The following is a 56506-nucleotide window of genomic DNA, read 5'->3' on the forward strand; positions in this document are numbered from 1 at the left end:
AGAAGCGGCTGGAAACGCTGCTCGACGCCCTTGCCCGGCCGCAGCCTGTCGGCGGGCTTGACCGGCGCGTCGCCGGCTTTCTCGCAGATGGCGACGAGGCCGGGCTGGTCGCCCATATCGACGAGACGATGCAGGCGACCGGTTATTCCACCAATGCCAGCCGCAGCCCGGAGGAAATCGCGCGGCGGCTGAAGGAGAAACTGGCGCTGTCGGTCACCAGCCTGGATGCCGAGGCGCTGGACGCGCTCACCACATTCCTGGCGCTCGATATCGGCCTCGATCAGGCGTCGGAAGCGCTTACCGGCTTCGCGGAAAAATTCAGCCTCGATATCGTTTCGGCGATTGCCGCCTTCGAAAACCGGATCGCGGCGATCGCGGCAAGCGGCGTTGCCGTTTCCAACATCACTTATCGCGCCGCCTTCGGGCGGCCGCTCGATTACTATACCGGCCTCGTTTTCGAGATCACGGAAGCCGGCCCGCGCGCGGCACTTCTGGCCGGCGGCGGGCGCTATGACCGGCTGCTGACGCTACTTGGCGCAGGCGACCATATTCCGGCGGTCGGGTTCTCGCTCTGGCTCGACCGGATCGAGCGCGCAGGCATGAGGGATATCCGATGACTGTCACGATTGCTCTGCCCTCCAAGGGGCGCATCAAGGAAGGTGCGGAACAGGCGTTGAGCGCAGCCGGTCTAAAGGTCGCGACCAATGGCAACAACCGTTCCTATCGCGGCCAGATCCAAGGGCGCGACGATATCGAGATCGCCTTTCTCTCCGCCTCCGAGATCGCGCGTGAGGTCGGCAGCGGCGCGGTCGATTTCGGCGTGACCGGAGAGGACGTCGTGCGCGAGAATGTAGCCAATGCCGATGCCCGCGTCGAGATCGTCTCCCGCCTTGGCTTCGGCCAGGCCGATGTCGTGGTCGCGGTGCCGGAAATATGGCTCGATGTCGATACCATGGCCGATCTCAACGACGTCGCCGCCGAGTTCCGCAGTCGCCATGGCCGCAGGCTTGCGATCGCCACCAAGTTCTGGCGGCTAACCCAGCAGTTCTTCACCGCCACCCACGGCATCCAGCTCTACCGCATCGTCGAAAGCCTCGGCGCAACCGAGGGCGCGCCAATGGCCGGACAGGCCGACATCATCGTCGACATCACCTCCACCGGCTCGACGCTGAAAGCCAATCACCTGAAGATCCTGTCCGACGGGCTGATCCTGAAATCGGAAGCCTGCTTCATGCGCGCGAAGAAGAGCGAGCATGAAGGGAATGCGGTGGTTGAGGAGCTCGTTGCCGCGATGCGCGGGTGACGACAGACGCCTCGTTACCCCTTGCCCTTCCCGCTGATCGCCTCGCGCACCACGCCGTAGCTTGCGCCCCAGGCGTCGGTCATGTCGCAGCGGATGTCCCAGAGCTCGGGGAAGAAGCGATAGCGCGCGCCGGCCTGCAGCAGGTCCACCGGCCGGCCCTTGAGCGATTTCGAGCCGAGGCCGATCGAGCGGTGGATCAGATAGACATGGTTGGCGCGGAATTTCTGGAACAACTCGTCGAATTCCACCAGCGCCTCGGCCACGACATAGCTGTCGCCATGATCGTATTTGCCGTCATAGATATCGGCTACGGTGAGGCCGCGACCGGTCAGGTAATGGGCCTTGAACATCTGCCAGAGATCGGGCGGCAACCGCAACAGCAGCTTGAAGCCCGGCGATTCCTGGCCCGAACCATTGCCGAGCTGCAGCCGGATCTGCTGGTACTCCTTCGGCGACATGGTCTCCAGCACATCAAGCTGGGCCGTCATCAGCTTCATCAGCCGGTGTACGCGGCCCATCAGGGTCACCACCCGGTTTGTATCCTCCTTCTCGATATAGTCCATCACATCGACAAGCGTGTAGGCGATCAGCTTCATCCAGAGCTCCTCGACCTGATGGACGATCTGGAACTGGAGTTCGTCGGCATTCGCCATTTCGCCAAGCGGCTTCTGGCAGGCGAGCAGCTGCTCGACATTGAGATAGACGCCATAGTCGAGCATGACGGGGTTTTCGATACGATCGTGATAGTGCTGCTTGTCCATATTCGTGTTCCCGCGGGTTGCTTTTGGTCAATTCTACCGCCCCCGCCGGCAAACATTGTTTCTGAGCTTGTCAGCTCAGCCGAAAATTCGGTACGTTGTTCTTCGTGAGAACGAAATGGAAGAACGAATGACCATCAGTGAAATTGATCGCAAGATCATCGGGCTTCTGGAGCGGGATGCGCGGATGTCGTTTGCCGAGCTCGCGGAAACCGTCGGCTTGTCGAAGACGCCATGCTGGAACCGGGTGAAGGCGCTGGAGGAGGCGGGGCTGATCCGTGGCTATCGCGCGGCGATCGATCCGGCAGGCATGGGTTTCGGCATCGAGGCGCTGGTGCAGGTCTCGATCCGGCCGGAGCTATTCGAGCCGTTCGAACGCGCGGTGCGCGCCCATCCGCTTGTGCGACGCGCCCATGCCACCACCGGCGAGGCCGATTATCTGCTGCACATCATGGCCGCCAACATGGCCGCGCTTGACCGGGTGCTGCGCATGGAGATCAGCCAGCTTCCCGGCGTCACCCGCACGGTGACGGCGATGATCACCCGCGACATAAAATCGGAAAATTCGATGGCCGAGGCCCATCGGCACGCCGGGCTTTGAGGTTATGAACGCGCCTGTTTCAGTCCGTCGGCAAGGCCGGCGGACAGCATCATCGCGTCCGAGCCGATGATATAAAAGCTGATCCCTGTCTTTTCCCACGCCGCCACATCGGAGCCGTCCGGCCGGAACAGGCCGACCGCCTTGCCGGCGGCGCGCGCGGCATCGGCAATCCGCCGTATCGCCGCATTGAGCTTGTCTGCGTTTTCGGGCCCCATGGCATCGATCGTGACCGACAGGTCGCCGGGGCCGATGAAGATCACGTCGACGCCCTCGACCGCCGCGATGTCCTCGATGTCAGCAAGTCCTTCGGCGGTTTCGATCTGGATTGCGAGCAGGACGGTCTCGTTTGCGGATTTCAGGGTCTCGGCAATGCGGTAGCCATAGCCGGCCGCCCGCCCCGGACCGACGCCGCGCCGGCCCACAGGCGGAAACCGGGTGGCGGAAACGGCGGCGCGGGCCTCGTCGGCACTGGAGACGCGCGGCACCAGCACGCCGGCCGCGCCCGCATCAAGCGCGCTCGCGATTGCCTCCGGCGCATGGCCCGGCACGCGCACCATTGCGGGAACCCGGTGAAGATCGGCGGCGCGGATCATGTCTTCTACCCGCTCGCGGCCGATCTGGGCGTGCTCGCAGTCGATGCAGATGAAATCCGGTCCGGCTGCCGCGGTGATCTCGACGGCGACCGGATGCGGGATCGCGGCAAAAGTTCCGATCACGCGTTCAAACGCGATGCATGTCTGGCGAAAGCCGCTCATAAGTCCTCCGGAATCTGGTGTGCTCGGGCCTTATGCCTCGTCAACGGCCACCCGGTCCAGCCAGTCCGGGTCGATTTCCGGCAGCGGAATCGCATCGAGCAGGGTGCGGGTATAGGCTGATTGCGGATTGTCGAACACCTCCGCACACCGGCCATGCTCGACGATCTTGCCGAACTGCATGACGTAGACCCGGTCGCAGACCGCGCGAATGACCGAGAGATCGTGGCTGATGAAGGCCATAGAAAGCCCCATCTCGCGGCTGAGGTCCTTCAGGAGGTTCAGAACTTGCGCTTGGGTTGAGACATCGAGGCCGGAGACGATCTCGTCGGCGAGCACGAAGTCCGGCCTGAGCAGCGCCGCTCGGGCGATGCCGATGCGCTGGCGCTGGCCGCCGGAAAGCTCGTGCGGGCTGCGCGCCAGCACCTCTTCCGGCAGCGATACGCGTTCCAGCATGGCCGCCGCCTGATCGCGCGCCGCCTTCCGGTTTTCGGCAAGGCCATGCAGGATCAGCGGTTCGCCGAGGATCCTGCCGATCGAGTGGCGCGGATTGAGCGAGGCCATCGGGTCCTGGAAGATCATCTGCATGCGCCGACGAAGCGGCCGCATCGCGCCATCGTCCAGCCTTGTGATGTCCTTGCCGTCGAAACGGATTTCGCCTTCGGCGACATCCACCAGCCTGAGCAGCGCACGGCCGAGCGTGGTCTTGCCCGACCCGCTCTCGCCGACAATGCCGACGGTTTCGCCGGCCGCGACTTCGATGTCGACGCCATGGAGCACGGTATTGCCGTGCTTCTTGCCGAAGAGAGACGCGCTAGCGCCATAGGTGACCTTGATGCCGGTGGCGGAAAGCAGGGGCTCACTCATCGCGATGCCTCCCCGATCTCGGCGCGCAATTCAGCAAACACGGCATCGGGCACCGGCTCCAGCCCGGCATCCGGCCGGTCGTAGCGCGGCCCGGCGGCGATCAGCGCGCGGGTGTAATTATGGGCGGGATTTGCGAGCACCTCAGCCGTTCGGCCCTGTTCGATCACCCGCCCGGCATAGAGCAGGGTCACGCTGTCGCAGATCTGGGCGACGACGCCGAGATCGTGGGTGACGAACAGAACGGCCGTGCCGTGGGCCTTCTGCATCTGCCGGATCAGGCGGAGGATCTGCTTCTGGACCGTGACATCGAGCGCGGTGGTCGGCTCGTCGGCCACCACCAGTTTCGGCCGCATGGCAAAGGCTGCGGCAATCAGCACGCGCTGGCGCATGCCGCCGGAAAGCTCGTGCGGGTAGGAGCGCATCACCCGCTCGGGGTCGCGGATATAGACCTCTTCCAGCATGGAAAGGGCAACCTTGCGCGCCTCCTTGCCGCTCATGCCGCGTTTCAGCCGCAGCCCGTCGGTGAGCTGCGCCTCGATCCGCCGGCCGGGGTTCAGCGCGGTCTGCGGGTCCTGCGGGATCAGGGTGATCTCGTTGCCCATGATCTCGCGCAGCGCCCGGCCAGGCAGCGTCAGAAGATCACGGCCTTCGAAGCGGATATGGCCGCCGGTGACCTTCACCGTTGCCGGCAACATGGCAAGCAACGCCTTGGCGATGGTGGATTTACCGGCCCCGCTCTCGCCCACCAGCCCGCGCACCTCGCCGGGCTCAAGGGTGAGTGATACATCGGAGAGCACCGGGCGGTTGCCGTCGCGCAGCGAAACGGCGCTGAGTGCGTCAATCGTCAGAAGAGTCATCGGCGCATCACCGGATCGAGCGCCCGGCGCAGGCCATTGCCGAGCTGATTGAAGGAAAGCACGGTGACGAGCAGCATGCCAAGCGGGGCAATCAGCACCCAGGGCGTATGGTGGATGGTCTGGCGGCCGGCCGCGATCATCCCGCCCCATGTCGGGGTGTCGGAGGAGACCGAAAGCCCGACGAAGGACAGGATCGCCTCGACCACCACGGCAATGCCCATTTCGAGGCTCAGCAGCGCGACGAACACCGGCATGATATTGGGCACGATCTCCTTGATAAGGATCTGCATGCGCGCAAACCCGACGGTGCGCGCGGCGGTCACGTAATCCATGCTGGCCTGGGCGATGGTTTCGGCGCGCACCACGCGACAGAAACGGGTCCAGTCGATGATGACGATCGCCGCGATCACCGAATGCAGGCCGGCGCCCAGCACCGCTACCAGCAGCACCGAAAGCAGCACCGGCGGAAACGCCATCCAGATATCGACGAGGCGCGAGATCACCCGGTCGGTCCAGCCGCCGTACCAGCCGGCAAGCAGGCCGAGCAGAGAGCCGAGAATGGCCGCGAGACCGGCTGCGATGACGGCAACCATAAGCGCGATCCGTGTGCCGTAGATCAGCCGCGACAGCACATCGCGGCCGAGATCGTCGGTGCCGAGATAATAGCCGGGTTCCGCGCCCGGCCATGTCACAGGCGGGATGCGGGACAGCATCAGGTCCTGCGCCAGCGGATCATGCGGGGCGATCAGCGGCGCGAAGATCGCGATCAGGAACAGGAGGGCAATGATGCCGCCGCCCCACAATACCCTCTGTTCGGCGAGCAGGGCCGACAGCATCGGGTGCCGTTTCTTGGGCGGGGCGCCGGCAAGCGTTGTGTCAGCCATGTTTGAGCCTCGGGTTGAAGAAGTTGCCGGCAAGGTCGATGGCGATGTTGATCAGCACGAAGATCAGGCCGAACATCAAGACGATGCCCTGGATCAGCGGCAGGTCGCGGTTGATGACCGCGTCGATCGCCATATTGCCGATGCCGGGATAGGAAAATATTCTCTCCACGATCACGGTGCCGCCGATCATGAAGGTGAACTGCACGCCGGTCAGCGTCAGCGTCGGGCCGATCGCGTTCCTCAGCGTCTCCTGCACCACAAGGCGGGTTTCGGACATGCCCTTCAGCCGTGCCAGCAGCACATAATCCTGCAGCATCGCCTCGTTCAGCGCTTCCTTGAGCGTGCGGATGATGACGGCGGCGAGCGGCAGGCCAAGCGCCAGCACCGGCATGACCATGTGGGAGAGCACATTGAAGAACAGCGAAAAGCGGAGGGTGACGAGGCTTTCTATAAGGTAGAAATTGGTGGTGAAATCGCCCGAGAGCGAGGGATCGACGCGTCCCGATGTCGGAAACACCGGAAAGGCAACGCCGAGCACCAGCACCAAAAGCAGCGCCCAGACGAAATCCGGCACGGCGAGAAACAGCCCGTTCAACACGTCGATGAGCGATTCCAGCGGGGTGCGGCGGGCAAGGGTTGCAAGGATCGCGATCAGCCCGCCGCCGATCACTCCGAAGACCAGCGCGGCGAAGGCCAGCTCCAGCGTGGCCGGCAGGCGCTCCATCAGGAGCGACAGAACCGGGCGCTTGAGCGAGATCGAGGTGCCGAAATCACCCGTCAGCATTTCCCGTATCCAGACCCCGAACTGCACCGGAATGCTGGAATCGAGCCCGTATTTGACCCGGAGCGCTAGGATATCGTCAGCCGAGGCGCCCGGCGAGATCATCATCGCGATCGGATCGCCCGGAACGATCCTGAGCAGACAGAAGACGATCACCGCAACGCCGAACAGCGTCACGGCCGCCATCACGGCCCGGTTGAGAATTCCGGTGACAGACATGAAAACTCCGCCGCATTTCTTCAAGTTTGAAGGAGGAGAGCGGTGCTCTGCTCCAGTGTCTTATCGAAAACCCCTCCATCCTCTCGGCGTCACCTTCGGGCTTGACCCGAGGGTCCAGGCAACGTTTTCCGTGCGGCCTGGATGCTCGGGTCAAGCCCGAGCATGACTCATGAGAGCGGCGGGCTTCTCTGTAGCTTCAGGGGGAAGGGCTCGCCCGTCCTCCCGTTCCACGCCCTTACTTCGGCGCGACCAGCGTCGGCTGCAGCGCGCCCGAAAGGTTCGGCTCCACCGTCAGCGTGTCCTTGAACACGATCGGCTGGACATATTGCAGCAGCGGGATGACATAGCCCTGTTCGGCAATGTATTTGCTGACGGCCTTCCAGCCTTCGATCCGCTTTTCCTCGTCCATCTCGCCCCAGAGCGGGCCGATCATGCCGTCGAGGTCGTCGGTGTTCCAGACCGAGTGCGGCGAGGGGCCGAACATGGCAAAGCCGGTGGAGGTGGTCGGGTCGCCGATCGCATTGCCCCAGTTGTAGAAGGCGGCGGGCGCCAACTGGTCGGCGGCGCGCAGCTCGTAATGCTTGGCGATCTCGTAGACCTCGATATCGGCCTCGATGCCGACCTTGCGCCACATGCCGACGATCGCCTGGATCATCTCGTAATCCTTGGGCTTCAGCCCGCGCGTGGTCTGGATCGTGAACTTCACAGGATTGTCGACGGAATAGCCGGATTCGGCCAGCAGCTTGACCGCAAGCTCGGGGTCGTATGGCACCTTGATGTCGGGATCGAAGGCCGAATATTCCGGCGCTTCCAGCGTGTCGAGCGGAACGCCGTAGCCCGACAGCAACCTGTCGATGATCGCCTGCTTGTTGATCGCGTAATTGGCGGCAAGGCGCACATTCTTGTCGTTCATCACGTCGATATTGTTGAGGAAGATCATGCCGATATCGGACACCGGCTCGGCCACGCCCGAAAGGCCGGGCTTGGCGATCAGGCGGTCATATTCCTCATAGGGGATTTCCAGCGTGACGTCGGAGGAGCCGGATTCGATCTCGGCGACGCGGCTCGTCGTGTCCGGCACGAACTTGAAGATGACAGTGTCGAAGGCGGGCTTTTCGCCGTAATAGCCCGGATAGGCCTTGAGCTTGAGGAAGGCATTACCCTCATACTCCTCGACCATATAGGGGCCGGAGCCGATCGGGGCTTCCTCGAAGCCCGCCGCGCCGACCTTTTCGTAATAGGCCTTCGGCATCACATAGCCGGTCAGGAACGCCATCCACATGAACAGCGTCGGCTCGAAGCGCAGCACGTCGGCGGTGATCTTGTTGCCGTCCACCGAGAAGTTGCCGATCGTGGACCAGACAAACTGGATCGGGTTGCCGGTCTCGGGGTTGGCGGCGCGTTCCAGCGACCAGACCACGTCTTCCGGGGTCAGCGGCGAACCGTCATGCCAGGTTACGCCCTCGCGCACATCCATCCACACCTTGGTCTTGTCCTCGTTCCAGCCCCAGTCGGTCAGAATGCCGGGTTCGAAGGAAAGATCGGTCTTCTGGCCGACATACTGGCTGAAGATCGAGCGGTAGATCGCCTGGATCGTCGGATTGACGGCGGATGCGCCGACGGTCGGGTCGAAGGATGGCAGGTTGACGTTGAATGCAATGGTAAGCGTATCGGTCTCGGCCGCGTTGACCGGCAAGCGGCCCGCGAGAATGCCCGAGACGAGTGCGGCTGCGCCAAGGCCAAGTGTCTGGCGACGGGTAAAGGTCGTCATGATGATGCTCCAGTTGTTCCCCACCCCCGTCGGATGCGTTTCCGCGGGGTCATGCTTGTTGTCTGACACAACTCTAAGAGCAAAGCGGGCCGCACGGCAAGGCAAATATTTGAGGCTTAAAGTTTTGGGCGCAGATTTTTGCATCTGTGATGCTTAAATATGCAATTGCATGCCTTTTGGCGCGGGGATTTGTCGGTCATGGCTGAATTTCGCGGAAAATCGCTAATTCAGTTGACATTTCAAGAAACCCAAAAATATGCTAATGCATGTTAATTCAAATTTCCGGGCAACGGAAAAGGGGAATTCGAGATGGCAGAACGGTCGTTCGCACGCGAGGTCGAGGACCTGAAACTGGGCGAGGGCGATACCTTTCGGGGTGAGGGAATTCTCGCCATCACCAAGGCGCTGCTGCAGTCCGGCGTGTCCTATGTCGGGGGCTATCAGGGCTCGCCGATTTCGCATCTGATGGATGTGCTGGCAGACGCCAAGGATGTGATGGCCGATCTCGGCGTTCACTTCGAATCCTCGGCCTCGGAGGCTGCCGCCGCCGCCATGCTCTCGGCCTCGGTGATGTATCCGGTGCGCGGCGCGGTGACGTGGAAATCGACGGCGGGCACCAATGTCGCCTCCGATGCGCTCTCCAATCTCTCCTCCGGCGGCGTCACCGGCGGCGCGCTGGTGATCATCGGCGAGGATTTCGGCGAGGGCTCCTCGATCATGCAGGAGCGCAGCCACGCCTTTTCGATGAAGTCGCAGATGTGGCTGCTGACGCCGCGCCCGAACCTGCCCTCGATCGTCGATGCTGTCGAAAAGGGCTTCGAGCTGTCGGAAGCGTCCAACACGCCGGTCATGCTGCAGGTTGGCATCCGCTCCTGCCATGTTCATGGCCAGTTCGCCGCCAAGGACAACAAACGACCGGCCTTCACGCTACGCGAGGCGCTGGAGAAACCGAAGCGCGATGTCAGCCGCATTGTGCTGCCGCCGGCAAGCTTCCAGCATGAGAAGGAAAAGCTTGAGAAGCGCTGGCCGGCCGCGATCGAATTCGTGAAGCAAAACCGGCTCAACGAATATTTCGGCCCGGAAGAGGGCGATGTCGGCATCATCATGCAGGGCGGGCTTTACAACAATGCCATGCGCGCCCTGCAGCAGCTCGGCCTTGCCGATGTCTACGGCAATGCAAGGGTGCCGATCTACTGTATGAATGTCGCCTATCCGATGATCGACGAGGAGGTCGTCGACTTCTGCGCCGGCAAGAAAGCGGTGGTCATGCTGGAAGAGGGCGCGCCGGAATATATCGAGCAGGCGCTGCATACGCTGATGCGCCGCCGCGATCTTCAGACCAAGATTTCCGGCAAGGACATCCTGCCGCTCGGCGGTGAATATACCACGCCCGTTCTGGTCAACGGCCTCAGCGCCTTCTTCGAGGCCTATGCCCCGCAGATCCTCGGCAACCGCCCGCCGGTGCCGGATGCGGGCCCGGTGCTTGCTGATCCGAAGGTGAAGGCGCTGGCCGAAGTCGTGCCGCCGCGCCCCGCGGGCTTTTGCACCGGCTGTCCCGAACGGCCGATCTTCGCGGCGATGAAGCTCGTCGAGAAGGAACTCGGCGAGCATCACGTCTCTGCCGATATCGGCTGTCACCTGTTTTCGATCCTGCCGCCCTTCAATATCGGCGGCACCACCATGGGCTACGGTCTCGGCCCGGCGTCTGCCTCCGCCTTCAATGTCGAATCCGACAAGCGCTCGATCTCGGTGATGGGCGATGGCGGGTTCTGGCACAACGGGCTTGCGACCTCGGTGGGCAATGCCGTCTTCAACAAGCAGGACGGCGTCATCCTGGTGGTCGACAATTATTATTCGGCGGCCACCGGCGGGCAGGACATCCTATCCTCTCGGGCAAACAATGCCCGCCGCAAGACCAACAATTCGATCGTCGATGCGGTCAAGGGCGTCGGCGCCAAATGGGTGCGACAGATCGACCGCACCTATGATGTCGCCAAGATGCGCGACACGCTGCGCGAGGCGCTGACGACGAAGGAGGAAGGGCCGAAGATCATCGTCGCCTCATCCGAATGCATGCTGAACAAACAGCGGCGGGTGAAGCCGCAATTCGCCAAGGCGGTGAAGGATGGCAAGCGCATGGTCAAGGAACGTTTCGGCGTGGACGAGGATGTCTGCACCGGCGATCACGCCTGCATCCGCCTGTCGGGCTGTCCGTCGCTCTCTGTCAAACACACCGACGATCCGCTGAAGGACGATCCGGTGGCGGCGATCGACAATTCCTGCGTCGGCTGCGGCAATTGCGGCGAGGTTTCGGAGGCCGCCGTCCTCTGTCCTTCCTTCTATCGCGCCGATGTGATCCACAATCCGACCGGCTGGGACCGCTTCGTCCACCGCGTCCGCACCGCCGTGATCGGCTGGCTGCAGAACCGCCGCCAGTCCCGCCGCATCGTTTTTGCCGAGTAGACCCATGATGATGACCGACACTGCGGCACTTTCCGCCGACAAGCCGCTTTCGATCGCGATCCTCGCCATGGGCGGGCAGGGCGGCGGCGTCCTCGCCGACTGGATCGTGCATCTTGCCGAAAGCCAGGGTTGGGTGGCCCAGACCACCTCCGTGCCAGGCGTTGCCCAGCGGACGGGCGCGACGATCTATTACCTGGAACTGCTCAAGCCGCGCGAGGGCGCGATGCCGATCCTGTCGCTGATGCCAACGCCGGGCGATGTCGACGTCGTGATCGCGGCGGAACTGATGGAGGCCGGCCGCTCGGTGATGCGCGGTCTTGTGACGCCGGAAAAGACGCTGCTGATCGCCTCCACCCATCGCTCCTTCGCCGTCGGCGAGAAGGAAAAACCGGGCGATGGCATCGGTAATCCCGAAACCGTTGTCGATGCCACCGATTTCGCCGCCCGCAAGACCATCGCCTTCGACATGGATACGCTGGCGGTGAAAAACGGCAGCGTGATCTCCTCATCCATGTTCGGCGCCTTCGCAGCCTCGAAGGCGCTGCCCTTCGCCAAGGAAGCCTATGAGGAAACCATCAAGGCCGGCGGACGCGGCGTTGCCGCCAGCCTCAAAGCCTTCGATGCGGCCTACAATCGCGCGCTTCAGGGTGAAAACGACAAGGTCTCGGCAACGCCCGCCAAACGGCTCGATGCCCTTCCCGAAACGGCAGGCCATCCCGCGCTCGACAGGCTCGTGAACCGCATCCGCGCCGAGTTTCCGGAGGTCGCCCATGCCATGCTCTTTGCCGGCGTGAAGAAGCTCACCGATTTCCAGGACCCGGCCTATGCCGACGAATACCTGACCCGCATGGCCACGCTCCTTGCCGCCGACCGCGCCAATGGCGGTGAGGCGAAAGGCTTTGCCTTCACCGTTTCGGCGGCCAAATATGTCGCCGTCGCCATGGCCTATGACGATGTCGTGCGGGTTGCCGATCTGAAGGTGCGAGGCACCCGCTTCAAGCGCGTTCAGGACGAGGTCGGCGTCAAGGACGACCAGATTCTCTACATGACGGAATACATGCATCCGCGCATGGAGGAGGTCTGCGGCACGCTGCCGAAGGGGCTCGGCCTCTGGATCGAGGCGCGGCCGAAGCTGTTTGCCTTTCTCGATCGCCGCATCAACAAGGGCAGGCGGGTGAAGACCGGCACGTTGTTCTGGTTCTCCTCGCTCTATGCCCTCTCCGCCATGCGCCGCATCCGCCGCGGCAGCCTGCGTCATTTCCGCGAAGAAGAACACCGCGAGGCCTGGCTCAGGCAGGCGCTTGCCGTGCTGCCGGTCAATTACGATCTCGCCACGGAAGTGATTGCCACGCGCCGCCTCGTCAAGGGTTACTCCGACACCCACGCCCGCGGCCTGTCGAAATTCGACCGCGTGCTCTCCGCCGTGCCGATGCTGCAACAGCGCGAGGACGGCGCCGACTGGCTCCGCCGCCTCCGCCAGGCCGCCCTGATCGACGAAAGCGGCATCGCGCTCGACGGGGCATTGAAGACGGTGGCGACGCTTTAAATCGCTACTTGAATTGAAGCTTGCTCCAACTATTCTCTCCCGCTTGCGGGAGAGATACCCCCGAAAGGGGGAGTGAGGGTGATGCAGCATTTCAAATAGCGAGGGCGTTCGCGGGGATGGACTCCCCCCTCACTGTCGCTTTCGCGACATCTCTCCCCTCCGGGGCGAGAAGATTGGGGGCTATGCGGCGAGGCGGTGTCCTGAGCTTGGCTGCTGCCAGCCCCTCAGATCTCGTTCACTCGCACATTGCGCAGCATCTTCTGCAGCGTGGTCACGAAGGCGCGTTGTTCGTCCTCGTCGATACCGTCGAACATCTGCTTGAGGAAGCTGTGCATGGTCGGCCAGGCGGCGTCGAAGGCGAGGCGGCCTTCCTCGGTGATCGAGACATCGCGCACCCGCATGTCCTCGTTGCGCGACTGGCGGCGGATATAGCCCTGCTCCTCCAGCGAATCGAGCGTACGGCTCATCGTCGACTGCTCGGTTACGGCGAGCACCGAGAGCTCGTTGATCGTGGCCGAGGGAATGACCGAGAGCACAGCAAGGGTGCGTACCTTGGCGGTGGACATGCCGAGATGCTTCAGTTCTTCGGCGAGGTTGGCGTTGTAGCGCGCCATCACCCGGTTCATCAGATAGGGCGAGAAAGCATTGAGCCCGATTTCGCCGAGGCTGCGGACGGCCTCGCCCGTCTCACCGTCACCGTTCGAGCCTGAGAAACGCTCACCCATGAACCCACTCCATTACGTCAACGAGGATGCCAGCAGAAAGCCCGAGCCGCCGCCAAGGCCCGGACCCGGATGGGTCGAGGCGCCGATATGATAGAGGCCGGGCACGTGCGTCTTGTGGTTAACGGCGGTTTTGAACGGACGCCAGATGAAAAACTGGTCGAGGCCGCAAAAACCGCCATAGGGATCGCCGCCGACGAGATTCATGTTCATGGTCTCGAGATCGGCGGGCGAGGAGACGCTGCGGGCAATCACATTGTCCGCAAAACCCGCGATATGGTCGGCAAGCATGGCCTCGACGCGGTCGGCGAAGGCCTCGCGCAGCGCTTCCGTCCAGTGCCCGTCTTCCGGGCAATCGATGAGGCCCGCCGCATCGCCCTTGATATGGCGGGGCGTATCGGGAAGCTGAAGCCAGAGGATCGCTCCACCGTCCGGCGCGCGGCTCGGGTCCAGCGCCGTCGGCTGGCCGACGCAGACGGTGGGCTCTGCCGGCAGCAGCCCGCGCTCGGCCTCGTTGGCCGAACGCGATACGGCGTCGAGACCATCTGTAAGGTGGATCAGGGCGACCTTGCCGAGTTCGTCGCCCGCCTTCCATTTCGGCGGCGCTTTCAGCGCGTAGTGGATCTGCATGTCGCCCTTGCCGTAGCGATAGGATTTCAGTCCTTTCTCGACATCGGCCGGCATGGGTTTGCCGGTCTCGCCGAGCAGGCGCTTGTAGAGCTGGTCGGGCGTGACCGAGGCGATGACGCCGCGCCGGGCCTCGATATCCGTTCCGTCGGCAAGTCGTACGCCTTTCGCCTTGCCGTCCGTGCCAAGCGTGATGCCGGCGACATCGCATCCGGTGCGGATATCGCCGCCATTGTCGCGGATCAGGCGTTCGAAGGCGCGGGTCAGGTTCACCGCGCCGCCCTTGACGATGGGGCAGCCGGCGAGCTCGATGGCAAAGCCGATCACCTTCAGCATCTCGGCCGAATAGCTCGCTTCCGGCGACAGGCCGCAATGCAGCACCCAGGGTGCCCACAGCGCCTTCGCCTCGTCCGAGGTGTAGGTGGTTTCAAGATAGCCGCGCGCGGGCATCAGCGCCTCGCCGAACCATGCGGCAAGGCCGCGCGGTCCGCGCTTCCAGGCTTCCTTCAGCATCTTCTTCGCGGTGGCGCCCGACCAGAGATTGCCGCCGAGCAGCGAGAACACGAAATCGGCATCGCCCGCCATCGCCGCCATCTCGGCGTCGAAGGTCTGGCCGTCGCCGGCGGCCTTTGCGTTGAACGCGGCGATATTGCGGGCGCGGTCCATGGCGTAGATCATATGGCTGCCGTCGGGCCGCAACACGCCGGTCGGCGTGTCGGTGTGGCAGAACTCCGCGCCGCGGGCGGCGAGATCGTCGCCGAGCGCCGCAAAGGCCGGCGAGGTGAGGAACAGCACCATGGTGGTGGCCATCACATCGTGGAGATAGCCCGGCGCGGTTACCTCCGCGGTCAGCAGGCAGCCGCCAATGGTCTCGTTGCGCTCCAGCACCAGCACGCGCTTGCCGGCCTTGCCGAGGAGCGAAGCGGCGACCAGCGCGTTGATGCCGCTGCCGATGATGATGTGATCGTAATCCGCCAATGTGATCCCCCGTTCCAAAAAGCCGTCAAGCGCCCCGACGCGGCACAACATTGTCGCGTCGGGGCGTTATATCAGAGCGTCAGCGCGCCTCAGGCGATCAGCGCCAGCGCGCGCACCGGCGAGCCGGTGCCCTTCACGAACTTCAGCGGCGCCGCGATCAGGATCGCGCCCTTGGCGGGAAGCTGGTCGAGGTTGGAGAGGCTAGCAAGGCCGTATTTGTTGTGCTTATGCATAAGGTTATGGGCCGGGAAGGGCGGTTCCATGCCGCCGGCGGAACCGGCATCGGTGCCGACTGTTTCCTGACCCCAGCCGATAATGCCCTTGGAGATCAGATATTCGATCGCCTCCGCCGTCGGACCGGGGGAATGCGGGCCGTTCTCATCGGCGTTGAGGAAGGTTTCGGTGGAGCCATTGCGCTTGTACCAGTCGGTGCGCATCACCACCCAGCTCCCGGCCTCGATCTCACCGTGCTCGGCTTCCCATTCCTTGATGCTGTCGACGGTCAGGAGATAGTCGTGATCGGCCTCGGCTTCCTTCGAACGGTCGATGACGTTGACGGGGGCCACGAAATTCTGCGGCTTGATCGTGTCGGTGGTGTTGTCGGGATTGTCCTTGCCGGTGATCCAGTGCGAGGGCGCGTCGAAATGGGTGCCGGTATGCTCGCCGAGCTCGATCCAGTTCCACGCCCAGAACGGGCCGTTCTCGTCATACTGGGAAATCTTGTGCACCTTCACATTCGGCGTGTTCTGGCCGAATTCCGGCGGGAGGTACAGGACGGGCGTTTCCGGGCCGAGCGGCGCGGTGATGTCGACAACCTTGACCGACCCCGACAGCAGGGCGGAGGCGAGGCTTCCAAGCACGGATGAGTCATTCATGATAATCTTCCCCTTTGTCGCCCGGAACCGGTGCCGGCGCTTCGCGCGGTCTTGATCGACCGGTCTTGTCGCGGACGTTGCCGGAGAGCCTATGAAAGAAAATATGATAATGCAAGGATCATGGTGACGCAGATGCAATTCTTGCGGGCGTGCCAAGAGGCCTGTCGCAAACGAAGGCAAATGCCGAAATCATTGGCAGCTCGGCTTTTGCGATACGCACTATTGCGCTCCGGCCCGAAAAAATGCTCTTCTACCGCGCGTGAATTATGTATGCATATAGGTATATTGCTTCTGGGGAACGCGGATGGCGACGACGACGGTATATGATGCGGTGATCATTGGCGCGGGCCACAACGGACTTGCGGCGGCCGTCCATCTGACGGCGAAAGGCTGGAAGGTCTGTGTGGTCGAGGCGGCCGCGGAGGCTGGCGGCGCGGTGAAGACCGCGGAGTACACCGAGCCCGGTTTCCGGCATGATTTCGGCGCGATGAACCTGTCGATGTTCGCCGGCTCCGCCTTCTTCGCTACCCATCGCGAGACGCTTTCGGTGGCGGGGCTGGAACTGGTGCCGGCGCCCCATTGCTTCGCCAGCGTCTTCCGCGATGCGACGGCGCTCGGCGTCGGCACGGATGTCGCCGCGACAAAGGCCGGCATTGCGGCGCTGTCGCAAAAGGATGCCGAGGCATGGGAGCGCATGCTTGCCGATTTTTCCCGCGACGCCCCCCATATCTTCGCGCTGATGGGCGCGCCGATCCCCTCCTTCCAGACGGCAAAGGCGGTGTGGAAGGCCTGGCGGGCGCTCGGCACGGCAGGGCTCTACCGGCTGGCGCGGCTGCTGCTGGCAACCCCGCGTGATTTCCTTGACCGGCATTTCGAGAGTGAAAAGCTCAAGGTGATGATGGCCACCTGGGGCCTGCATCTCGATTTCGCCCCCGATGTCGCCGGCGGGGCGCTGTTTCCCTATCTGGAATCGATGGCGAACCAGGCGTTTGGCATGGTGATCGGCAAGGGCGGCGCCGACACGATCATCCGCGCGATGTCGCGGGTGGTGGAGGATGCCGGAAGCGATATCCTGCTCGGCGAGCGGGTTGTGAGCGTGGAACTCGACGAGGCCGGCAAGGCGACGGGCGTGTCGCTCGCCGACGGCCGGACGATTTCCGCCCGCAAAGCCGTGATCGCCAATGTCCACCCCAAGCTGCTGTTCGGCGACCTCGTGCCGAAGAACAGTCCGCTCGGTGATCTTGGCGACACGTTCGAAGGTTTCCGCGCCGGCCCCGGCACGATGATGATCCATCTGGCGATGGACGATCTGCCGGCATGGTCGGCGGGACCCGAACTCGGCGACTATGCCTATATCCACATCGCGCCCGACATGCGGATGATGTCGCGGCTTTATGCCGAGGCGATGGACGGGCTGTTGCCCGCCGAACCGGCGCTCGTGGTCGGCCAGCCCTCGGCGGTCGATCCCTCGCGCGCGCCGAAGGGCAAGCATGTGCTGTGGGTGCAGGTGCGGGTGCTGCCGGCGGAAATCAAGGGCGATGCTGCGGGCGAAATCACCGAGACCGAGTGGGACCAGGCCAAGCATGCCTATGCCGAACGGGTGCTCGATATCATCGAGACCCACGCGCCGGGAACGCGGGCAAAGATCCGCGCAAGCGCCGTCTTCTCGCCTCTTGATCTGGAACGGGAAAACCCCAACCTGGTCGGCGGCGACAGCCTGTCCGGCTCGCACCATCTCGACCAGAATTTCCTGTTCCGTCCGCTCGCCGGATACTCGCGCTACAAGACGCCGGTGCCCGCGCTCTACATGTGCGGCGCGTCGACGTGGCCTGGGGCCGGGACGGGCGCCGGCTCCGGCTTCATGCTGGCAAAGATGCTGGCCGGATAGGCGCGTCGCGAAAACATATGAGCCGCCGGAATGGCGGCTCGGCTGGGGCCTGGGGTGAAAGGCCGGAGGCTTACTCGGCTTCGCGGGCGCGGATGGCGAAGATGTCGAGCGGGGTGCCGGCGCCGTTGAGGTCGCTTAAAATCATCAGCCGGCTCGGCAGCACGCCCTGGCTCGGATCGAGCCGGATGACCATGCTGTCGCGATGGGCGGTGGCGGTGAAACGGTGGCGCTGGCAGCCCTCGATCGTGCCGTCGGCGCAATAAATGCCGACCGGCTGACCGCCGCCATCGGGCGCAACGGCACTGATCTCGATCAGCACCGGTCCGCTTTCCAGCATGCCGCGCACGGCAACCGGCAGCGCGATCGTCACCGCGCCGGCATCGCCGGTCGCGTTGGAGGCGATCTCCACGGCAGGCGCATCGTCGAAAGTGACGGTCTCAAGACTTGCCTGCGAACCGGGCGTCAGCACATTCGCCGTGCCCGGCTGGTAGATTGTGGTCCAACCCGAAGCGCCCTCGAAATCCTCGGCCTCGATGCGCGGGGCGGGATTGGGAACGGCGGTATCGAGGCGTTCGGGATTGAGCGCGAAATTGGAATCGACCACCCACCATCCGCCAAGCAGCAGGAAGGCGATCACGATCACGCCGATCATCATCGTGGTGAGGGTGCGCCGCCGCCTAACGGGCTTCTGGTTCCTTTCGGCCTTCGCCGCTGCCTTGCGCTGTTTGCGCGTCATGCGGCGCGGGCGCGGATCGGCCTTCACGCTGCCTGCAAGCGGCGCGCGGTCTTCGTCCGTTACCGCGATATCGCCCATCGGCGACAGCGCCTCGCGGTCGAGATGACCGCTTTCCACCTGCGGCGCCATGGTGAAGCCGGCCTCGGTGAAATCGACATTGTCCGCCTCCTCCGAGGCGATCACCGGGCTTTCGGGATAGGCGAAATGCGCGTCCGGCTCGTCGTCGAAAGCCGGTTCGGCGGTAAAGCTCTCGCCGGGCGTGATCGCGCCAATCTCGTCTTCGAGCGAGGGGGCGGGCTTTTCCGGCGCGCGGCCGACGGCGAAGGGATCGTCGAACACGGGCCGGGCAGGGGCCTTTTCGGCCTCGCGCGCCTTGCGGGCGGCGGCAGCCTCTTCCTGTTCGATGGCGGTGATGATGTCGTCGAGCCTGCGGCGCTGGCGGGCAACCGCGCCGGGCTCGGTTATGTTCTGGTTGGCAAGGCCCTTTTCCAGCGCCTGCCGTGCGGATTGATAGACCCGGGCGCGCTGGTTGGCGTCCCGCCGGTCCGTGTTTTCCAGCGCTGTCCTGATGGCTGTTTCAAGTCCGCTCACTTTATCTTCCCGTCCGTTGAAGCTGGCTTATCGCTTTTGACAGTGTTTCAGCCGCGCGATCAAGGCAAAATACCGTCAGTCGCATCGTTCAACGCATAACCGGTTCAAACCGTTGCAAATCGCGGCGAAAAATGCCTCTTTTGCGGATGAGAGTGAACGCGCCGTGGAAGATCACGGCCAAACCGGGGAAGGCCGTGTCGCAAACGTTCCGCCTTGACGATCTGATGCAGATGGCGCGCGAAGAGGGCCGGATTGTGGCCGAGGATGCCGCAAGACGCCTTGGCGTGACCGTGCAGACCATCCGCCGCGACCTGCTGACGCTTTCCGAACGGGGCAAGCTCACCCGCGTTCATGGCGGCGCGGTGCTGCCGTCGGGCACCGCCAATATCGGCTATGATGACCGCCGCGCGCTCTTTGCCGCCGAAAAGGCGGCAATTGCCGAAGCCTGCGCCGCGGCGATCCCGGAAAATGCGGCGATCTTCATGAATATCGGCACCACGATGGAGGCGGTGGCTGAAAGGTTGCACGGCCACAAGAACCTCGTCGTCGTCACCAACAACATCAATGTCGCCAACATCCTGGTCGCCAATCCGGGCTGCGAGATCGTGGTGGCCGGGGGGCAATTGCGCCGCGCCGATGGCGGGCTGGTCGGCCCGCTCGCCAACCGCATCGTCGAGCAGTTCAAGTTCGATCTCGCGGTGATCGGCTGTTCGGCGCTTGATGGCGACGGCGATCTCCTGGATTTCGACATGATGGAGGTCGGCGTCAGCCAGACGGCGATCCGCCGGGCCCGCAAAACCGTGCTGGTCGCCGACCACTCCAAATTCGCCCGCACCGCGCCGGCGCGCATAGCAGGCCTTGCCGATATCGCCACATTCTTCACCGATCAGCCGCTTGCCGCCCCGCTTGCCGAACGCTGCCGGGAGTGGGGGACCGAGGTCGTAGTGTCGGGTGCACGGCAGGTGGCCGCGTCAGGCTAGTCCCCGGCCGACCAGCGAGCGGCCCATATCGCCGATCATGGTTTCGGCGGAACGGGGCGGGTGGCCGAGAAGCGCCGCGCCGCGGCTTGAATCGAGCGCGGGCGCGTAGCCGAGTTCGTTGACATTGGCTCTGATGTCGCCATCGAACAGCGCCAGCAGGCGCACGAGAAAGTCGGGCGCCTTTCGTGTGGGTATCCTGCCGGCGCGTTCGGGCACTTCACGGGCGAGCGTCGCGGCAAGCGCAGCGATTTCCATCTCGAAAAAGGCGGCGGGATTGCGTTTGCCGAGCGCCTCCGGCGCCGTCAGCGCCGCGACATGAATGCGGGCGAGGTCGCGGACGTCGACCATATGCAGGTGAAGGCGCGGAAGCATCGGCACCTCGCCCTTCATCAGCCTGACGAAAAGCGCGCCGGATGTGCCCGGGTCGTTGTCCAGCAGCGGCCCCAGGATGAAGCCGGGATTGATGACGGCAAGGGCAAGGCCGTCATGTTCGGCGATTTCCCATGCCTTGCGCTCGGCCAGCACCTTGGAAAGCTGATAGGCGTTGAGCCGACCCTCATCCGGGTCCGGCCAGTCGTCGGGGCCGAGCGCGCTTTTCCTGCTCGCCGGTCCCCGGCCATTGACGATCGCGACGGAGGAACTCGTCAGCACCGCCCGCTCGACGCCCGCCCGTCTGGCAGCGCCCAGGGCGCGTTCGGTTCCGCCCACGGCGGGGCCGACCAGTTCATCGGGGTCTTTCGGCATGGTGGTCACGAAGGGCGAGGCGCTGTGGATCACGAAACGGGCGCCGCGCGCGGCGTCAAACCAGCCCTCGTCCTCGGTCAGGTCGAGCGTCACGAATTCAAGTCGCGATGTGTCGGCGCCGGCCTCTTCCAGAGCCTTGCGGGTCGCCTCCGCCCGCTCCGCGTTTGCGCCCGGATTGCGCAGGCTTCCGCGCACGCTATAACCGGCATTGAGAAGTTCGACGGCGATATGGCCGCCCAGAAAGCCGGTAATGCCGGTCAGTAGGACAATATCGTTCATTTCGGACTCCGTAATTGAACGTTTTGAACTACATATGTTCATATCGTTCAATTTGGGCGATATGCAAGAGGAAAAACAGTGCCGGCTCCAAAATCAGAAGCGCGAACGAAGAAAATACTGGCGGCGGCCCAGGCCGAGTTTCTGGCAAACGGCCTGCGCGCCACCACCATGCAGGGCATCGCCAAGCGCGCGGGCGTCGCCAAGCCCACGCTCTATGCCTATTTCCCGGACAAGGAAGCGGTGTTTCAGGCAACGCTCGCCGCGGTGCTGGACGACATGAAAGCGGAGGCCGAAAAAACGCTGGAGGGGCCCGGCAGCGCTGTCGAGCGCGCGGCGGCGGCGCTGGAGAACAAATTTTCCCGCATGGCGGCGCTGCTGAGCAACTCCCCGCATGCCGTCGAGCTTCTCGACAATACCGAGGCCTTTGCCGAACAGGCGTTGGCGGAAATCAATGCCTGGCTTTCCGCAAGGCTCGCCGAATTGCTCGCCGGCGAAGGGTGGCCGCGCGATCAGGCCACCCGCCGCGCGGATCTGGTGCTTTCCTGCGTCGACGGTCTGTTTGGGGCCTATGCCGGCGGCCGCATCGATCCCGCCGATGTCGGCTTCGTCGTGCGGCGGCTGCTTGCAGCACCGTGACGCTCCGTGAGGCGCCGGCTCGGCATCACCTGTAATTCAGGCCCTGTGGAACATTCCGCCGGGATTCGGCTTTCTTCTGCAGTTGGCAGAATTTCTGAAATCGATGCAGGATCGCGCCCGCCGTCGCGGCGCTGGATTGGAGCTTGACTGTATGACGACCTTGAAGGGCATGACCTGGACCCATCCGCGCGGCTTCGAGCCGCTGGCGGCGAGCGCGGACGAATGGCGGCAGAAGACCGGCGTCGCGGTCAAGTGGGAGAAGCCCAGTCTCGAGGAGCTGGAAGATTTGACGCCGGTGGACATTGCCCGCGAATATGATCTTATCGTCATCGATCATCCTCATCTCGGCCAGATCACCGCCGACAATTGTCTCGCGCCTCTCGATGTCGAGGGCCGGGAGGATGAGCGCGAGGCGATGAAAGAGGGGTCAGTTGGCGGCGCCTTCGAGGCCTTTCATTACAAGGCGCATCAATGGGCGTTTCCGATCGATGTCGACGCTCAGGTCATGGCCTACCGCCCCGACCGTGCCCCCAGCCTGCCGGATAACTGGGATGACCTCATCGAACTTGCCGAAGACGGCCATGTGCTGTTGCCGCTCAGGCCGCCGCACAACCTGCTGACATTCTTCACGCTCGCCGCCAATGCCGGCACGACCTGCCGCAATGACAGCGCCGGGAACCTGATCGACGAAGACGACGGCATTGCCGCCTATGAACGTCTCGTCGAGCTTGCGCGGCTCGTGCCCGAGGACAATCAGGCGATGGATCCGGTCGCGGTGCTAGAGGCGCTCTCGGCGCCCGATACCAAGGCCAGCATCTCGCCCTATGTAGCCGGTTATGCGCTTTATGCGCGCGACGGGTTTCGCCACCACCGGCTCGGCTTCGCCAATATTCCGGGGCTGGGCGAGCGCGGGCCGGCGGGATCGGTGCTCGGCGGAACGGGTATCGCCGTCTCCGCCTTCAGCGAAAACCGCGACGCGGCGATCGACTATGCCTACTGGATTGCCAGCGGCCCGGTGCAGGCCTCGCTCTATGCAGGAGCCGGCGGTCAGCCCGGCCATGCCGACGCATGGAAAAGCCTTGAGGTGAACAGCGCCGTCAACGGGTTCTATCGCAATATCGCCGATACCGTGGCCCACGCCTATATGCGGCCGCGCCACAATGGCTATATCCGTTTCCAGCGCGAGGCCTCCGACGTGCTCAACGAGGCGTTGCGCACCGATGCGCCGGCCATCGCCGTCATCGGCCGGCTCAACAAGCTTTTCGAGGACAGTTTCTGATGTGAATTCCCGCGCCTGAAATCCACCGCGGGAATTTTTGATTTACGTACATCAAATGGCGCGCTATAAGGGAGGCATAACAAGGTCCGGGCCGCGGACCGCGGAGGAAATTGCCAGGCGGGGGGAGACATGCGCCCGACAGTGCATGACATAGCCATCAAGGCAGGCGTCAGTCTGGCGACCGTGGACCGCGTGATGAATGGTCGGCCCGGCGTGCGCGAAAAGACGAAGGCAAAGGTCGAGGAGGCGATCCGTTCGCTCGGTTATGTCCGCGATGTCGCCGCCGCCAATCTCGCCAAGGGCCGGGTCTATCCCTTCACCTTCGTTCTGCCGCTCAACGACAACGCCTTCATGGCGGAGTTGCGCGCGGCTGTCGAACAGGCCGGCGAACGCGGGCGGATCGAGCGCACCGAGATCAGCATCATAGATGTGCCGGCCTTTGACGGCGATGCGCTGGCGAAAGCGCTGATCGCGGCGGGCGAGGAAGAGCCGGCCGGCATCGCGCTGGTCGCCGTTGACGCCGATCCGGTGCGCGCGGCCGTCGGTGCGCTGAAGAAGAAGGGTATTCCGGTCGTCACCCTGGTTTCCGATCTGGAGGATAGCGGCCGTGACCATTATGCCGGCGTCGACAACCAGGCAGCCGGCCGCACCGCCGCGACCCTGCTTGGCCGGTTCATTGGTCCGCGCGCCGGTCGCGTCGCCATTCTGGTCGGCTCGCTTTCAGTGCGCGACCACCAGAACCGGCTTTCCGGGTTTTCCGAAGGCATGGCGCTCGATTTTCCGAACCTCGAACTGAGCCCACCGATGGAAGGCCGCGACGATGCGGCGTTTGCCGAACGGCTGGTGGACGAGGCGCTCGCCCGCGACCCGGATATCATCGGCATTTACAGCCTTGGCGCGGGCAATCGCGGCCTGATCGCCGCACTGGAAAAGGCGCGCGCAAATGGCCGCGAAATCGTCACGATCGCGCACGAGCTTTCCGATCATTCGCGCACAGCGCTCGAAAACGGCCTGTTCGACGCGGTGCTGAACCAGGATGCCGGCCATGAGGTCAGAAGCGCGATCCGGGTGCTGAAGGCCGAGGCCGACGGCCTGGCGGTGATCGCCGCGCAGGAGCGCATCCGCATCGACATTTTCATCAAGGACAATCTGCCCTGACGGGCGGGAAAGGGAAGAACGCCATGTATCTCGGGCTCGATCTCGGAACCTCCAGCCTGAAGGCCATGCTGATCGATGACAGCCAAAAGGTGATCGCCAGCGCCGATGCGCCGCTCTCGGTCGCGCGGCCCCATCACGGCTGGTCGGAGCAGAACGCTGCCGACTGGATCGATGCCTGCCGGATCGCCGTCGGCCGTCTCGCCGAACGCCATCCGGGCGAACTTGCCGCGGTAAAGGGTATCGGCCTCTCCGGCCATATGCATGGCGCGACGATCCTCAACAAAGAGGGCGCGGTGCTGCGGCCTTGCATTCTCTGGAACGACACGCGTTCCTATGTCGAGGCCGCCCAGCTTGACGACGATCCGCGTTTCCGCGCCATTACCGGCAATATCGTGTTTCCCGGCTTCACCGCTCCGAAACTGGTGTGGGTGAAGAAGAACGAGCCCGAGATTTTTGGCAAGGTCGGCAAGGTGCTGCTGCCGAAGGATTATCTGCGCTACTGGCTGACCGGCGAATACATCTCCGAAATGTCGGATTCGGCCGGTACCTCCTGGCTCGATACCGCAAAACGCGACTGGTCGGACGAGCTTCTCGCCGCCACCGATCTGTCCCGGTCGCAGATGCCGGCGCTGGTCGAGGGTTCGGAGGTCGGCGGCACGCTGAAATCCGCGCTCGCCGCCGAATGGGGCATGACCGGGCCGGTCGTGGTGGCCGGCGGGGCCGGCGACAATGCGGCATCCGCCTGCGGCATGGGCACGGTTGCCGATGGCGCGGCCTTCGTCTCGCTCGGCACGTCCGGCGTGCTGTTCGCGGCGAACGACCGCTATCGGCCGAAGCCCGAAAGCGCGGTCCACGCCTTCTGCCACGCGCTGCCCGGCACCTGGCACCAGATGGGCGTGATCCTGTCGGCGACGGATACGCTGAACTGGTACGCCAAAATCACCGACAAGAGCCCGGCGGAGCTTTCGACCGAGGTCGGCGATACGCTTCAAGCGCCGGGCGACCTCACATTCCTGCCTTACCTCTCCGGCGAGCGCACGCCGCACAATGATGCGGCGATCCGCGGGGCCTTCATCGGTCTCGCCCATGAAAGCGACCGCCCGGCCATGACCCGCGCGGTGATGGAAGGCGTCGCCTTTGCGCTGCGCGACAATCTCGAGGCGCTGCGCTCCGCCGGCACGGAGCTTACCCGGATCACCGCGATCGGCGGCGGCTCGCGCTCGCGCTACTGGCTGAAGGCAGTGGCGACGGCGCTGAACCTGCCGATCGACATCCCCGCTGATGGCGATTTCGGCGCTGCCTTCGGTGCCGCCCGGCTCGGCATGCTGGCGGCAACCGGCGGCGATCCTGTTGCCGTCTGCACCCCGCCGGAAACGGCGGAGACTGTGGAGCCCGAAACCGCGCACAAGGCCGCCTTCGAGGAGGCTTATCAGCGCTACCGCGCGCTCTATCCGGCGATCCGCGCCGTCACGAAAGCCTGACACGCCACACTGAAACGAACCCGGCGTGCCCGCGCGGCAATCGGCCGGATTTGAGAATAACCGAATGGGAGAATTGATATGAGCACCGGTTTTTTCGGCGATATCGCCAAAATCAAATATGAAGGCCCGGACAGCGACAATCCGCTGGCCTTCCGGCACTACAACCCCGACGAGGTCGTCCTCGGCAAGCCGCTGAAGGAGCATCTGCGCTTCGCGGTCGCCTATTGGCACTCGCTGGCATGGGAGGGCGGCGACCCCTTTGGCGGGCGCACTTTCGACCGCCCGTGGTACGATGGCGGCATGGACAAGGCGAAGCTCAAGGCCGATGTCGCCTTCGAACTATTCTCGCTGCTCGGCGCGCCCTATTACTGCTTCCACGATGCCGACGTGCGCCCGGAAGGCGGCAATTTCGCCGAGAGCACCAGGAACCTCAACGAGATCGTCGATTACTTCGCCAAGAAGCAGGAAGAGACCGGCGTCAAGCTTCTGTGGGGCACGGCCAACCTGTTCTCCCACCGCCGCTTCATGTCTGGCGCTTCGACCAATCCCGATCCGGAGGTGTTCGCCTACTCCGCCGCCACCATCAAGACCTGCATGGATGCCACCATGAAGCTCGGCGGCGAGAACTATGTGCTGTGGGGCGGCCGCGAGGGCTACGAGACCCTGCTCAACACCGACATGAGCCGCGAGTTCGACCAGATGGCGCGCATGCTGTCGATGGTGATCGAGTACAAGCACAAGATCGGCTTCAAGGGCCAGATCCTGGTCGAGCCAAAGCCGCAGGAGCCGACCAAGCACCAGTATGATTACGACGTCGCCACGGTGTACGGCTTCTTGCAGAAATACGGGCTGGAGAAGGAAGTGAAGCTCAATATCGAGCAGGGTCACGCCATTCTCGCCGGCCACACTTTCGAGCATGAACTGGCGCTGGCGCGAACGCTCGGCGTGCTCGGTTCGATCGACATGAACCGCAATGACTATCAGTCCGGCTGGGATACCGACCAGTTCCCCAACAATGTGCCGGAAATGGCGCTCGCCTACTATCAGGTTCTGCTGGCGGGCGGCTTCACCTCCGGCGGCACCAATTTCGACGCCAAGCTGCGCCGCCAGTCGATCGATCCGGCGGACCTGCTTTACGGCCATATCGGCGGCATGGATTGCTGCGCCCGCGGGCTGAAGGCCGCCGCCCGGATGATCGAGGACGGCGCGCTGTCGAAGCCGCTCGACGAGCGCTATGCCGGCTGGAACGGCGATAGCGCCAAGAAGATGCTCTCCGGCGAAATGACGCTGGAAGACATCGCCGCCATGGTGGAGAAGGATGATATCAACCCCGAACCGAAATCGGGCCGCCAGGAATATCTGGAAAATATCGTCAACAAATATGTGTGACGGCTGACCGCCGGCGATTTGCCAAATACCGAAAAATGCGCAGGCCGGGTTTCGAAAGCTCGGCCTGCGGCGTTTTCGGGCCATGGACCTTTGCCGCCCGAGCGGCTATGGATTTGCCATGAAAAAAGACGATCACCTTTTCCTGATTGACGGCTCGGGCTTCATCTTCCGCGCCTTCCACGCGCTGCCGCCGCTAACGCGTAAATCCGACGGCCTGCCGGTGGGCGCGGTTTCCGGTTTCTGCAACATGCTGTGGAAGCTTCTGACCCAGGCGCGCGACACCTCCGTGGGGGTCACGCCGACCCATCTGGCCGTGATCTTCGACTATTCCTCGAAGACTTTCCGCAAGGAAATCTATCCGGATTACAAGGCTCATCGTCCGCCGCCGCCGGAGGATCTGGTGCCGCAGTTTGCGCTGATCCGCGAGGCGACGCGGGCCTTCAACCTGCCCTGCATCGAGATGGAGGGTTTTGAGGCCGACGATATCATCGCCACCTATGCGCGGATGGCGGTGGCGGCTGGCGGCGACGCCACCATCATTTCCTCCGACAAGGATCTGATGCAGCTCGTCGGGCCCAAGGTGCACATGTATGACGGCATGAAGGACCGCCAGATCGGCGTGCCGGAAGTGATCGACAAATGGGGCGTGCCGCCGGAAAAGATGATCGACCTTCAGGCGCTGACGGGCGATTCGGTGGATAATGTTCCGGGCGTGCCGGGCATCGGCCCGAAGACGGCGGCGACGCTGCTGGAGGAATTCGGCGATCTGGATAATCTGCTCGCCAATGCCGAGCAGATCAAGCAGAACAAGCGCCGCGAAAACATCATCGCCAACCGCGATCTGGTTCTGGTCTCGCGACAGCTAGTGACGCTGAAGCAGGATTGCCCGGTGGATGTGCCGCTCGATGCGCTGTCGCTGGAGCCGCAGGACGGGCCGAAGCTCGTCTCCTTCCTGAAGGCGATGGAATTCAACTCGCTGACAAGACGCGTGGCCGAGGCCACCGGCGCCGAGGCGCAGGCGATCGAGGCCGCGCCCGTCGACGTCGAATGGGGTGCCGAGGCGCACGGGCCGGATCTCGATCCGGGTGATGGCACGGCTTCGGCCGCCGCGCCCGCTTCCGGCGCGACCGACGGCAAGCGCCCGGCCGATCTTGCCGCGGCGAGGGCCGCGCGCTTTGCTTCGCTGCCGATCAAGCACGAAAATTACGAGACGATCCGCGATCTCGTCACCTTGGAAGGCTGGCTGGAGACGGCGCGCGAGCGCGGGCTCGTGGCCTTTGACACCGAGACCACCTCGCTCGACGCGATGCAGGCCGAACTCGTCGGCTTCTCGCTGGCGCTTTATGATGAGGATGCCGCCGATGATGGTGCGGTGATCCGCGCGGCCTATGTGCCGCTCGCCCACAAGGCGGGGCAGGACGATCTGCTCGGCGGCGGGCTTGCCGAGGGGCAGGTCCCGTTTGACGCGGCGCTTGCGGCGCTGAAGGGCCTGCTTGAGGACGAGGCGGTTTTGAAGATCGCCCAGAACCTCAAATATGATTATCTCGTGATGCTGCGCCACGGCATCACGGTGAAGAATTTCGACGACACCATGCTGCTCTCCTATGTGCTCGATTCGGGCATGGGCGCGCACGGCATGGATGCGTTGTCTGAAAAATGGCTCGGCCACCAGCCAATCCCCTACAAGGAGGTCGCCGGTTCCGGCCGCAACATGGTCACCTTCGACCATGTCGATATCGACCGCGCCACGGCCTATGCTGCGGAAGATGCCGATGTGACGCTGAGGCTCTGGCTGGTGCTGAAGCCCCGGCTTGCCGCCGAACGGGTGATGACGGTGTACGAACGACTGGAGCGGCCGCTGCTGCCGGTGCTCGCCCGCATGGAAGAACGCGGCATCTCGGTCGACCGGCAGATTCTGTCGCGCCTTTCCGGCGAACTGGCGCAGAAGGCGGCAGCGCTCGAGGACGAGATCTACGAGCTGGCCGGCGAGAAATTCAACATCGGCTCGCCCAAGCAGCTTGGCGACATCCTGTTCGGCAAGATGGGGCTTCCCGGCGGCAAGAAGACCAAGAGCGGACAGTGGTCGACTGCCGTGCAGGTGCTGGACGATCTGGCGGCTCAGGGCCTGCCGCTGCCGAGTCGCATTGTCGACTGGCGGCAGATGACCAAGCTGAAATCGACCTATACCGATGCGCTGCCGGGCTATATCCACCCGCAGACCAAGCGCGTCCACACCTCGTATTCGCTGGCCTCGACCACGACCGGGCGGCTCTCCTCGTCGGAGCCGAACCTGCAGAACATTCCGGTGCGCACCGCGGAGGGCCGCAAGATCCGCACCGCCTTCATCGCCAATCCGGGCCACAAGCTGCTGTCGGCGGACTACAGCCAGATCGAGCTCCGCGTGCTTGCCCATGTCGCCGATATTCCGCAGCTCAAACAGGCCTTCGCCGATGGCATCGACATCCATGCGATGACGGCGTCGGAAATGTTCGGCGTGCCGGTGGAAGGCATGCCGGGCGATGTGCGCCGGCGCGCCAAGGCGATCAATTTCGGCATCATCTACGGCATTTCCGCCTTCGGGCTTTCCAACCAGCTCGGCATCGAGCGGTCCGAGGCGAGCGATTACATCAAGCGCTATTTCGAGCGTTTCCCCGGCATCCGCGATTATATGGACTCCACCAAGGAGCGGGCGCGCGATCTCGGCTATGTCGAGACGATTTTCGGCCGCAAGATCCACTATCCGGAGATCAAATCCTCCAACCATCAGGTCAGAAGCTTCAACGAGCGCGCCGCCATCAACGCGCCGATTCAGGGCTCTGCCGCCGATATCATCCGCCGCGCGATGACCCGGATCGAGCCGGCGCTCGGCGAGGCCGGGTTTGGCGAGCGGGCGAAGATGCTGCTTCAGGTCCATGACGAACTGATTTTCGAGGTCGAGGATGACGCGGTGGACAAGGCTCGCGCCGTGATCGTCGACATCATGGAAAACGCCGCCATGCCCGCCGTTTCGATGGCGGTTCCGCTCAAGGTCGATGCCCGCGCCGCCCACAACTGGGACGAGGCGCACTGAGTTTTTGAAGAAGGAACGGACATGAATCCTGCACTCGCGGCCTATGGCGCGCTCGGTATCGCGATCGTCTGCGAGGTGATCGGCTCGACGCTTCTGCAGAAATCCTACGGCTTTACCCGGCTTTTGCCGACGATCGGCGTCGCGGTGTTCTACATCATCGCCTTCTTCTGCCTGTCCCAGGCGCTGAAGACGATCCCGCTCGGCGTCGCATATGCGATCTGGGCGGGGCTCGGCATCGTGCTGACGGCGGCCGTCAGCGTTGTCGTCCTGCGCCAGAACCTCGATCTCGCCGCCTGGGTCGGCATCGCCATGATCGTCGGCGGGGTGCTGGTGATGAACCTGTTCTCCAACGCCGCCGGCCATTGACAGCGCAATCGTCGAAATTTTGCTTCAGATTACTGATTTGTAACGAAACGGGGCCCCCGCGTCCCTTGAATCGACACATTTCGAAGTACATCTAATAACCAACGGCGCTTGATCACGCCGCTGTTCGAAGAAGGCCCGTCCCCCGCCTCTTCGGACAAAAGGACAAAGGCTCCATCCCCCTCTCCGGCCTTTGTCCAAAAAAGCAGCCGCCATGGTCAGTCCCCCCCCTCCAGGCCATGGCGGCTTTTTCTTTGCCCGCTTCCCGCCCTGATCGAGGTTTTCAATCGCTGCCTGCTGGCCTATGGTCCTGCCAGTGATTTGCCCGCCTACCGGAGGTTCCCCATGACCCAGCTCGACGCTATTTTGAAGCGCGCCGACGACAACCTGCCCTCAAGCCTCGACAAGCTGTTCGCGCTTTTGCGAATTCCGTCGATTTCCACCGATCCGGCCTACAAGGAAAAATGCACCGAGGCCGCCGACTGGCTGGTCGCGGAATTGAAGACGCTCGGCTTTCTGGCAGAAGCCCACAAGACCAAGGGCCATCCGATGGTGGTGGCGACCAGCGAGAATGCGCCGGAAGGCGCGCCGCATGTGCTGTTTTACGGCCATTACGACGTTCAACCCGTCGATCCGCTGTCGCTGTGGGAAGACGATCCCTTTGACCCCAAGATCAAGGACAGTGCGGCCGGCACCAAGGTGATTACCGGGCGCGGCACCAGCGACGACAAGGGTCAACTGATGACCTTCCTGCAGGCCTGCCGTGCCTATCGCGAGGAAAATGCCGAGCTGCCGGTCAAGATAACGATCATGTTCGAGGGCGAGGAGGAATCCGGTTCTCCCTCGCTGCCGGCCTTCATCGAGGAGCACGGCGACCTGATCAAGGCCGATTTCGCGCTGGTCTGCGACACCGGCATGTGGGACCGCGAGACGCCGGCGATCGCAGCGACGCTGCGCGGTCTGGTGGGCGACGAGGTGGTGATCACGGCTGCCGACCGCGATCTCCATTCCGGCTTCTTCGGTGGCGCTGCGGCCAACCCGATCCATATCCTCGCCGACATCCTCGCCGGCCTTCACGACGAGGACGGCCGGGTGACGCTGCCGGGCTTCTATGACGGCGTCGAGGAAACGCCTGAGGACGTGAAAAAGGGCTGGGAGCAACTCGGCGAAACCGACGAGCGCTTTCTGGGCGAAATCGGCCTCTCCAAGGCGGCCGGCGAAAAGGGCCGCTCGGTGCTGGAACTGACCTGGACGCGGCCGACGGCCGAGGTCAACGGCATTACCGGCGGCTATACCGGCGAGGGCTTCAAGACGGTGATCGCCGCTCAGGCTTCCGCCAAGGTCTCGTTCCGCCTCGTCGGCCAGCAGGACCCGGTGAAAATCCGTGAAAGCTTCCGCGCCTATGTGCGCTCGAAACTGCCGGAAGATTGCAGCGCGGAATTCCACCCCCATGGCGGTTCGCCGGCAATCCAGCTCGATTACAACGCGCCCTTCCTGAAGAAGGCGCAGGCAGCCCTTTCGGAAGAATGGCCGAAACCGGCCGTGGTGATCGGCATGGGCGGCTCGATCCCGATCGTCGGCGATTTCCAGCGCAAACTCGGCATGGATTCGCTCCTGGTCGGCTTCGGCCTCAATGACGATCGCATTCATTCGCCGAACGAGAAATACGAACTGACCTCCTTCCACAAGGGCATCCGCTCCTGGATCCGGATCCTCGACGCGCTTTCGCGCTGAGGGGGCTCTCAGTTCATAATCTCTCCCCTTGCGGGAGAGATGCCTCGACAGGCTCGGAGTTTGCGGTTTCTGCCCTCTCTATCGTTTTCGCGACATCTCGCCCTCAAGGGGAGATCGATGGGGCTCTGTGGCCAGCGTCTCGATCAGTCCTGCTCTTCCACCTGCCGCCCGGCGATTGCCTCGGCGAATTCGGCGGCTTCGAAGGGTTCGAGGTCGTCGATGCCTTCGCCGACGCCGATGAAATACACCGGCAGCTTGTGCTTGGCGGCGATCGCCACCAGAATGCCGCCGCGCGCGGTGCCGTCGAGCTTTGTCATGACGAGGCCGGAAACCCCGGCGATATTGCGGAAGATCTCGACCTGGTTCATGGCGTTCTGGCCGGTGGTGGCGTCGAGCGTCTGTAGCACCGTATGCGGGGCGTCCGGATCGAGCTTGCCGAGCACGCGCACGATCTTGGCGAGCTCGTCCATCAGCTCGGCCTTGTTTTGAAGCCGACCAGCGGTGTCGATGATCACGACGTCGGAGCCGTTTTCCTGGCCGCGCTTGAAGGCGTCATAGGCAAGGCCCGCCGCGTCCGCGCCCAACTTGGTGCCGACGAATTCGGCGCCGGTGCGCTCCGACCAGATTTTCAACTGCTCGATCGCGGCCGCGCGAAACGTGTCGCCGGCGCCGAGCGTCACCTTCAGGCCGGCGCGGGTCAGCTTGGCGGCGAGCTTGCCGATCGTGGTGGTCTTGCCGGTGCCGTTGACGCCGACCACGAGGATGACGTGCGGCTTGTGCGACAGGTCAAGCTGGAGCGGCTTGGCGACGGGGGTCAGCACCTTGGTGATTTCGCCGGCCATGATGCGCACCACGTCGTTGCCGCTGACATCCTTACCGTAGCGTTCCGAAGACAGCGTATCGGTGATGCGCATGGCGGTCTCGACGCCGAGATCGGCCTGGATCAAGAGGTCCTCCAGCTCCTCCAGCGCGTCCTCGTCCAGCTTGCGCTTGGTGAAAAGGGCCGCGATCTGGCCGGAAAGCTGCTGCGAGGTGCGAAACAGCCCGGCGCGCAAGCGCTGGAACCAGCTCTGCCGTTTCACCGGCTGCGGGGCAGGGGTTTCGACCGTTCTGCCGGTGACGATCTCGAAGCCCTGATTGCGGACAGCGGGTTGTTCCGGGGCCTTTTCCGACGCGGCGGGGGCTTCGGGCTTCGGCGCGTTGGCTTCCTCTGCGGCGGCTGCTTCTGCCGGGGTGATCTCCTCCGGCTCCTCGGCCGGAACGTCTTGCGGCTCCGGCTCGGCTTTATGGGTCTCGGCGGCGGGCAAAGCCTCGGCGTCGTCCTCGGCCTGTTCCTCCGGCTTGCTGCCCGGGCCGACCACGCCGCCGACAATGCTGTCATCGTCCCAGGGGTCGGCGCTTTTCGCCTCGGCGAGTAGTTCCGGTGCGGCCGCCGTTTCTTCCACAGGAGCGGCTGTTGCGTCTTCGCCGGCTGCAATCGCCTCCGGTTCAGCCGGCGCGATTGCGTCTTCCGGCTTGCTCTCCTCGGCGGCCTGCTTTTTGCCGAAGGTGAAGACGTTTTTCATGAAGCCAAGGGCCATGGGAATCTTTTCCTGTTTGTTTCGAGCCGGCGCGCCCGCGTGCTCCTATATCCTTGCTGCGGCGGAGGCTTGTCAACGCGTGGAGGCCAAAAGCCCTCTCAGGCGGGGCTGAAATCCGCGATCAGCCGCTTGCCGTCACGGCCGGTGATGCGGGCGGCCACGAACCGGCCGGGTTCAAGGCCGGGGGTGGCGACCGGGGCGAAATTCTCGGTATGGCCGTTCTCGCCGCGTTCGGTGAGCACGGTTGCGGCGCTGCCGATCATGCCGGCGAGATGCCGCGCCTTCAGCTTCTCGCCGGTTTCGCGCAGAAGCCGCGCCCGCTCCTTCACCAGCGCCCGGTCGAGCTGCGGCATGCGGGCTGCCGGCGTGCCGGGGCGGGGGCTGTAGGGGAACACGTGAAGCTGGGCGATATCGGCCTCCTCGGCAAAGCGCACGAGATTATCGAAATGCGCCTCGGTCTCTGTCGGGAACCCCGCGATGAAATCCGCGCCGAAGGCGATGCCGGGACGCAGTTCCCGCGCCTTTCTTATGAAGGCGAGCGCGTCCGCCGAAAGATGCCGCCGCTTCATCCGCTTCAGGATCAGGTCGTCGCCATGCTGGAGCGAGAGATGGAGATGCGGCATGAAGCGCGGCTCGTCGGCGAGAAGATCGAGAAGGTGCGTGTCGACCTCGATACTGTCGATCGACGACAGCCTGAGGCGGGCGATCTCCGGCACCTGTTTCAGCAGCGTCTTTGCCAACAGGCCGAGCGTCGGTTCGCCGGGAAGATCGGCGCCATAGGAGGTGGCGTCGACGCCGGTCAGCACGACCTCGCGATAGCCCTGCTCGGCAAGCCTGCGGGCCTGGTCGATCACCGCGCCCATCGGCACGGAGCGCGAATTGCCGCGGCCATAGGGGATGATGCAGAAGGTGCAGCGGTGATCGCAGCCGTTCTGCACCTGCAGGAAGGCGCGCACATGGCCATCAATGCTTTCCACCATTTGCGGCGCGGTATTGCGCACGCTCATAATGTCATTGACGATCAGCTTTTCCTCCGCCGAAACGCCGAAATCCGGGAGGTCGCGATAGTGCCGCGCCTCGAGCTTTTCCGCATTGCCGAGCACCGCGTCGACCTCCGGCATCTTCGCGAAGGTCTCCTTCTCGGTCTGGGCCGCGCAGCCGGTGACGACGATGCGTGCGGTCGGATTTTCGCGCCGCGCCCTGCGGATCGCCTGCCGCGCCTGGCGCACGGCCTCGCCAGTCACCGCGCAGGTATTCACCAGGATCGCATCCTCAAGCCCGGCCTCGGTCGCGGCCTTGAGCATGACTTCGCTCTCATAGGTGTTCAGCCTGCAGCCGAATGTCAGGGTTTTCAGGGGCATTGCTGGCACTGTTGTTTCGGTTTTCGGCTATATGGCGTAACCGGCCGCGAAATGAAAGTGCGTCCGCTGGAAAGCGCCTTGAATCAGCGCCGCTCCCACTCGCCCGTTGCCGGATCAACCCGGCCGGTCCATTCGCGCTCGGCAGGTCCGGTCATGATGACGTGGTTGTCGTCTTCGCGCCAGTCGATCTCCAGCGCGCCAGCGGGCACGTACACCGAGACCTTGCGGCCGGTGCGGCCGGTGCGGGCGGCGGTGACGGCGGCGGCGCAGGCGGCGGAGCCGCAGGCGAGTGTCAGGCCGGCGCCGCGTTCGAAGGTCTTCAGCGCCAGCGAGGACGGCGAGGTCACTTGCGCCAGCGAGATATTGGCGCGCTCGGGAAACATCGGATGATGCTCGTAGCGCGGGCCGAAGGCGAGGAGGTCATAGCTGCCGACATCGCGCGGGACGAAGAACACCGCATGCGGATTGCCCATGGAGGCCGCGGAAAAGCGCTGCAGCGCCGGATCTGGCTCGAAGGGCTCGGAGAGCGCGATATGCTTTGTGTCGCCGGGCGAGCCGGCGAGAGGAATCTTTTCCCACGCGAATTCCGGCGGTCCCATGTCCACCGAAATCCGGCCGTCCTCGAACCGGTCGGCGACAAGCGGGCCGGCGATGGTGCGGAAATCGAAATGGCTGCGCCCGTCGGCGGAAAACAGATAGTCGACGACGCAGCGCGTGCCGTTGCCGCAGGTCTGGGCCATCGAGCCGTCGGAGTTCAGAATGTCGATCCAGCCGTCGGGCGCATCCGCGCGCGGGTCGTAGATCGCCATGATCTGGTCGAAGGCGGTGTCGGGATGGGCATTGAGGCGGATCGCCGCCTGCGGCGTCACCTTGTCGGTTCGCCCGCGCATGTCGATCACCAGGATCTTGTTGCCAAGCCCGTTCATGCGCATCAGCGGCGCCCAGTGTTCGCGGTGGTTCATGCCCGGCACTCCTGTGAGTTCAGCGGTCTTATATGGGCATATTGGCGCGTCGTCACCAGTCTTGCCGATGAAGACCGGAAAAATCCGCAGACGGAACCGCATAGGCGGTCACCGGCCTTTGCCAAGGCGGCGTTTCATGATTAGGTTTGGCGATAACATGCTGCGTTCCGCCGCTATTGCGGGCCGCGCCGCCTTCGAAAGTCCACTCACCATGCCCATTCGCCCTTCCGGTTCGATGAACCCGCCAGCCCCGGCGCGCAACGCTTGCGCATACACGCCCGGGTGCAGCGCCGGAATGCCGGCATGAAGGTGTCGGGCATTCTGCTGGCCTTTGCGGCGGTCACGATCTTTTCCGCGCAGGACGCGATCACGCGCCATCTCGGCCCGCTTTATTCGCCGTTCTTCATCGCCATGGTGCGGTTCTGGGCGTTTGCGGGTTTCGTCGTGGTGCTGGCAGCGCGCCGCCCGGGCGGCTTTGCCGCCGCGATCCGGACGGAGCATCTCGGTCTCCAGATCGTGCGGAGCCTGCTTCTCATCGCCCAGATCCTGATCGCGATCTTCTCCTTCGCGATCGTCGGTCTGGCGCAAAGCCAGGCGATCTTCATGGCGGCCCCGCTGGTCGTGGCACTGCTGTCCGTGCCTATCCTCGGGGAGCGGGTCGGCTGGCGGCGCTGGCTGGCGATCATCAGCGGCCTCGTGGGTGTGATGATCATCATCGATCCGCTCGGCGAAAGGTTTTCGCTGGCAACGCTGATCCCGGTGTCAAGCTGCTGCGTCTTCGCGCTCTACTCGCTGCTGACGCGGCTTGCCGGCCGTTATGACAGCGCCGATGTCAGCCTGTTCTATACCGGCGTCGTCGGCATGGCGGTGACCAGCCTGATCGGGCCGTTCTTCTGGGAGAACCCGCTGGCGATTGACTGGTTCTGGCTGACGGCACTCTGCTTTACTGGGATCGCCGGTCACTACTGCCTCATCCGCGCGCTGGCGATCACCGAGGCGGTCACGGTGCAGTCTTTCATCTATCTGCAACTCGTCTACGGCCTTCTTTTCGGCGTGCTTTTGTTCAACGAGACGCTGACGATCAACATGCTGGTGGGGGCCGCGATCGTGGTCGGCGCCGGTTTCTTCACCATCTGGCGCGAGCACGCGCTGAAGAAACGCGAGATCGCCGCGTCCACGGGCGCCTCGCTGGCGGGCCGGTGATATCTGAATCGGAGGTTTAGAGATGCTGTCACGCAATTCCTCGGCGGATGCCGTCCTGGCCGCTCTTGAAGCAAACGCCGATCCGGCGCTGATAGCGGGCATGGACCGCGTCGGCATCCGGACGGAACACGCCGTCGGGCTTTCCAATCCGGCGCTGCGGCAGATCGCCCGCGAGATCGGCGTCGATCACGCGCGTGCTCTCGCGCTATGGCAAAGCCCGGTGCGCGAGGCGAAGATGCTGGCGCTGCTGACCTTCGACCCCGACAGCCTGATGCCCGATGAGATCTTCGCGCTCGCCGGTGATTTCACCTCCTGGGAAATGGTCGACATGGCCGCCGACCTGTTCGTGGAGGTTGGGCTCGATCCGGCGCTGATCGCGCGGTTTGCCGCCGACGACCGCGAATTCGTGCGCCGCACGGCCTTCGCCATGATCGCGGGCGCGGCCGTTCACTGTAAGAGCGAGCCGAATGAAACCTTCATCGCCTTCCTGCCGCTGATCGAGGCTCATACCGGCGACGACCGCAATTTCGTGAAGAAGGCCGTCAACTGGGCGCTGCGCAATATCGGCATGCGGAACAGGGCCTGCCATGCCGCCGCCCTCGCGCTGGCCGAAAAGCTGGCGGGATCGGATGACAAGACGAGGCGCTGGGTCGGCCGCGACGCGGTCAAATATCTGAGCGACCCGAAACGGCTGGCGCGGCTGCAGGACTGATCTCAGCTGGTTTCCGGCACGTCGAAGGTCTCGCCGGGCTCGAGCGGGCGGAACCGGTCTTCTGAGATGCCGGCATCCGCAAGCGCCGATTTCAGAAGTTTGACAGGATCGTCCCGTCCCTCGTCGGTAAGCTGGAATGTGCCGAAATGGTGGCCGCAGGCGTGGGCCGCGTTGCAGAGCTCGAAGCCGCTGACGGCCTCGACGGGGTCCTGATGCTCGTTCTTCATGAAGTAGCGCGGCTCATAGGCGCCGATCGGCAGGTTGGCGAGCCGGAAGCCGCCGTATTTCTTGGCCGCCGCCTCGTAATTGCGGCCCTCGTGAAACCCGGTGTCGCCGATATGGTAGATCAGGCCTGCCGGCGTCTCGATCACGAAGGCGGACCACAGCGCCATGCGCCGGTCGGCCACACCGCGCGCCGACCAGTGGTGGCAGGGCTCGGCAAAGACCCTTAGGCCGCCCGGAAGCGGCGCCTGCGCGCCCCAGTCGAGCACGGTGACATCGGCGTCGCGAATCTTCGAACGGATGATCGTGTCATTGCCAAGCGGCGTGACGATGCGCGGCTTGTGGTCCTTGTGCAGCCGGGCGAGCGTTGGCAGGCTCAGATGGTCGTAGTGGTTGTGGGTAACCAGCACGACGTCGATCGGCGGCAGGTTTTCGAAGGGAATGCCGGGGGCGCAGACCCGTTTGGGACCCGCCGCCTCGAACGGACTTGCCCGCTCCGTATAGATCGGGTCGGTGAGGATATTGATGCCGGCAACCTGGATCAGCAGCGTGGCATGGCCGACCATGGTGACCCGCAGGCCGTCCCCCTCGACCCGTTCATCGGGTTTGGCGGGCGTGAAGGCGCATTCGACGGTCTTCGGCCAGAGTGACTTCTTGTTGTTGATCTGCCATTTTATGACGTCGCGAAAGCCGGGCGGGTTCATGCCGTCGGGGTTGAAAAACAGGGTTCCGTCGAAATGATCGCTTTTGGGGCCGGTGTAATAGCGATTCTTTGACTGCAAAACGGATCTGACCGGAATCATGTAGCGCTTGACCTTCCTTCGCCGGGCGATCCCGGGAGCGTTGCCGATAGCATTATATGCTGTCGGAGCGCGGAAAGTTCCATGGCGCGTTGCCTCGGCAGGCTTGACTTTGCCGCAATCTTCCTGTTTATCCGCCCTCAATCAGCTGACAGCGAGACGCTCAGCAGCCGACCGGGGCCCGTGAAGGTATAAAGAGAGCCCGGAGGTCAACATCCGACAGCGCGATGCGCCCTCGGATGGATTTTTGCTTTGCGTCTTGTATTTGCCGGCTGCTGTGCCAACGTTTCGACCTGACGACAAGCCGAAACGAAAAGGGAATGGGCCATGTTTGAAAACCTCCAGGACCGCCTTGGTTCCGTCCTCAAGGGACTGACCGGCCGCGGCGCGCTTTCGGAAGCCGATGTTTCGGCTGCGTTGCGCGAGGTTCGGCGCGCCCTGCTGGAGGCTGACGTCGCACTGGAAGTGGTGCGCGATTTCACCGCCAGGGTGAAGGAAAAGGCCGTTGGCGCGGATGTTCTGAAATCGATCAAGCCCGGCCAGATGGTCGTCAAGATCGTGCATGACGAACTGGTCGAGATGCTGGGCGCGGAAGGCGTCACCATCGATCTCAACGCGCCGTCGCCGGTCGTGATCATGATGGTCGGCCTGCAGGGCTCGGGCAAGACCACCACCACCGGCAAGATCGCCGCGCGGCTGACGAACCGCGACCGCAAGCGCGTGCTGATGGCCTCGCTCGACACCCGCCGTCCGGCGGCGCAGGAGCAACTGAAGCAGATCGGCGAGCAGACGAAGGTCGACACGCTGCCGATCATTGCGGGTCAGGATCCGGTCGCGATCGCCAAGCGCGCGGTGCAGGCCGCCAAGCTCGGCGGCCATGACGTCGTCATTCTCGACACCGCCGGCCGCACCCATATCGACGAGCCGCTGATGGTCGAGATGGCGGACATCCGCAAGATCTCGAACCCGCATGAAATCCTGCTGGTGGCAGACAGTCTCACTGGTCAGGACGCCGTCAATCTGGCGCGCAATTTCGACAGCCGCGTCGGCATTACGGGTCTTGTGCTGACCCGTATGGATGGCGACGGCCGCGGTGGTGCGGCGCTTTCGATGCGTGCGGTCACCGGCAAGCCGATCAAGCTGATCGGTACCGGCGAAAAGATGGATGCGCTGGAGGAATTTCACCCCAAGCGCATCGCCGACCGCATTCTCGGCATGGGCGACATCGTCTCGCTGGTGGAAAAGGCCGCCGAGACGATCGATGCCGAAAAAGCCAAGGCCATGGCCGAGAAGATGGCCAAGGGCAAGTTCGACCTGAACGACATGGCCGAGCAGCTGAAGCAGATGCAGAACATGGGCGGTATGGGCGGCATCATGGGGATGATGCCCGGCATGGGCGGCATGAAGGACAGGCTTGCGGCGGCCGGCATGGACGACAGCGTGTTCAAGCGCCAGCTCGCGATCATCTCGTCGATGACGAAATATGAGCGCGCCCATCCTGACGTCCTGAAGAATTCGCGCAAGAAGCGCATTGCCGCGGGCTCCGGCACGTCTGCCGCCGACATCAACAAGCTTTTGAAGATGCACCGCCAGATGGCCGACATGATGAAGGCCATGGGCGGCAAGGGCAAAGGCAAGATGAAGCAGATGATGAACATGCTCGGCGGCGGCATGGGTGGTGGCATGCCGGGCGGAATGGGCGGCATGCCTGACCTCTCCAAGCTCGATGCCAACCAGCTTGCCGAACTGCAGAAGCAGGCCGGTAGTCTCGGCGGCGGCGGCCTGTCGTCGGGCGGGCTTCCGGGTCTCGGCGGTCCGAAGCTGCCCGGCCTTGGTGGCGGTTTCGGCAAGGGGAAGAAATGATCGTGGACATCCCCGTTCTGGAAACCGATCGTCTGATCATGCGGTCGTTTCGCGCCGAGGATTTCGGGCCGATGTCCGCTTTCTTCGCCGACGAGCGGTCGTTCTATTACGGCGGTCCGCTGTCCGCGGGCGATGCATGGCGCAGGCTTGCGACCTATGCCGGCCATTGGGTTTTGAACGGCTATGGCGAGTGGGCGCTGGAGGAGAAGGCCAGCGGCGCTTTCGTCGGTTTCTGCGGACCATGGAAGCCGGGCGACATGCCGGAGGCGGAAATTGCCTGGGCGCTGCTGCCCGAGCACTATGGCAAGGGCTTTGCCCTCGAGGCCGCGAAGCGGGCGTTGCAGCATGTCTACGACGCGCTGAAATGGCCGACGGCGATGAGCCTGATCGAGCCCGGCAATGCCGCCTCGATCCGTCTTGCGGAGCGCCTCGGCGCCAAGGCCGAAAGCAAAATGAAAATATACGGCAGGGAAGCGGTCGTCTACCGCCACCTGCCGCCGAAAATGTTGCAGGAGCAATTCGCATGACACCTAGGGAGCAGCTTCTGCAATACCGCCAGTCGATCGACAATCTCGATGCGGCGCTGGTGCATATCCTGGCCGAACGGTTCCGCTGCACCAAGGCGGTGGGGCACCTGAAGGCCGAGCATGACCTTCCGCCCGCCGACCCGGCGCGCGAAGAACAGCAGATTTCGAGGCTTCGGGCTCTGGCGAAAAGCGCCGACCTCGATCCCGACTTTGCCGAGACATTCCTGAATTTCATCATCAAGGAAGTCATCCGGCACCATGAGCAGATCGCCGCCCAACATAGCGGCATCGAACAGTAAGAAAGGCCGGAAGGCCGTTAAGGAGAAAAGAAAATGGCAATCAAGATTCGTCTCGCCCGCGGCGGCTCCAAGAAGCGTCCGTACTACCACATCGTCGCTGCCGACGAGCGCTCCCCGCGCGACGGCCGCTTCATCGAGAAGCTCGGCCACTGGAACCCGATGCTGCCGAAGGATTCCGAAGAGCGCGTTACCTTCGACGAAGAGCGCGTAAAGTACTGGCTCGGCACCGGCGCACAGCCGACCGACCGTGTGCTCCGCTTCCTCGCCGAAGCCGGCCTTGCCGAGCGCAAGGCTCGCAACAACCCGAACAAGGCAAAGCCGGGCAAAAAGGCCGAAGAGCGCGCCGCCGAGAAGAAGCAGAAGGCCGAAGAAGCCGCCGCTGCTGCTGCAGAAGCGACCGCCGAAGCTTCGGAATAAGGGGCGGGGTTGTCCGCGAACGGTCGCAGTTGTGCTCCAAACAATCTCTCCCTTTGAGGGAGAGATGCCCCGACAGGGGCAGAGAGGGGTGAACCCTTTCCGAGAGCCGTCGTTTTCGGCGTATGCCCGATACCCCTCTCTGTCGCTTTCGCGACATCTCCCCCTCAAGGGGGGATTGTTGGCGGCGATGCCTGTGGGCCTCTCGCGACCGAGGCGAACTGAGAGTTGCTTACTCAAAGGCCGGGCGCTTGCGTCCGGCCCTTTTCCTTTGGCCCGAAACGGCATAGATAAATTTCGAGGTGGGACCATGGTGAAGCTGAAAGACCCGGTATTGATGGCGAGCATTGGCGCGGCGCAGGGGTTGCGCGGCGACGTGCGGGTGCGCTGCTTCAGCGCCAATCCGCTTTCCGTCGGCGATTACGGCCATCTTCATGCCGAAGACGGCCGCAGTTTCGAGATTCTCGAAATCCGGCCGGGCAAGAACAACATGGTGGTGATCCGCTTTCGCGGCATCAATGACCGCACCGCCGCCGAGGGCTTGCGCGGTCTCGACCTCTACATCGAACGCGAGAACCTGCCCGATGACGAACTCGACGACGATGAGTATTTCTACGCCGATCTCGAAGGCCTCGACGTCTTCGACGATGCCGGCAACAATTACGGCGCGGTCAGCGCGGTGTTCGATTTCGGCGCCGGCGATCTCTTGGAACTGAAAGGCCCCGGCCGTCGCCCTGTTCTGATCCCGTTCAACGAGAACGCAGTGCTGGAAGTGGATTTCGAGGATGGTCGCATCCTGATCGATCCGGTCGCGGCCGGGCTGATCGACGAAAACGACGACGACGGCCCCGATTTTCCCGGCGCCGGCGGCGCGTGAAGGCCGCGCCATGAGCTTCAAGGCGACAGTGCTGACGCTTTATCCGGAAATGTTTCCGGGTCATCTCGGCGTGTCGCTTGCCGGCCGCGCCGCCGAACGGGGCGACTGGTCGCTTGATGCCGTCAATATCCGCGATTTTGCCGAGGACAGGCACAGAAGCGTCGATGATACGCCGGCCGGCGGCGGCGCTGGCATGGTGCTGCGCGCCGATATACTGGCCAAGGCGATCGATGCCGTGTCCGGCGATGATGCCCGGCCCCGGCTGCTGATGAGCCCGCGCGGGAAGCCGCTGACGCAGCAGCGGGTGCGGGCACTCGCCGAAGGCCCGGGCGTCGTCATCGTCTGCGGCCGCTTCGAGGGCGTCGATCAGCGGGTGATCGACGGTCGCGAACTCGAGGAGGTCTCGATCGGCGATTATATCCTGTCGGGCGGCGAGCCTGCGGCGCTGACGCTGCTCGACGCGGTCGTCAGGGTTCTGCCGGGCGTGATGGGAAACGCCGAATCGGGCACGCATGAGAGCTTCGAGAACGGGCTTCTGGAACATCCGCATTATACGCGGCCTGCGGAATGGGAAGGACACGGCATACCGGATGTTCTGACCTCCGGAAATCATGCCGCGATCGACCGCTGGCGGCATGAAAGGGCGCTGGAACTCACCCGCGCGCGAAGGCCGGACCTGCTGGAGGATGACGATGGCTGAACCGGTGCGGCTGGTGCCATTTACCGAGGAGCATTTCGAAACGCTTGCGGGCTGGTTCCCGGACGCCCGCGCGCTTGCCCAGTGGGGCGGCACCCGGCTGACCTTTCCGCTTGATGCTTCCCAGATGCGCGCCTTGCTCGCGCTTTCGTCCGGCCAGCGGCCCGAATGGCTTTATTTCACGGCGAAACAGGGCGACGCAGTGGTCGGACACTGCGAAATCTGCTTCGACTATTTCGATGGCATCGCCCGGCTCTGCCGCATTGCGGTTGCGCCCGACTGCCGGGGCAGGGGGCTTGCACGGCCGATCGTCTCGCTGCTGATCGACGAGGCGCTGAAGGTGCCTGCAATCGAACGGGTCGAACTGATCGTTTACGATTTCAACGAGACGGCGATCCGAGCCTATCGCGCGCTCGGGTTCCAGATGGAGGGTATCCGCCGCTCCTCGGCGCGGTTTTTGAACGAGCGCTGGGATACGTGTTGGATGAGCCTGTTGCGCTCAGAGTGGGAAAGCCACTGAAAAGGGGTGACAGGCCTCGAAAAATCGTCTATAGGCCCGCCCTGACCGGTGTTTCCGGTTACCCAAATGAAGAACCGCGTAACGCTCCGGCCGCAAAGGCCAATCCGGCGGCTTTGACCAAAGGATGATTGTCGGGCGCTCTGGCTGTTGAAGCAAGACTGACAAGAGGTAAGACCGATGAACATCATCGAGCAGCTCGAAGCTGAAGAAACCGCGCGCATCAACGAACTGCGCGAACTGCCCCCGTTTGAAGCCGGCGACACCGTGCGCGTCAATGTGCGCGTTACGGAAGGCACCCGTACCCGCGTGCAGGCCTTCGAAGGCGTCTGCATCGCCCGTTCCGGCGGCGGCATCCACGAGAACTTCACGGTTCGCAAGATTTCCTACGGCGAAGGCGTCGAGCGCGTATTCCCGGTTTACTCGCCGCAGGTTGAAGGCGTTGAAGTGATCCGCCGCGGTAAGGTTCGCCGCGCCAAGCTCTACTACCTGCGCGACCGTCGCGGTAAGTCGGCCCGTATCGCCGAAAACACCTCGGTGCGTTCGCGCCGCCTGAACGACGAAGCCCGCGAAGTTGCAGCCGCTGCCCGCGCCGCCGCCAAGGCCGAGAAGGAAGCCGCTGCCGCCGAAAAGGCGAACGAAGCGTAAGCTTTCCGTCAGGCACATGTTTTTGAAAGAGCCGCCCTCGCGCGGCTCTTTTGCGTTTCAGGGTTGCGGCGGCTTTGTTTGACAAGAAAAAGTCGAAATCGCTTCCTATCTACGGCGTCCTTGAAACGAAAAGCCGGTTGCCGCCGAAAGACGACCGGCGAAACGGAGCAGAGATGTTCATGAGACGCGCCAAAGTGGCTGGCGCAGCCCCGACGCTGGGCACCATCGCCACGCCCGTCCTCCACGCCAGAATGCTCACGCGCGACGTGTTCGAGTTTCTGCGCGACGATGACGATCCGGACCTTTCCGGCTATCGCCCCGCCGAAGAGACGCCGAAACAAGGCCGGCTTGCACACTGATATCGCCTGACGGTCTGGCGAAGGAGCGGTTTGGCGCGGCTGCGCCCTTGCGCTTTCCTGCCGGGTTGTGACACCTTGCGGCAATCATCTGCTGCAAGGAGTTATAGCATGCTGTCGAGACGCGCCCTTTGCGCCGCGGTTCTGGTTTCGCTGGGCGCGTTTGCAAGCCCGGTCTTCGCCGCCGAACTGCCCGACCTTGGCGGACGGACCGTGACCGTCGTTTCCGAAAACACCTATCCGCCGCTGCAATTCATCGATCCCAAGACCGGCGAGGCGATCGGCTGGGAATATGACGCGGTCGCAGAGATCGCCGAGCGCCTCAATCTCGACATTGAATACACCACGACAAGCTGGGATGCGATGATCCAGGCGATTCATGACGGCCAGTATGACGTGGCGATGAACGGCATCACCATCCGTGACGACCGCAAGGAAATGGTCGATTTCTCCGAGCCCTACATGCATTCCGAAATGCTGATGCTGGCGCGCGGCGACGAGGACCGCTTCGACGATGCGGAAAGCTTCGCGGCCTTCGAGGACGGCCTGATCGGCTCCCAGCCCGGCACCACGCCGTTCTACACCGCGGTTTATGAAGTGCTGGACGGCGACGAGCAGAACCCGCGCATCAAGCTTTACGAAACCATCGGCGCGGCGATCCAGGCGCTCAGAATCGGCGATGTCGATCTGGCGCTGACCGACAGCACGGCCGCCAATGGCTATGTGAAAGTTTCCAACGGCGCGCTGAAGCTGATCGGCGAGCCGCTCGGCGCCGAGGATTTCGGCTTCATCTTCCCGCCCGGCTCCGATCTCGTGGCGCCGTTCAATGCCGCGATTGCAGACATGCAAGCCGACGGCACGCTCGACGCGCTGAACCAGAAATGGTTCGTCGATTACGCCATGGGTCAGTAGGCGGGCCATGAGCTTCCAGAAACTGCCCGCCGGCAATGCGGGCGAGCGGCCGTGGTGGCTCTATGCCTTTCTGGCGCTCGCAGGTGCCGCGAGCATCGCGATCGCCGTCAACGGGCTTTACGCCCAGGTTTTCGCCATCGTCGCCAAAGGCATCGGCGTCACGGTTTTCGTGACGCTGGTGGCCTTCGCGCTGGCGACGATCATCGGCATGCTGATCGCGCTGATGGGGCTGTCCGGCCACACGGTTCTGCGACAGGCGGCGCGGTTTTATGTCGAGATCATCCGCGGCATACCGATCCTGGTGCTGCTGTTCTACGTCGCCTTCGTCGGCGCGCCGGCCATGGTGGCGTTCGCCAATTTCGTGCTGACGCCGCTGATCGATGCCGGCGTCATGGACAGGATCGTGGTGCGGGATTTCTCGCTAATGTGGCGGGCGATCATCGCGCTCACGATTGGTTACGCAGCCTTCATCGCGGAAATCTTCCGCGCCGGCATCCAGGCGGTTGACGAGGGGCAGATCGAGGCCGCGCAGGCGCTTGGCCTGACGCGGTTTCAGCGGTTCCGGCTGATCGTGTTTCCGCAGGCGATCCGCACCATCTTCCCGCCGCTCTCCAACGATTTCGTGTCAATGGTCAAGGATTCCTCGCTGGTTTCCGTGCTCGGCGTCGCCGATATCACCCAGATGGGCAAGGTCTATGCGGCAAGCTCGTTCCGCTTCTTCGAAACCTATTCGATCGTCGCCTATATCTACCTGCTCCTGACCATTGGCCTGTCGCTGATCCTGCGCGGGATAGAGCGCCGGATGCGGCAGAAGGCCAGGCTTGCGCGCGATGCCTCCCCGGGCGCTTTCCCGCCGGCATGACGGGCTTGGGCGGGATTTGAACCGCTCTCGGAAGTGATTGCCGTCTCCGCGGAAAGCTGTTAATAACCCGGTCCATGAGGACCATAGACCATCGCAATCAGGCCGTTTCGCCGCGGCCCTTCGTTCTGCAGGACAGGAAGCGCCTGCCGGGACGGTTCTTTGCGATGATTTCCGGCGCGCTCAACGCCCGACTTAGCTGATCTCTGTCAGCCTCGCAGTCGGCTTCACGCCGTATTTTTCCTTTTATCTCGACATATGGGTCATGAAACCATGAGCAAAGCGCGCACACTTTACGACAAGATCTGGGACGATCATCTGGTCGACAGCCAGGATGACGGCACCTGTCTCATCTACATCGATCGCCACCTGGTGCATGAAGTCACCAGTCCGCAGGCGTTCGAAGGGCTGCGGCTGGCGGGCCGCAAGGTCCATGCGCCGGTCAAGACGCTCGCCGTCGTCGACCACAACGTTCCGACCACGCCGGACCGTGTCAACGGCATCAAGAACGAGGAAAGCCGCATCCAGGTGGCCGCCCTTGCGCAAAACGCCGCCGATTTCGGCGTTGAATATTACTCCGAGAAGGACAAGCGCCAGGGCATCGTCCACATCGTCGGCCCCGAGCAGGGCTTTACGCTGCCGGGCATGACGATTGTCTGCGGCGACAGCCACACTTCGACGCATGGCGCTTTCGGCGCGCTGGCGCACGGCATCGGCACGTCGGAGGTCGAGCATGTGCTCGCCACCCAGACGCTGATCCAGTCCAAGGCCAAGAACATGCTGGTGCGCGTCGATGGCAAGGCGCCGGAAGGCGTCACCGCCAAGGATATCATCCTGGCGATCATCGGCGAGATCGGCACCGCCGGCGGCACCGGCCACGTCATCGAATTCGCCGGCGAGGCGATCCGCGATCTTTCGATGGAAGGCCGCATGACCGTCTGCAACATGACGATCGAAGGCGGCGCCCGCGCCGGTCTGATCGCGCCGGACGAAAAGACCTTTGAATATATCAAGGGCCGTCCGCGCGCGCCTCAGGGCGAGGCCTGGGACCGGGCGGTCGAATACTGGAAGTCGCTGACGACCGATGAGGGCGCGGAATATGACCGCGTGGTGGTGCTCGATGCCGCCAACCTGCCGCCGATCGTTTCCTGGGGCTCGTCGCCCGAGGATGTCGTTTCCATCACCGGCGAAGTGCCGAACCCGGACGATATTCCGGACGAGAACAAACGCACCTCCAAGTGGCGGGCGCTGAAATATATGGGTTTGACGCCCGGCACCAAGATGACCGACGTCGCCGTCGACCGCGTCTTCATCGGCTCCTGCACCAATGGCCGCATCGAGGACCTGCGCGCCGCCGCCGCTGTCGCCAAGGGCCGCAAGGTGGCGAGCACCGTCAACGCCATGATCGTGCCGGGCTCCGGTCTCGTCAAGGAACAGGCGGAAGCCGAGGGCCTCGACAAGATCTTCCTCGAGGCCGGTTTCGAATGGCGCGAACCGGGCTGTTCCATGTGTCTGGCCATGAACGACGATCGGCTGAAGCCGGAGGAACGCTGCGCCTCGACCTCGAACCGCAATTTCGAGGGACGCCAGGGCTACAAGGGCCGCACCCATCTGGTCTCACCGGCCATGGCGGCAGCCGCCGCCATCGAAGGCCATTTCGTGGACATCCGCGACTGGAAATAAGCGGCCCGGAAGGTTCATCCTTTACGGCAGATTAAGTAAGGGGGCGGAGCGATCCGCCCCTGTTTGTTTATAAACCCGTGGGTGACTACAGGATCGCCTGTCCTTGCCGTTGGGGCGTCGACGTTCCCCTTGTCAAGGCGGTCTTCGCAAGGCATTCATGTGTCGATCCCGAACGGAGGACGAGGCTATGGCGGGCGCATTGAAACCGGAATTTCTGATTGCGGACGAGCAGGAACTGCGATCCCTGTTTCCGGCAACGCATGACCTTGCGGCGAAGAAATCCCAACCGCGGCTCGACAGGCATGCGATCGAGTTCATCGCGCGCTCGCCGTTTCTCTGTATCGGCACCCAGGCGGCCGATGGGCGGGCGGATGTCAGCCCGCGCGGCGATCCGCGCGGGTTCGTGAAGGTGCTGGATGACAAGACGCTGCTGATCCCCGACCGGCCCGGCAACAACCGGCTCGACACCCAGTCGAACATCCTCGCCAATCCCTCGGTCGGCCTGATCTTCATGGTCCCGGGCTTCGACGACACGCTGCGGGTGAACGGCCGGGCCGTGATCACACGCGATCCCGACCTGCTCGCGCTGCTTGCGGTGAAGGACCGTCTGCCGCTGACCGCGATCGCGGTCCATGTGGAGGAAGTTTTCCTGCACTGCGCCAAGGCCTTCCGCCGCTCCAAACTCTGGGACCCGGAAAGCCGCCAGGACCGCAGCGAAATGCCGTCGCTGGTGAAGATCATCCTCGACCAGATCGACGCCGCGCCGGAGGATCCGGAGGAGATGAAGAGGCTGGATGAGGGGCTCGAGGATAGCTACCGGAAGTCGATGTACTGAGGCACCCTGTCCGGCTTCGCTTCCGGTCATATGCCTCAAAGCTTCGATATAATTTGCGAAACGGCCTGTTCGACGCTGCTTCCGGCGGTGTCGATGCGGATATCGGCGATGGACCAGTCTGTATAGTCGCGCGCGATCACGTCCTGCCATGTTGGCTTTTTCCAGCCGGGTATATCGATCGGGCGTTCTTCGACGCGCAGACGGTGCATGGCGGGATCGGAACAGGTGACCTCGACCCCCAGAAAGCGGGCATCAGCCCGCGCGGCAGCACCTGCGAACATCTCTCTCGTCAGCGCCCAGGGATTCACGCAATCGGTGATGACGTCATGGCCGAGCGTAAGATTGGAAACGGCGAGGGCGGCGAGGATCTCATAGCTTTCCGATCCGATTTCCCGGTCGGGATCATGCGCCAGCATGATGGTCTCGATTTCATCGACACGAAGATAGACCGCGCCGGTCTTGGCCGAAAGCGCCCTGGCGATGGTGCTTTTGCCCGTGCCGGGCAGGCCCGCGAAAGCGATAAGGGTTTTCAAGTTTATGTCCTCTCATGGCTAGCCGAGGTATTTAATGCCGCGATATCGAGTGAAACCTCAATGAAAATCCCGGCTCGGGAACAGTTTCTTGGCCTGCTCGCGCGGATGATGCGCCCTTGGCTGGAGCTTGGGCCGGCGCGGGGTGTCGTCGGCTTTGGGATCGGTGATGCCGATGGCGTCGTCCATCGGGTGGCCGAGTTCGGAGAGGCGCCAGGAGCAGTCCTCGATGGTTTCGGCGATCACGTGGACGACCACGCCTTCGCGCTGCAGCTTTCCGGTGACCTTCAGCAGGCGGCCGCCCATCACCGTGCGACGGAAGCGTTCGTAGACCTTGTTCCACACGACCACGTTGGAGACGCCGGTTTCATCCTCCAGCGTCAGGAAGATGACGCCGGATGCCGTGCCGGGGCGCTGGCGGGTGATGACGAGGCCTGAGACGCTGACGCGTTTTTCCGCAGTTGTCGCCAGCGCCGAATGCAGCGTCAGGCCGGGCATTTTCGGGCGCAGAATCTCCATCGGGTGGGCGCGCAGGCTCATGCGGGTGGCGACATAATCCTCCACCACCTGTTCGCCGAGATTCATCGTCGGCAGGATGACATCCGGTTCGCTGATATGCTCGCCGTCGATCGGATCGTTGAAGAGCGGCAGCGGTTTGGGCGCGCGGATCGCCTTGACGCGCCACAGCGCATCGCGGCGCGACAGCCCGGCGTCCGCAAAGGCGTCGGCCTCGGCAAGGCGCTCCAGCACCGCCGGCATCAGCCCGGCGCGCAGCCACACGTCTTCCGGGGTCTGATAGCCATTGCCGCGCGCGTTCTCCAGCCAGACGGCATCTTCCTTTTTCAGCCCCTTGATCTGGCGGAAGCCGAGGCGCAGCGCATAGGCGCCGTCGGCGCGGCGCTCCAGCGTGCAGTCCCAGGCGCTGTGGTTGACCGAGATCGGCCGCACCTCCACCTGATGCTCGCGGGCATCGCGCACGATCTGGGCCGGAGCGTAGAAACCCATCGGCTGGGAGTTCAGCAGCGCGCAGGCGAAGGCCGCCGGATAATGGCATTTCAGCCAGGCTGAGACATAGGTGAGCATGGCAAAGGCCGCCGCATGGCTTTCGGGAAAGCCGTAATCGGCAAAGCCCTTGATCTGGGCGAAGCAGCGCTGGGCGAAATCGAGCTCGTAGCCGTTGTCGAGCATGCCGTTGACGAATTGCGTCTCGAATTCGCCAATCGTGCCCATCTGGCGGAAGCTCGCGAGCGAGCGGCGCAGCCGGTCGGCATCTTCCGGCGAAAAGCCGGCGGCGACCACGGCAATCAGCATTGCCTGTTCCTGAAACAGCGGCACGCCCTTGGTCTTTTCGAGAACCCCGCGCAACTCCTCCTTCGGATAGGTGACCTTTTCGTGCCCCAGCCGTCGCCGGATATAGGGCTGCACCATGCCGCCCTGGATCGGGCCGGGGCGCACGATCGCGACCTCGATGACGAGATCGTAGAAGGTTGCCGGTTTCATGCGGGGCAGAAAGTTCATCTGCGCCCGGCTTTCCACCTGAAACACGCCGATGGCATCGGCCTTTTGCAGCATGTCATAGGTCGCTTCATCTTCCTGCGGCACATCGGCGATGGTGAGCGGGCGGTTGTAATGGCGCGCGGTGAGATCAAAGCACTTCTTCAGGCAGGTCAGCATGCCGAGGCTCAGCACATCGACCTTGAGGATGTTGAGCGCGTCGATATCGTCCTTGCCCCATTCGATCACGGTGCGGTCCTCCATCGCCGCGTTTTCGATGGGACAGAGCTCGTCCAGCCGGTCCTCGGTGATGACGAAGCCGCCGACATGTTGCGATAGGTGGCGGGGAAAGCCGATGATCTCGCCGATCAGGCGCACCGTCTGGGTCAGCCTGCGGTCGGTAAGGTCGAGGCCGACCTCCTTCAGCCGTTCGGGTTCGGCGCCCTTGCTGGAAATGCCCCAGATCTGTCCGGACAGGGCGGCGGTGACATCGTTCGACAGCCCCATCACCTTGCCGACCTCGCGGATCGCCGCGCGTGAGCGGAAATGGATGACGGTGGCGCAAAGCCCGGCATGCTCGCGACGATAGGTCTTGTAGATGTGCTGGATCACCTCCTCGCGCCGCTCGTGCTCGAAATCGACGTCGATATCCGGCGGCTCGCCGCGATGGCGGGAAACGAAGCGCTCGAACACCATGCCGATCATCTCCGGCTTCACATCGGTGATGCCGAGCGCATAGCAGAGGATGGAATTGGCCGCCGAACCGCGGCCCTGGCAGAGAATGCCCTTGCTGCGGGCAAAGGCGATGATGTCGTGGACGGTGAGGAAATAGGCGGCGTAGCCGAGCTCGCCGACCAGCGCCAGTTCCTTTTCCGCAAGCTCCCGGTTGCGTGCCGGTATGCCTTCGGGATTGCGTCGTTTCAGCCCCTCCCAAGTGAGGCGGGCAAGGCGGGCCTGCGGCGCCTCGCCATGGGCGACTTCGGCCGGATAGTTGAAGGAAAGCTCGGTGAGATCGAAGGTGAGGCGGGCGGCGATCTCCAGCGTGCGGCGGATGGCGGCGGGGTGGTCGCGGAAGATATGCGCCATTTCGGCGGCCGGCTTCAGCCGCCGCTCGGCATTCGGCAGTGCCAGATGGCCGATGGCATCGATGGTGATGTGGTGGCGCATGCAGGTCAGCACGTCGGCGAGCTGGCGGCGGCTGGCGTGGTGCATCAGCGCGTCGCCGACTGCGACCATCGGCGCGCCGGCCTTGTGCGAAAGGGCGGTGAGGGTTTTGAACCAGGCGGCATCGGAACCGTCATAGCGCGGGGCGGCACCCGTGAACACATGGCCGGGAAAGCGGCGGTGCGCCTGGGTGATATGGTCTGTCGCTTCCGCCTTCTGCTCCAGCCCCTGCGGCAGCGCGATCAGAATGGAGCCATCGGCGCCTTCCAGCATGTCACGGAGGTAAAGCAGGCATTCGCCCTTTTGCGCGCGGCGCTTGCCGAGGCTCAGGAGCCGCACGAGTTTCTGATAGGCCGGCTTGTCCTTCGGCAACGCCACGAAATCGACGGGGCTGTCGGCGAGCACCAGCCGGCAGCCGACGATCAGGCGTGGCAGGCGGCGGATCGGCGGCAGGGCAATGGACTTGGCATCGCCGGCCGGCTGGCGCGAGGAGGGATCGATATGGGTCGAAAGCCGGATCGACTGCTCCTCGGCCTGTTTTTCGATCTTGCGCCTGATTTCCTTCAGCGCCCGGAAGGCGCGGACCACGCCTGCGAGCGAATTGCGGTCGGTGATGGCGATGGCGGCAAGATCCAGCTCGGCGGCGCGGATCACCATCTCCTCCGGATGCGAGGCGCCGGTGAGGAAGGTGAAATTGGTGGTGACGCATAACTCGGCATAATCCATGGCCGGGCCTCAGGCGAACAGGCCATGGACGAACCAGCCGGGGGCCTGCGGGGTGTGGAACATCCACAGCCTCAGCCCCTGCCGGGTGTCCACCCGCCAGTAATCACGAAGCCCCGAGCGCCAGGCCTCGTCCGGCCGCCACCATTCCGGCGCGATCCGCTCCGGCCCGCTGCTTGCAGCCGTCTCGAACCGCATGCGCCGCCAGGAAAAGCGCGAGGGCGGGCGGCGGGCGGCGTCGCTGGTCACCGGCTCGGGCGGGAACATGCGCAAGGGGCGGGGCTGGTCCATGCGCCATTCGGCATCCACACGGCCATAGGCGGCGGGGTTTTCGGTAAAGCCGCGCTCGGGAATATGGCTCGCCACCGGCTGGAAGCGGACGATGTTGTCGAGACCGATGCGGGCACCCAGCCGTGTGACGAGGTCGTCCAGCGCCTCGCCCTCCACCAGCCCGCCTTCGCCGATCTGCTCGGCGGGCAGGCCTTCCACGCCGCGCGCCTCGAGCCGGATCCGCTCAATGCCGAAACCGGCGTCGATTTCGCCCACGGGACGCTCGAACAGGCGCAGAATGCGCGGCGCATCGCGCATCGGGCGGGCGAGGCGCAGCGTGACGGTCTGGCGGGTCTGGTCGACGCGCTCCACGGACAGCATAATGGCGCGCGCGCCGGCCTCCCGGTTCTTCAGCCGCAGGCAGAGCGTGTCCAGCAGGCGGGCAAGGGCTGCCATCACGTCATCGACAAGGCCGATCGGCTCTGGAAAACTCATCCGCACGCCATAATGCGGCGGTCCGGAAAGCGGCGACACGGCCTCGCCGCGTGTGCCGAGCGCCTGTTCGAGCTTTTCGATCAGGCCCATGTCGAAGCGGCGGGCGAGGGTGGCGCGGGGCAGGGCCGTCATGTCGGCAATGGTGTTGAGGCCAAGGCGCTTCAGCGCCGTCGCGGTCTTTTCATCGATGCGCAGTGCAGAGACCGAAAGCGGGCCGAGTGCTGCGCTGGTCTTGCCTTCCGGCGCAATGCCGGGGGCGAAATGGGCAAGCGCCCAGGCCGCGCCCCGGGTATCGGCGATGCCGATCCTTGCGGAAAGCCGGGCGCGGGCAAGCCGCTCCTTCATGTCTTCAAGCATCGCCGCCTCGCCGCCGAAAAGGTGGGATGCGCCGGTGATGTCGAGCACCAGCCCGTCCTCGCCGTCGAGCCCGGCATGGGGCGTGTAGCGCGTCGCCCAGCGGGCGAGCATCACGAGGAAGCGCCGGTCCGCGTCGATATCGGCTGGGCGGGTGACGAGATCCGGCACATAGGCGCGGGCATCGGCAAGCCCCATGCCGCGCTCCAGCCCTTGGCCCTCGGCCTCCCGGTTGAGGTCGTGAAGCCGGTCATGATTGCCCTCGCTCAGCGTGACGGCGAAAGGGCCATCAACCGGGCGGGCCCTTAAAACCCGCTCGCTCGGCAGTCTCTGAAACCATATGGATACGACGCGCCGTTTCATCCCAACGCACTGCCCAACTGTTATTTGTTCCTGTTTTGTTCTTTATAATCGACCACTCCTGCAGAGTCGAGTCGGAAGCGGAAAACAGCGGTCTGCAGAGCCAGCGCGTGGTGGCCGCCTGATTGCCGGCGCCTTCGGGATGCAGCGAAAGCCCGATGCTACGGCCGCTTTCGGCGGCAAGTTGCAGCCGGCGTCCCGGGGTGAGCTCGATCGGCTTGTCCACCTCCATGACGACGAGGCCGACGGCGCCCGAACGCAGGCCCTCTTCGGCGGCGGCCAGCGTTTCCGTCTGGTCGGCGGTGCGCGCCAGGATGATTTCGCGCGGATCGAAAAACGCCGAAAACGCCACCGGATTGATCTCCTCGGCAAACCATGACGGCTTGATCCACAGCACCGTGCCGCCGGTGACGCCGGAAAGCGCTGCGGCAAAGAAAGGCGCGCCGGGGCCGGAAGCATCATGCACCCGGCCGCGCTGAAGCGGAAATATGGCCGAAAATTCATCCTGCATGGGCGGATGATATAGCGGATCGGATGAGAATGAAAAGGGAACATCTTACCTCCCTTTCAACTGTGATGCGCGTGACCGGTGGTGGCACGGACGAAAGACTGGGCATGTATCTTGACTTGGCGTTGTCATCTGGCCCGGCTAGCATGCCCAGCTTTACCGCATGACGGAGGCGAAGAGGAAGATGACACCGGAACGTGATCTGATTTCCCTTGAAGACCTGACATTTTTCGATATTGAGGCGCTGGTCGAACGCGCTGAGGCCTTAGCAATAGCAGGCCGTGATCTGCCGCAGAGTCTTTCGGGCACAAGGGCTGCGCTCATCGTCAATGATGGCGGATGGCGCAACATATCTGCTTTTGAGCTCGGCATCGTCGGTATGGGCGGGCAATGCGTGCGCGTTCCGCTGGTGCTCGGGGCGCGAGAGGCGACGGAGGATATCGGAGCCTATCTCGACAACTGGTTCGATATTCTCATCGCCCGTGCGCCTGATCTCACCCTCCTGCAGGATCTTGCCACCGCCGCCAAGGCTCCTGTCATCAATGCACGCACACGGCAGAACCACCCGTGTGAGACGCTGGGAGATCTTGCCTTCTACTGGCATCGTCACCACCAACTCGCCGGCATTAAGGTCGTGGTGGTTGCGCCTGAGGCCAATATTCTGGGCTCATGGATCGAACTGTCGCGGGTGGCTCCGATCAATGTGGTGCAGCTTTATCCTGAGGCTTGGCATGCCGCCCACAGCGCAGGCGGACGCTTTCGGGCCAGCACGGACATGGCTGAGCTCAAGGATGCGGATATCATCGTCACCGATTGCTGGCCGACCGACGCGGGGGATGCTGTGTTGCCCTATCAGATCACAGGTACGGTTTTGAATTCACTCGGTGGGAACGTCGAATTCATTCCGTGTCCGCCGGTCGCAAGAGGGCGGGAGGTCTCGGCGGACGCC

The 56506-nt window shown here is 63.7% G+C and carries 51 protein-coding genes (2 of these 51 cut by a window edge); 31 read left to right on the forward strand and 20 right to left on the reverse strand.

The annotated features are described in order from the left end of the window. Both V6765_RS04935 and hisG read left to right on the forward strand, forming a co-directional pair. On the forward strand, positions 1 to 617 hold the 3' portion of the coding sequence (locus tag V6765_RS04935; RefSeq protein ID WP_448426964.1) for an ATP phosphoribosyltransferase regulatory subunit. It extends 517 nt beyond the left edge of the window; only the last 617 of its 1134 coding nucleotides appear in the window; its start codon lies beyond the left edge, outside the window; the stop codon is at positions 615 to 617. Continuing rightward, on the forward strand, positions 614 to 1303 hold the full coding sequence (hisG, locus tag V6765_RS04940) for an ATP phosphoribosyltransferase (RefSeq protein ID WP_448426965.1): 690 nt from the start codon (positions 614 to 616) through the stop codon (positions 1301 to 1303). The genes V6765_RS04935 and hisG overlap by 4 nt, the downstream gene beginning before the upstream one ends. Positions 1304 to 1317: 14 nt before the next feature. Here hisG and V6765_RS04945 read toward each other — a convergent pair whose 3' ends face one another. Beyond that, a complete protein-coding gene (locus tag V6765_RS04945; protein WP_448426966.1) occupies positions 1318 to 2064 on the reverse strand; it encodes a tryptophan 2,3-dioxygenase family protein in 747 nt (248 codons plus the stop codon). Between the two features lie 127 nt (positions 2065 to 2191). Here V6765_RS04945 and V6765_RS04950 point away from each other — a divergent pair, with 127 nt between their 5' ends. Further along, complete coding sequence (locus tag V6765_RS04950; RefSeq protein WP_448426967.1) at positions 2192 to 2662, forward strand: Lrp/AsnC family transcriptional regulator; 471 nt, start codon at positions 2192 to 2194, stop codon at positions 2660 to 2662. A gap of 2 nt (positions 2663 to 2664) precedes the next feature. On the opposite strand, the gene V6765_RS04955 is transcribed toward V6765_RS04950, so the two are convergent. The 6 genes from V6765_RS04955 to V6765_RS04980 form a co-directional block, all read right to left on the reverse strand. Next, positions 2665 to 3417 (reverse strand): HpcH/HpaI aldolase family protein, encoded by a 753-nt coding sequence (locus tag V6765_RS04955; protein WP_448426968.1) that lies wholly within the window; start codon positions 3415 to 3417, stop codon positions 2665 to 2667. A gap of 30 nt (positions 3418 to 3447) precedes the next feature. After that, a complete protein-coding gene (locus tag V6765_RS04960; protein ID WP_448426969.1) occupies positions 3448 to 4281 on the reverse strand; it encodes an ATP-binding cassette domain-containing protein in 834 nt (277 codons plus the stop codon). After that, a complete protein-coding gene (locus V6765_RS04965) occupies positions 4278 to 5138 on the reverse strand; it encodes an ABC transporter ATP-binding protein (protein WP_448426970.1) in 861 nt (286 codons plus the stop codon). The genes V6765_RS04960 and V6765_RS04965 overlap by 4 nt, the downstream gene beginning before the upstream one ends. Then, positions 5135 to 6022 carry an ABC transporter permease gene (locus tag V6765_RS04970; RefSeq protein ID WP_448426972.1) on the reverse strand — a complete coding sequence of 296 codons (888 nt, stop codon included), beginning with the start codon at positions 6020 to 6022 and terminating at the stop codon, positions 5135 to 5137. Before V6765_RS04970 ends, V6765_RS04965 begins: the two co-directional genes overlap by 4 nt. After that, positions 6015 to 7022 (reverse strand): ABC transporter permease, encoded by a 1008-nt coding sequence (locus V6765_RS04975; RefSeq protein WP_448426973.1) that lies wholly within the window; start codon positions 7020 to 7022, stop codon positions 6015 to 6017. Before V6765_RS04975 ends, V6765_RS04970 begins: the two co-directional genes overlap by 8 nt. 235 nt (positions 7023 to 7257) lie before the next feature. Further along, complete coding sequence (locus V6765_RS04980) at positions 7258 to 8793, reverse strand: ABC transporter substrate-binding protein (protein WP_448426975.1); 1536 nt, start codon at positions 8791 to 8793, stop codon at positions 7258 to 7260. 309 nt (positions 8794 to 9102) lie between these two features. On the opposite strand from V6765_RS04980, the gene V6765_RS04985 reads away from it, so the two are divergent. Beyond that, positions 9103 to 11256 (forward strand): thiamine pyrophosphate-dependent enzyme, encoded by a 2154-nt coding sequence (locus V6765_RS04985; RefSeq protein WP_448426977.1) that lies wholly within the window; start codon positions 9103 to 9105, stop codon positions 11254 to 11256. 4 nt (positions 11257 to 11260) lie between these two features. Further along, the gene (locus V6765_RS04990; RefSeq protein ID WP_448426979.1) at positions 11261 to 12802 is read left to right on the forward strand and encodes an indolepyruvate oxidoreductase subunit beta family protein; all 1542 of its coding nucleotides are present in this window, start codon (positions 11261 to 11263) and stop codon (positions 12800 to 12802) included. 224 nt (positions 12803 to 13026) lie between these two features. On the opposite strand, the gene V6765_RS04995 is transcribed toward V6765_RS04990, so the two are convergent. From V6765_RS04995 to V6765_RS05005, 3 genes are all read right to left on the reverse strand, one after another. Further along, positions 13027 to 13527, reverse strand: a complete 501-nt coding sequence (locus tag V6765_RS04995) for a MarR family winged helix-turn-helix transcriptional regulator (protein ID WP_448426981.1) — start codon at positions 13525 to 13527, stop codon at positions 13027 to 13029. 12 nt (positions 13528 to 13539) lie between these two features. Continuing rightward, positions 13540 to 15129 (reverse strand): phytoene desaturase family protein, encoded by a 1590-nt coding sequence (locus V6765_RS05000; RefSeq protein ID WP_448426983.1) that lies wholly within the window; start codon positions 15127 to 15129, stop codon positions 13540 to 13542. An 89-nt stretch (positions 15130 to 15218) separates the two neighbouring features. Further along, the gene (locus V6765_RS05005) at positions 15219 to 16004 is read right to left on the reverse strand and encodes a cyclase family protein (protein WP_448426985.1); all 786 of its coding nucleotides are present in this window, start codon (positions 16002 to 16004) and stop codon (positions 15219 to 15221) included. Positions 16005 to 16308: 304 nt separating this feature from the next. Here V6765_RS05005 and V6765_RS05010 point away from each other — a divergent pair, with 304 nt between their 5' ends. Next, on the forward strand, positions 16309 to 17892 hold the full coding sequence (locus V6765_RS05010) for a phytoene desaturase family protein (protein WP_448426987.1): 1584 nt from the start codon (positions 16309 to 16311) through the stop codon (positions 17890 to 17892). Positions 17893 to 17962: 70 nt separating this feature from the next. Here V6765_RS05010 and V6765_RS05015 read toward each other — a convergent pair whose 3' ends face one another. Then, positions 17963 to 19219, reverse strand: a complete 1257-nt coding sequence (locus V6765_RS05015; protein ID WP_448426989.1) for a hypothetical protein — start codon at positions 19217 to 19219, stop codon at positions 17963 to 17965. Positions 19220 to 19413: 194 nt separating this feature from the next. Between V6765_RS05015 and V6765_RS05020 the strand changes: the two genes are divergently transcribed. After that, positions 19414 to 20199 carry a DeoR/GlpR family DNA-binding transcription regulator gene (locus V6765_RS05020; RefSeq protein ID WP_448426991.1) on the forward strand — a complete coding sequence of 262 codons (786 nt, stop codon included), beginning with the start codon at positions 19414 to 19416 and terminating at the stop codon, positions 20197 to 20199. On the opposite strand, the gene V6765_RS05025 is transcribed toward V6765_RS05020, so the two are convergent. Beyond that, positions 20191 to 21222, reverse strand: coding sequence for an NAD-dependent epimerase/dehydratase family protein (locus V6765_RS05025; protein ID WP_448426993.1), 1032 nt, complete (start codon positions 21220 to 21222; stop codon positions 20191 to 20193). The genes V6765_RS05020 and V6765_RS05025 overlap by 9 nt on opposite strands. A gap of 78 nt (positions 21223 to 21300) precedes the next feature. Here V6765_RS05025 and V6765_RS05030 point away from each other — a divergent pair, with 78 nt between their 5' ends. The 8 genes from V6765_RS05030 (at position 21301) to V6765_RS05065 (ending at position 32332) form a co-directional block, all read left to right on the forward strand. Beyond that, positions 21301 to 21858, forward strand: a complete 558-nt coding sequence (locus tag V6765_RS05030) for a TetR/AcrR family transcriptional regulator (RefSeq protein WP_448426995.1) — start codon at positions 21301 to 21303, stop codon at positions 21856 to 21858. A 151-nt stretch (positions 21859 to 22009) separates the two neighbouring features. Continuing rightward, a complete protein-coding gene (locus V6765_RS05035; RefSeq protein WP_448426996.1) occupies positions 22010 to 23137 on the forward strand; it encodes an ABC transporter substrate-binding protein in 1128 nt (375 codons plus the stop codon). A gap of 129 nt (positions 23138 to 23266) precedes the next feature. Beyond that, positions 23267 to 24295, forward strand: a complete 1029-nt coding sequence (locus V6765_RS05040) for a LacI family DNA-binding transcriptional regulator (RefSeq protein WP_448426998.1) — start codon at positions 23267 to 23269, stop codon at positions 24293 to 24295. Positions 24296 to 24318: 23 nt separating this feature from the next. Continuing rightward, positions 24319 to 25776, forward strand: coding sequence for a xylulokinase (gene xylB / locus V6765_RS05045; RefSeq protein ID WP_448427000.1), 1458 nt, complete (start codon positions 24319 to 24321; stop codon positions 25774 to 25776). Positions 25777 to 25854: 78 nt separating this feature from the next. Further along, positions 25855 to 27165 (forward strand): xylose isomerase, encoded by a 1311-nt coding sequence (xylA, locus tag V6765_RS05050; protein WP_448427002.1) that lies wholly within the window; start codon positions 25855 to 25857, stop codon positions 27163 to 27165. Positions 27166 to 27283: 118 nt separating this feature from the next. Continuing rightward, a complete protein-coding gene (polA, locus tag V6765_RS05055) occupies positions 27284 to 30235 on the forward strand; it encodes a DNA polymerase I (protein ID WP_448427003.1) in 2952 nt (983 codons plus the stop codon). 21 nt (positions 30236 to 30256) lie between these two features. Next, entirely contained in the window at positions 30257 to 30601 is a 345-nt protein-coding gene (locus tag V6765_RS05060) for a DMT family transporter (protein WP_448427004.1), read from the forward strand. Positions 30602 to 30943: 342 nt separating this feature from the next. Continuing rightward, entirely contained in the window at positions 30944 to 32332 is a 1389-nt protein-coding gene (locus V6765_RS05065; RefSeq protein ID WP_448427005.1) for a dipeptidase, read from the forward strand. A 143-nt stretch (positions 32333 to 32475) separates the two neighbouring features. Here the strand turns inward: V6765_RS05065 and ftsY are convergent, their stop codons facing one another. The 3 genes from ftsY to dapF all read right to left on the reverse strand — a co-directional run bounded on the left by ftsY (position 32476) and on the right by dapF (position 36235). Beyond that, entirely contained in the window at positions 32476 to 33912 is a 1437-nt protein-coding gene (ftsY, locus tag V6765_RS05070; RefSeq protein ID WP_448427006.1) for a signal recognition particle-docking protein FtsY, read from the reverse strand. Between the two features lie 98 nt (positions 33913 to 34010). Then, complete coding sequence (gene mtaB, locus V6765_RS05075) at positions 34011 to 35273, reverse strand: tRNA (N(6)-L-threonylcarbamoyladenosine(37)-C(2))-methylthiotransferase MtaB (protein ID WP_448427007.1); 1263 nt, start codon at positions 35271 to 35273, stop codon at positions 34011 to 34013. An 83-nt stretch (positions 35274 to 35356) separates the two neighbouring features. Beyond that, positions 35357 to 36235, reverse strand: coding sequence for a diaminopimelate epimerase (gene dapF / locus V6765_RS05080; protein ID WP_448427009.1), 879 nt, complete (start codon positions 36233 to 36235; stop codon positions 35357 to 35359). 303 nt (positions 36236 to 36538) lie between these two features. Between dapF and V6765_RS05085 the strand changes: the two genes are divergently transcribed. Both V6765_RS05085 and V6765_RS05090 read left to right on the forward strand, forming a co-directional pair. After that, positions 36539 to 37438 (forward strand): DMT family transporter, encoded by a 900-nt coding sequence (locus V6765_RS05085; RefSeq protein WP_448427011.1) that lies wholly within the window; start codon positions 36539 to 36541, stop codon positions 37436 to 37438. 22 nt (positions 37439 to 37460) lie between these two features. Next, positions 37461 to 38150 carry a DNA alkylation repair protein gene (locus V6765_RS05090; RefSeq protein WP_448427013.1) on the forward strand — a complete coding sequence of 230 codons (690 nt, stop codon included), beginning with the start codon at positions 37461 to 37463 and terminating at the stop codon, positions 38148 to 38150. 2 nt (positions 38151 to 38152) lie between these two features. Here V6765_RS05090 and V6765_RS05095 read toward each other — a convergent pair whose 3' ends face one another. Then, positions 38153 to 39175: an MBL fold metallo-hydrolase gene (locus V6765_RS05095; RefSeq protein WP_448427014.1), complete on the reverse strand. Its 1023-nt coding sequence runs from the start codon at positions 39173 to 39175 to the stop codon at positions 38153 to 38155. Positions 39176 to 39499: 324 nt separating this feature from the next. Between V6765_RS05095 and ffh the strand changes: the two genes are divergently transcribed. The 13 genes from ffh (at position 39500) to V6765_RS05160 (ending at position 49659) form a co-directional block, all read left to right on the forward strand. Next, on the forward strand, positions 39500 to 41035 hold the full coding sequence (gene ffh / locus V6765_RS05100; protein WP_448427016.1) for a signal recognition particle protein: 1536 nt from the start codon (positions 39500 to 39502) through the stop codon (positions 41033 to 41035). Beyond that, positions 41032 to 41562: a GNAT family N-acetyltransferase gene (locus V6765_RS05105; protein ID WP_448427018.1), complete on the forward strand. Its 531-nt coding sequence runs from the start codon at positions 41032 to 41034 to the stop codon at positions 41560 to 41562. The genes ffh and V6765_RS05105 overlap by 4 nt, the downstream gene beginning before the upstream one ends. Next, positions 41559 to 41861, forward strand: a complete 303-nt coding sequence (locus V6765_RS05110) for a chorismate mutase (protein WP_292059247.1) — start codon at positions 41559 to 41561, stop codon at positions 41859 to 41861. The genes V6765_RS05105 and V6765_RS05110 overlap by 4 nt, the downstream gene beginning before the upstream one ends. Before the next feature lie 33 nt (positions 41862 to 41894). Then, on the forward strand, positions 41895 to 42278 hold the full coding sequence (rpsP, locus tag V6765_RS05115) for a 30S ribosomal protein S16 (RefSeq protein WP_448427020.1): 384 nt from the start codon (positions 41895 to 41897) through the stop codon (positions 42276 to 42278). 307 nt (positions 42279 to 42585) lie between these two features. Further along, positions 42586 to 43152, forward strand: a complete 567-nt coding sequence (rimM, locus tag V6765_RS05120) for a ribosome maturation factor RimM (protein WP_448427022.1) — start codon at positions 42586 to 42588, stop codon at positions 43150 to 43152. A gap of 10 nt (positions 43153 to 43162) precedes the next feature. Continuing rightward, the gene (trmD, locus tag V6765_RS05125; protein ID WP_448427024.1) at positions 43163 to 43852 is read left to right on the forward strand and encodes a tRNA (guanosine(37)-N1)-methyltransferase TrmD; all 690 of its coding nucleotides are present in this window, start codon (positions 43163 to 43165) and stop codon (positions 43850 to 43852) included. Next, entirely contained in the window at positions 43845 to 44369 is a 525-nt protein-coding gene (locus tag V6765_RS05130; RefSeq protein ID WP_448427025.1) for a GNAT family N-acetyltransferase, read from the forward strand. The genes trmD and V6765_RS05130 overlap by 8 nt, the downstream gene beginning before the upstream one ends. Positions 44370 to 44546: 177 nt before the next feature. Further along, entirely contained in the window at positions 44547 to 45014 is a 468-nt protein-coding gene (gene rplS, locus V6765_RS05135; protein WP_448427027.1) for a 50S ribosomal protein L19, read from the forward strand. Between the two features lie 179 nt (positions 45015 to 45193). After that, complete coding sequence (locus tag V6765_RS05140; RefSeq protein ID WP_448427028.1) at positions 45194 to 45373, forward strand: hypothetical protein; 180 nt, start codon at positions 45194 to 45196, stop codon at positions 45371 to 45373. Between the two features lie 108 nt (positions 45374 to 45481). After that, a complete protein-coding gene (locus tag V6765_RS05145) occupies positions 45482 to 46282 on the forward strand; it encodes a transporter substrate-binding domain-containing protein (RefSeq protein WP_448427030.1) in 801 nt (266 codons plus the stop codon). Between the two features lie 7 nt (positions 46283 to 46289). Then, positions 46290 to 47144 (forward strand): amino acid ABC transporter permease, encoded by an 855-nt coding sequence (locus V6765_RS05150; protein ID WP_448427032.1) that lies wholly within the window; start codon positions 46290 to 46292, stop codon positions 47142 to 47144. Between the two features lie 270 nt (positions 47145 to 47414). Beyond that, entirely contained in the window at positions 47415 to 48824 is a 1410-nt protein-coding gene (leuC, locus tag V6765_RS05155) for a 3-isopropylmalate dehydratase large subunit (RefSeq protein WP_448427034.1), read from the forward strand. A gap of 187 nt (positions 48825 to 49011) precedes the next feature. Continuing rightward, a complete protein-coding gene (locus V6765_RS05160; protein ID WP_448427035.1) occupies positions 49012 to 49659 on the forward strand; it encodes a pyridoxamine 5'-phosphate oxidase family protein in 648 nt (215 codons plus the stop codon). Between the two features lie 35 nt (positions 49660 to 49694). Here the strand turns inward: V6765_RS05160 and V6765_RS05165 are convergent, their stop codons facing one another. From V6765_RS05165 to V6765_RS05180, 4 genes are read right to left on the reverse strand one after another with little or no spacing between them, the layout of a single operon-like run. Beyond that, positions 49695 to 50192, reverse strand: coding sequence for an AAA family ATPase (locus V6765_RS05165; RefSeq protein WP_448427037.1), 498 nt, complete (start codon positions 50190 to 50192; stop codon positions 49695 to 49697). 57 nt (positions 50193 to 50249) lie between these two features. Continuing rightward, on the reverse strand, positions 50250 to 53573 hold the full coding sequence (locus tag V6765_RS05170) for an error-prone DNA polymerase (RefSeq protein WP_448427039.1): 3324 nt from the start codon (positions 53571 to 53573) through the stop codon (positions 50250 to 50252). A 9-nt stretch (positions 53574 to 53582) separates the two neighbouring features. Beyond that, on the reverse strand, positions 53583 to 55052 hold the full coding sequence (locus V6765_RS05175; RefSeq protein WP_448427041.1) for a Y-family DNA polymerase: 1470 nt from the start codon (positions 55050 to 55052) through the stop codon (positions 53583 to 53585). Then, entirely contained in the window at positions 54979 to 55560 is a 582-nt protein-coding gene (locus tag V6765_RS05180) for an ImuA family protein (RefSeq protein ID WP_448427043.1), read from the reverse strand. Before V6765_RS05180 ends, V6765_RS05175 begins: the two co-directional genes overlap by 74 nt. A 181-nt stretch (positions 55561 to 55741) precedes the next feature. On the opposite strand from V6765_RS05180, the gene V6765_RS05185 reads away from it, so the two are divergent. Next, positions 55742 to 56506, forward strand: partial view of an ornithine carbamoyltransferase gene (locus V6765_RS05185; RefSeq protein WP_448427044.1) — the 5' portion only. It continues 102 nt past the right edge of the window; 765 of the gene's 867 nt are visible here — the first part of the coding sequence; it begins with the start codon at positions 55742 to 55744; the stop codon falls past the right edge of the window.

The organism is Martelella sp. FOR1707 (genome assembly GCF_053484265.1).

What these genes read in the sequence shown, in the direction of transcription:
- leuC (WP_448427034.1), top strand. Translation starts at nt 47,415, where the DNA reads ATGAGCAAAGCGCGCACACTTTACGACAAGATCTGGGACGATCATCTG.
- V6765_RS04965 (WP_448426970.1), bottom strand. Translation starts at nt 5,138, where the DNA reads ATGACTCTTCTGACGATTGACGCACTCAGCGCCGTTTCGCTGCGCGAC.
- dapF (WP_448427009.1), bottom strand. Translation starts at nt 36,235, where the DNA reads ATGAACCACCGCGAACACTGGGCGCCGCTGATGCGCATGAACGGGCTT.
- V6765_RS04945 (WP_448426966.1), bottom strand. Translation starts at nt 2,064, where the DNA reads ATGGACAAGCAGCACTATCACGATCGTATCGAAAACCCCGTCATGCTC.
- xylA (WP_448427002.1), top strand. Translation starts at nt 25,855, where the DNA reads ATGAGCACCGGTTTTTTCGGCGATATCGCCAAAATCAAATATGAAGGC.
- V6765_RS05180 (WP_448427043.1), bottom strand. Translation starts at nt 55,560, where the DNA reads ATGCAGGATGAATTTTCGGCCATATTTCCGCTTCAGCGCGGCCGGGTG.
- V6765_RS05140 (WP_448427028.1), top strand. Translation starts at nt 45,194, where the DNA reads ATGAGACGCGCCAAAGTGGCTGGCGCAGCCCCGACGCTGGGCACCATC.
- hisG (WP_448426965.1), top strand. Translation starts at nt 614, where the DNA reads ATGACTGTCACGATTGCTCTGCCCTCCAAGGGGCGCATCAAGGAAGGT.
- V6765_RS05160 (WP_448427035.1), top strand. Translation starts at nt 49,012, where the DNA reads ATGGCGGGCGCATTGAAACCGGAATTTCTGATTGCGGACGAGCAGGAA.
- polA (WP_448427003.1), top strand. Translation starts at nt 27,284, where the DNA reads ATGAAAAAAGACGATCACCTTTTCCTGATTGACGGCTCGGGCTTCATC.
- V6765_RS05170 (WP_448427039.1), bottom strand. Translation starts at nt 53,573, where the DNA reads ATGGATTATGCCGAGTTATGCGTCACCACCAATTTCACCTTCCTCACC.
- V6765_RS04975 (WP_448426973.1), bottom strand. Translation starts at nt 7,022, where the DNA reads ATGTCTGTCACCGGAATTCTCAACCGGGCCGTGATGGCGGCCGTGACG.
- rimM (WP_448427022.1), top strand. Translation starts at nt 42,586, where the DNA reads ATGGTGAAGCTGAAAGACCCGGTATTGATGGCGAGCATTGGCGCGGCG.
- V6765_RS05095 (WP_448427014.1), bottom strand. Translation starts at nt 39,175, where the DNA reads ATGATTCCGGTCAGATCCGTTTTGCAGTCAAAGAATCGCTATTACACC.
- ffh (WP_448427016.1), top strand. Translation starts at nt 39,500, where the DNA reads ATGTTTGAAAACCTCCAGGACCGCCTTGGTTCCGTCCTCAAGGGACTG.
- V6765_RS05005 (WP_448426985.1), bottom strand. Translation starts at nt 16,004, where the DNA reads ATGAATGACTCATCCGTGCTTGGAAGCCTCGCCTCCGCCCTGCTGTCG.
- V6765_RS04990 (WP_448426979.1), top strand. Translation starts at nt 11,261, where the DNA reads ATGATGATGACCGACACTGCGGCACTTTCCGCCGACAAGCCGCTTTCG.
- mtaB (WP_448427007.1), bottom strand. Translation starts at nt 35,273, where the DNA reads ATGCCCCTGAAAACCCTGACATTCGGCTGCAGGCTGAACACCTATGAG.
- V6765_RS04995 (WP_448426981.1), bottom strand. Translation starts at nt 13,527, where the DNA reads ATGGGTGAGCGTTTCTCAGGCTCGAACGGTGACGGTGAGACGGGCGAG.
- V6765_RS05110 (WP_292059247.1), top strand. Translation starts at nt 41,559, where the DNA reads ATGACACCTAGGGAGCAGCTTCTGCAATACCGCCAGTCGATCGACAAT.
- V6765_RS04950 (WP_448426967.1), top strand. Translation starts at nt 2,192, where the DNA reads ATGACCATCAGTGAAATTGATCGCAAGATCATCGGGCTTCTGGAGCGG.
- ftsY (WP_448427006.1), bottom strand. Translation starts at nt 33,912, where the DNA reads ATGGCCCTTGGCTTCATGAAAAACGTCTTCACCTTCGGCAAAAAGCAG.
- V6765_RS04985 (WP_448426977.1), top strand. Translation starts at nt 9,103, where the DNA reads ATGGCAGAACGGTCGTTCGCACGCGAGGTCGAGGACCTGAAACTGGGC.
- V6765_RS05130 (WP_448427025.1), top strand. Translation starts at nt 43,845, where the DNA reads ATGGCTGAACCGGTGCGGCTGGTGCCATTTACCGAGGAGCATTTCGAA.
- rpsP (WP_448427020.1), top strand. Translation starts at nt 41,895, where the DNA reads ATGGCAATCAAGATTCGTCTCGCCCGCGGCGGCTCCAAGAAGCGTCCG.
- trmD (WP_448427024.1), top strand. Translation starts at nt 43,163, where the DNA reads ATGAGCTTCAAGGCGACAGTGCTGACGCTTTATCCGGAAATGTTTCCG.
- V6765_RS05010 (WP_448426987.1), top strand. Translation starts at nt 16,309, where the DNA reads ATGGCGACGACGACGGTATATGATGCGGTGATCATTGGCGCGGGCCAC.
- V6765_RS05085 (WP_448427011.1), top strand. Translation starts at nt 36,539, where the DNA reads ATGAAGGTGTCGGGCATTCTGCTGGCCTTTGCGGCGGTCACGATCTTT.
- rplS (WP_448427027.1), top strand. Translation starts at nt 44,547, where the DNA reads ATGAACATCATCGAGCAGCTCGAAGCTGAAGAAACCGCGCGCATCAAC.
- V6765_RS05145 (WP_448427030.1), top strand. Translation starts at nt 45,482, where the DNA reads ATGCTGTCGAGACGCGCCCTTTGCGCCGCGGTTCTGGTTTCGCTGGGC.
- V6765_RS04970 (WP_448426972.1), bottom strand. Translation starts at nt 6,022, where the DNA reads ATGGCTGACACAACGCTTGCCGGCGCCCCGCCCAAGAAACGGCACCCG.
- V6765_RS04960 (WP_448426969.1), bottom strand. Translation starts at nt 4,281, where the DNA reads ATGAGTGAGCCCCTGCTTTCCGCCACCGGCATCAAGGTCACCTATGGC.
- V6765_RS05040 (WP_448426998.1), top strand. Translation starts at nt 23,267, where the DNA reads ATGCGCCCGACAGTGCATGACATAGCCATCAAGGCAGGCGTCAGTCTG.
- V6765_RS05105 (WP_448427018.1), top strand. Translation starts at nt 41,032, where the DNA reads ATGATCGTGGACATCCCCGTTCTGGAAACCGATCGTCTGATCATGCGG.
- V6765_RS05035 (WP_448426996.1), top strand. Translation starts at nt 22,010, where the DNA reads ATGACGACCTTGAAGGGCATGACCTGGACCCATCCGCGCGGCTTCGAG.
- V6765_RS04980 (WP_448426975.1), bottom strand. Translation starts at nt 8,793, where the DNA reads ATGACGACCTTTACCCGTCGCCAGACACTTGGCCTTGGCGCAGCCGCA.
- V6765_RS05060 (WP_448427004.1), top strand. Translation starts at nt 30,257, where the DNA reads ATGAATCCTGCACTCGCGGCCTATGGCGCGCTCGGTATCGCGATCGTC.
- V6765_RS05025 (WP_448426993.1), bottom strand. Translation starts at nt 21,222, where the DNA reads ATGAACGATATTGTCCTACTGACCGGCATTACCGGCTTTCTGGGCGGC.
- V6765_RS05150 (WP_448427032.1), top strand. Translation starts at nt 46,290, where the DNA reads ATGAGCTTCCAGAAACTGCCCGCCGGCAATGCGGGCGAGCGGCCGTGG.
- V6765_RS05090 (WP_448427013.1), top strand. Translation starts at nt 37,461, where the DNA reads ATGCTGTCACGCAATTCCTCGGCGGATGCCGTCCTGGCCGCTCTTGAA.
- V6765_RS05065 (WP_448427005.1), top strand. Translation starts at nt 30,944, where the DNA reads ATGACCCAGCTCGACGCTATTTTGAAGCGCGCCGACGACAACCTGCCC.
- xylB (WP_448427000.1), top strand. Translation starts at nt 24,319, where the DNA reads ATGTATCTCGGGCTCGATCTCGGAACCTCCAGCCTGAAGGCCATGCTG.
- V6765_RS05175 (WP_448427041.1), bottom strand. Translation starts at nt 55,052, where the DNA reads ATGAAACGGCGCGTCGTATCCATATGGTTTCAGAGACTGCCGAGCGAG.
- V6765_RS04955 (WP_448426968.1), bottom strand. Translation starts at nt 3,417, where the DNA reads ATGAGCGGCTTTCGCCAGACATGCATCGCGTTTGAACGCGTGATCGGA.